Source organism: Micromonospora sp. NPDC050276 (genome assembly GCF_044459545.1).
In the GTDB taxonomy this organism is placed as follows: domain Bacteria; phylum Actinomycetota; class Actinomycetes; order Mycobacteriales; family Micromonosporaceae; genus Micromonospora.
The window spans coordinates 180,734-236,096 of the sequence record NZ_JBITJA010000009.1 but is presented as its reverse complement, the minus strand read 5'-3'; the positions used below and the strand labels follow the sequence as shown (position 1 = coordinate 236,096).

General features: G+C 69.3%; 61 protein-coding genes, 4 tRNA genes and 1 pseudogene (2 of these 66 cut by a window edge). 60 read left to right on the top strand and 6 right to left on the bottom strand.

The features are described 5' to 3' along the window. A protein-coding gene (locus ACIBF8_RS21845; protein ID WP_396785153.1) for a hypothetical protein crosses the window boundary here: on the bottom strand, positions 1-281 show its beginning. It extends 664 nt beyond the left edge of the window; 281 of the gene's 945 nt are visible here — the first part of the coding sequence; its start codon is at positions 279-281; its stop codon lies beyond the left edge, outside the window. Positions 282-419: 138 nt separating this feature from the next. Between ACIBF8_RS21845 and ACIBF8_RS21840 the strand changes: the two genes are divergently transcribed. Both ACIBF8_RS21840 and ACIBF8_RS21835 read left to right on the top strand, forming a co-directional pair. Then, positions 420-1,001 (top strand): NADH-quinone oxidoreductase subunit B, encoded by a 582-nt coding sequence (locus tag ACIBF8_RS21840; protein WP_396785152.1) that lies wholly within the window; start codon positions 420-422, stop codon positions 999-1,001. A gap of 99 nt (positions 1,002-1,100) precedes the next feature. Next, entirely contained in the window at positions 1,101-2,417 is a 1,317-nt protein-coding gene (locus ACIBF8_RS21835) for a DUF2252 domain-containing protein (RefSeq protein ID WP_396785151.1), read from the top strand. A gap of 15 nt (positions 2,418-2,432) precedes the next feature. On the opposite strand, the gene ACIBF8_RS21830 is transcribed toward ACIBF8_RS21835, so the two are convergent. Then, entirely contained in the window at positions 2,433-3,479 is a 1,047-nt protein-coding gene (locus ACIBF8_RS21830; protein ID WP_396785149.1) for a glucose 1-dehydrogenase, read from the bottom strand. A 105-nt stretch (positions 3,480-3,584) separates the two neighbouring features. Between ACIBF8_RS21830 and ACIBF8_RS21825 the strand changes: the two are divergent. Together ACIBF8_RS21825 and ACIBF8_RS21820 are read left to right on the top strand one after the other, a co-directional pair. Further along, positions 3,585-4,181, top strand: a pseudogene (locus ACIBF8_RS21825) (NADH-quinone oxidoreductase subunit C); the annotation flags it as partial. Positions 4,182-4,504: 323 nt separating this feature from the next. Next, positions 4,505-5,467: an NADH-quinone oxidoreductase subunit H gene (locus tag ACIBF8_RS21820; RefSeq protein ID WP_396785148.1), complete on the top strand. Its 963-nt coding sequence runs from the start codon at positions 4,505-4,507 to the stop codon at positions 5,465-5,467. A gap of 239 nt (positions 5,468-5,706) precedes the next feature. Here ACIBF8_RS21820 and ACIBF8_RS21815 read toward each other — a convergent pair whose 3' ends face one another. After that, a complete protein-coding gene (locus ACIBF8_RS21815; RefSeq protein WP_396785146.1) occupies positions 5,707-6,726 on the bottom strand; it encodes a glutathione S-transferase family protein in 1,020 nt (339 codons plus the stop codon). 79 nt (positions 6,727-6,805) lie between these two features. On the opposite strand from ACIBF8_RS21815, the gene ACIBF8_RS21810 reads away from it, so the two are divergent. Next, complete coding sequence (locus tag ACIBF8_RS21810; RefSeq protein WP_396785144.1) at positions 6,806-7,231, top strand: ester cyclase; 426 nt, start codon at positions 6,806-6,808, stop codon at positions 7,229-7,231. On the opposite strand, the gene ACIBF8_RS21805 is transcribed toward ACIBF8_RS21810, so the two are convergent. Beyond that, entirely contained in the window at positions 7,212-7,784 is a 573-nt protein-coding gene (locus ACIBF8_RS21805; protein ID WP_396785143.1) for a Uma2 family endonuclease, read from the bottom strand. The genes ACIBF8_RS21810 and ACIBF8_RS21805 overlap by 20 nt on opposite strands. A gap of 94 nt (positions 7,785-7,878) precedes the next feature. On the opposite strand from ACIBF8_RS21805, the gene ACIBF8_RS21800 reads away from it, so the two are divergent. The 9 genes from ACIBF8_RS21800 (at position 7,879) to ACIBF8_RS21760 (ending at position 17,814) form a co-directional block, all read left to right on the top strand. Further along, complete coding sequence (locus tag ACIBF8_RS21800; protein WP_396785142.1) at positions 7,879-8,490, top strand: NuoI/complex I 23 kDa subunit family protein; 612 nt, start codon at positions 7,879-7,881, stop codon at positions 8,488-8,490. A 25-nt stretch (positions 8,491-8,515) separates the two neighbouring features. Beyond that, entirely contained in the window at positions 8,516-9,076 is a 561-nt protein-coding gene (locus ACIBF8_RS21795) for an NADH-quinone oxidoreductase subunit J (protein WP_396785140.1), read from the top strand. Next, positions 9,073-9,429, top strand: a complete 357-nt coding sequence (nuoK, locus tag ACIBF8_RS21790) for an NADH-quinone oxidoreductase subunit NuoK (protein ID WP_396785139.1) — start codon at positions 9,073-9,075, stop codon at positions 9,427-9,429. Before ACIBF8_RS21795 ends, nuoK begins: the two co-directional genes overlap by 4 nt. Further along, positions 9,426-11,357 (top strand): NADH-quinone oxidoreductase subunit L, encoded by a 1,932-nt coding sequence (locus tag ACIBF8_RS21785; protein ID WP_396785137.1) that lies wholly within the window; start codon positions 9,426-9,428, stop codon positions 11,355-11,357. Before nuoK ends, ACIBF8_RS21785 begins: the two co-directional genes overlap by 4 nt. Next, a complete protein-coding gene (locus ACIBF8_RS21780; RefSeq protein ID WP_396785136.1) occupies positions 11,354-12,862 on the top strand; it encodes a NuoM family protein in 1,509 nt (502 codons plus the stop codon). Before ACIBF8_RS21785 ends, ACIBF8_RS21780 begins: the two co-directional genes overlap by 4 nt. Positions 12,863-12,917: 55 nt before the next feature. Beyond that, on the top strand, positions 12,918-14,396 hold the full coding sequence (locus ACIBF8_RS21775; RefSeq protein ID WP_396785134.1) for an NADH-quinone oxidoreductase subunit N: 1,479 nt from the start codon (positions 12,918-12,920) through the stop codon (positions 14,394-14,396). A gap of 116 nt (positions 14,397-14,512) precedes the next feature. Then, the gene (gene htpX / locus ACIBF8_RS21770) at positions 14,513-15,388 is read left to right on the top strand and encodes a zinc metalloprotease HtpX (protein WP_238660452.1); all 876 of its coding nucleotides are present in this window, start codon (positions 14,513-14,515) and stop codon (positions 15,386-15,388) included. A gap of 145 nt (positions 15,389-15,533) precedes the next feature. Then, complete coding sequence (locus ACIBF8_RS21765) at positions 15,534-16,790, top strand: MFS transporter (protein ID WP_396785132.1); 1,257 nt, start codon at positions 15,534-15,536, stop codon at positions 16,788-16,790. 271 nt (positions 16,791-17,061) lie between these two features. After that, positions 17,062-17,814 (top strand): DUF1028 domain-containing protein, encoded by a 753-nt coding sequence (locus ACIBF8_RS21760; protein WP_396785130.1) that lies wholly within the window; start codon positions 17,062-17,064, stop codon positions 17,812-17,814. A gap of 176 nt (positions 17,815-17,990) precedes the next feature. Here ACIBF8_RS21760 and ACIBF8_RS21755 read toward each other — a convergent pair whose 3' ends face one another. Continuing rightward, positions 17,991-18,485, bottom strand: a complete 495-nt coding sequence (locus ACIBF8_RS21755) for a YajQ family cyclic di-GMP-binding protein (RefSeq protein WP_030329827.1) — start codon at positions 18,483-18,485, stop codon at positions 17,991-17,993. A gap of 147 nt (positions 18,486-18,632) precedes the next feature. On the opposite strand from ACIBF8_RS21755, the gene ACIBF8_RS21750 reads away from it, so the two are divergent. After that, positions 18,633-18,716 (top strand) — tRNA-Tyr (locus ACIBF8_RS21750). A 466-nt stretch (positions 18,717-19,182) separates the two neighbouring features. Here the strand turns inward: ACIBF8_RS21750 and ACIBF8_RS21745 are convergent. Beyond that, a complete protein-coding gene (locus ACIBF8_RS21745) occupies positions 19,183-19,338 on the bottom strand; it encodes a hypothetical protein (protein WP_396785129.1) in 156 nt (51 codons plus the stop codon). A gap of 139 nt (positions 19,339-19,477) precedes the next feature. Here ACIBF8_RS21745 and ACIBF8_RS21740 point away from each other — a divergent pair, with 139 nt between their 5' ends. The 45 genes from ACIBF8_RS21740 to rplO all read left to right on the top strand — a co-directional run. Next, complete coding sequence (locus tag ACIBF8_RS21740; protein WP_396785128.1) at positions 19,478-20,674, top strand: epoxide hydrolase family protein; 1,197 nt, start codon at positions 19,478-19,480, stop codon at positions 20,672-20,674. 768 nt (positions 20,675-21,442) lie between these two features. Further along, positions 21,443-23,974 carry a putative bifunctional diguanylate cyclase/phosphodiesterase gene (locus tag ACIBF8_RS21735; RefSeq protein WP_396785126.1) on the top strand — a complete coding sequence of 844 codons (2,532 nt, stop codon included), beginning with the start codon at positions 21,443-21,445 and terminating at the stop codon, positions 23,972-23,974. 93 nt (positions 23,975-24,067) lie between these two features. Beyond that, positions 24,068-24,140, top strand: a tRNA-Thr gene (locus ACIBF8_RS21730). A gap of 24 nt (positions 24,141-24,164) precedes the next feature. Beyond that, positions 24,165-24,237, top strand: a tRNA-Met gene (locus ACIBF8_RS21725). Between the two features lie 133 nt (positions 24,238-24,370). After that, positions 24,371-24,538 (top strand): 50S ribosomal protein L33, encoded by a 168-nt coding sequence (gene rpmG / locus ACIBF8_RS21720; RefSeq protein ID WP_007073056.1) that lies wholly within the window; start codon positions 24,371-24,373, stop codon positions 24,536-24,538. A 124-nt stretch (positions 24,539-24,662) separates the two neighbouring features. Then, a complete protein-coding gene (locus ACIBF8_RS21715; RefSeq protein WP_396785124.1) occupies positions 24,663-25,109 on the top strand; it encodes a MaoC family dehydratase N-terminal domain-containing protein in 447 nt (148 codons plus the stop codon). A gap of 1 nt (position 25,110) precedes the next feature. Continuing rightward, positions 25,111-25,503: a MaoC family dehydratase gene (locus ACIBF8_RS21710; RefSeq protein WP_396785123.1), complete on the top strand. Its 393-nt coding sequence runs from the start codon at positions 25,111-25,113 to the stop codon at positions 25,501-25,503. 129 nt (positions 25,504-25,632) lie between these two features. Then, a tRNA-Trp gene (locus ACIBF8_RS21705) sits at positions 25,633-25,705 on the top strand. Positions 25,706-25,918: 213 nt separating this feature from the next. Then, positions 25,919-26,311, top strand: coding sequence for a preprotein translocase subunit SecE (secE, locus tag ACIBF8_RS21700; protein WP_396785122.1), 393 nt, complete (start codon positions 25,919-25,921; stop codon positions 26,309-26,311). A gap of 38 nt (positions 26,312-26,349) precedes the next feature. Continuing rightward, positions 26,350-27,072, top strand: coding sequence for a transcription termination/antitermination protein NusG (nusG, locus tag ACIBF8_RS21695; RefSeq protein ID WP_112584800.1), 723 nt, complete (start codon positions 26,350-26,352; stop codon positions 27,070-27,072). A gap of 187 nt (positions 27,073-27,259) precedes the next feature. After that, positions 27,260-27,691 carry a 50S ribosomal protein L11 gene (gene rplK / locus ACIBF8_RS21690; protein WP_363611597.1) on the top strand — a complete coding sequence of 144 codons (432 nt, stop codon included), beginning with the start codon at positions 27,260-27,262 and terminating at the stop codon, positions 27,689-27,691. 78 nt (positions 27,692-27,769) lie between these two features. Next, positions 27,770-28,486, top strand: a complete 717-nt coding sequence (gene rplA / locus ACIBF8_RS21685; RefSeq protein WP_396785120.1) for a 50S ribosomal protein L1 — start codon at positions 27,770-27,772, stop codon at positions 28,484-28,486. A 79-nt stretch (positions 28,487-28,565) separates the two neighbouring features. Next, positions 28,566-29,354 carry an ATP-binding cassette domain-containing protein gene (locus tag ACIBF8_RS21680; RefSeq protein ID WP_396785118.1) on the top strand — a complete coding sequence of 263 codons (789 nt, stop codon included), beginning with the start codon at positions 28,566-28,568 and terminating at the stop codon, positions 29,352-29,354. Beyond that, a complete protein-coding gene (locus ACIBF8_RS21675; protein WP_396785117.1) occupies positions 29,351-30,040 on the top strand; it encodes a hypothetical protein in 690 nt (229 codons plus the stop codon). The genes ACIBF8_RS21680 and ACIBF8_RS21675 overlap by 4 nt, the downstream gene beginning before the upstream one ends. Positions 30,041-30,380: 340 nt before the next feature. After that, positions 30,381-30,926, top strand: a complete 546-nt coding sequence (gene rplJ / locus ACIBF8_RS21670) for a 50S ribosomal protein L10 (protein ID WP_238645346.1) — start codon at positions 30,381-30,383, stop codon at positions 30,924-30,926. Positions 30,927-30,980: 54 nt separating this feature from the next. After that, positions 30,981-31,370 (top strand): 50S ribosomal protein L7/L12, encoded by a 390-nt coding sequence (rplL, locus tag ACIBF8_RS21665; protein WP_030329874.1) that lies wholly within the window; start codon positions 30,981-30,983, stop codon positions 31,368-31,370. A 569-nt stretch (positions 31,371-31,939) separates the two neighbouring features. Further along, entirely contained in the window at positions 31,940-35,371 is a 3,432-nt protein-coding gene (locus ACIBF8_RS21660) for a DNA-directed RNA polymerase subunit beta (RefSeq protein ID WP_396785115.1), read from the top strand. Between the two features lie 80 nt (positions 35,372-35,451). Then, positions 35,452-39,339 carry a DNA-directed RNA polymerase subunit beta' gene (locus ACIBF8_RS21655; RefSeq protein WP_396785113.1) on the top strand — a complete coding sequence of 1,296 codons (3,888 nt, stop codon included), beginning with the start codon at positions 35,452-35,454 and terminating at the stop codon, positions 39,337-39,339. A 94-nt stretch (positions 39,340-39,433) separates the two neighbouring features. Then, positions 39,434-39,802, top strand: coding sequence for a hypothetical protein (locus ACIBF8_RS21650; RefSeq protein ID WP_396785112.1), 369 nt, complete (start codon positions 39,434-39,436; stop codon positions 39,800-39,802). Positions 39,803-40,332: 530 nt separating this feature from the next. Then, positions 40,333-40,719 (top strand): hypothetical protein, encoded by a 387-nt coding sequence (locus ACIBF8_RS21645; RefSeq protein ID WP_396785243.1) that lies wholly within the window; start codon positions 40,333-40,335, stop codon positions 40,717-40,719. A 502-nt stretch (positions 40,720-41,221) separates the two neighbouring features. Then, positions 41,222-41,596 carry a 30S ribosomal protein S12 gene (gene rpsL / locus ACIBF8_RS21640; RefSeq protein WP_007465318.1) on the top strand — a complete coding sequence of 125 codons (375 nt, stop codon included), beginning with the start codon at positions 41,222-41,224 and terminating at the stop codon, positions 41,594-41,596. A 1-nt stretch (position 41,597) separates the two neighbouring features. Next, positions 41,598-42,068, top strand: a complete 471-nt coding sequence (gene rpsG / locus ACIBF8_RS21635; protein ID WP_007465317.1) for a 30S ribosomal protein S7 — start codon at positions 41,598-41,600, stop codon at positions 42,066-42,068. 74 nt (positions 42,069-42,142) lie between these two features. Further along, a complete protein-coding gene (gene fusA, locus ACIBF8_RS21630) occupies positions 42,143-44,239 on the top strand; it encodes an elongation factor G (protein ID WP_396785111.1) in 2,097 nt (698 codons plus the stop codon). A gap of 213 nt (positions 44,240-44,452) precedes the next feature. After that, a complete protein-coding gene (tuf, locus tag ACIBF8_RS21625) occupies positions 44,453-45,646 on the top strand; it encodes an elongation factor Tu (RefSeq protein ID WP_396785109.1) in 1,194 nt (397 codons plus the stop codon). A 350-nt stretch (positions 45,647-45,996) separates the two neighbouring features. Beyond that, positions 45,997-46,305, top strand: a complete 309-nt coding sequence (rpsJ, locus tag ACIBF8_RS21620) for a 30S ribosomal protein S10 (protein ID WP_007073037.1) — start codon at positions 45,997-45,999, stop codon at positions 46,303-46,305. 11 nt (positions 46,306-46,316) lie between these two features. Beyond that, positions 46,317-46,982: a 50S ribosomal protein L3 gene (rplC, locus tag ACIBF8_RS21615; RefSeq protein ID WP_030329888.1), complete on the top strand. Its 666-nt coding sequence runs from the start codon at positions 46,317-46,319 to the stop codon at positions 46,980-46,982. After that, the gene (gene rplD / locus ACIBF8_RS21610) at positions 46,979-47,629 is read left to right on the top strand and encodes a 50S ribosomal protein L4 (protein WP_030329890.1); all 651 of its coding nucleotides are present in this window, start codon (positions 46,979-46,981) and stop codon (positions 47,627-47,629) included. Before rplC ends, rplD begins: the two co-directional genes overlap by 4 nt. Beyond that, a complete protein-coding gene (rplW, locus tag ACIBF8_RS21605; RefSeq protein ID WP_007465304.1) occupies positions 47,626-47,928 on the top strand; it encodes a 50S ribosomal protein L23 in 303 nt (100 codons plus the stop codon). Before rplD ends, rplW begins: the two co-directional genes overlap by 4 nt. Before the next feature lie 12 nt (positions 47,929-47,940). Further along, a complete protein-coding gene (gene rplB / locus ACIBF8_RS21600; RefSeq protein ID WP_030329891.1) occupies positions 47,941-48,780 on the top strand; it encodes a 50S ribosomal protein L2 in 840 nt (279 codons plus the stop codon). A gap of 12 nt (positions 48,781-48,792) precedes the next feature. Beyond that, positions 48,793-49,074: a 30S ribosomal protein S19 gene (gene rpsS / locus ACIBF8_RS21595; RefSeq protein ID WP_007465299.1), complete on the top strand. Its 282-nt coding sequence runs from the start codon at positions 48,793-48,795 to the stop codon at positions 49,072-49,074. Positions 49,075-49,115: 41 nt separating this feature from the next. Continuing rightward, a complete protein-coding gene (gene rplV / locus ACIBF8_RS21590; protein ID WP_089018943.1) occupies positions 49,116-49,574 on the top strand; it encodes a 50S ribosomal protein L22 in 459 nt (152 codons plus the stop codon). After that, positions 49,574-50,443, top strand: coding sequence for a 30S ribosomal protein S3 (gene rpsC, locus ACIBF8_RS21585; protein ID WP_091402401.1), 870 nt, complete (start codon positions 49,574-49,576; stop codon positions 50,441-50,443). Before rplV ends, rpsC begins: the two co-directional genes overlap by 1 nt. A gap of 3 nt (positions 50,444-50,446) precedes the next feature. Next, positions 50,447-50,872, top strand: coding sequence for a 50S ribosomal protein L16 (gene rplP / locus ACIBF8_RS21580; RefSeq protein ID WP_007465292.1), 426 nt, complete (start codon positions 50,447-50,449; stop codon positions 50,870-50,872). Beyond that, positions 50,872-51,108, top strand: a complete 237-nt coding sequence (gene rpmC, locus ACIBF8_RS21575; protein ID WP_007465283.1) for a 50S ribosomal protein L29 — start codon at positions 50,872-50,874, stop codon at positions 51,106-51,108. Before rplP ends, rpmC begins: the two co-directional genes overlap by 1 nt. Beyond that, the gene (gene rpsQ / locus ACIBF8_RS21570) at positions 51,105-51,383 is read left to right on the top strand and encodes a 30S ribosomal protein S17 (RefSeq protein ID WP_112584814.1); all 279 of its coding nucleotides are present in this window, start codon (positions 51,105-51,107) and stop codon (positions 51,381-51,383) included. The genes rpmC and rpsQ overlap by 4 nt, the downstream gene beginning before the upstream one ends. Before the next feature lie 97 nt (positions 51,384-51,480). Further along, positions 51,481-51,849, top strand: a complete 369-nt coding sequence (gene rplN / locus ACIBF8_RS21565) for a 50S ribosomal protein L14 (protein WP_007073026.1) — start codon at positions 51,481-51,483, stop codon at positions 51,847-51,849. Next, the gene (rplX, locus tag ACIBF8_RS21560) at positions 51,846-52,166 is read left to right on the top strand and encodes a 50S ribosomal protein L24 (RefSeq protein WP_007465276.1); all 321 of its coding nucleotides are present in this window, start codon (positions 51,846-51,848) and stop codon (positions 52,164-52,166) included. The genes rplN and rplX overlap by 4 nt, the downstream gene beginning before the upstream one ends. Then, positions 52,166-52,732 carry a 50S ribosomal protein L5 gene (gene rplE / locus ACIBF8_RS21555; protein WP_030329896.1) on the top strand — a complete coding sequence of 189 codons (567 nt, stop codon included), beginning with the start codon at positions 52,166-52,168 and terminating at the stop codon, positions 52,730-52,732. The genes rplX and rplE overlap by 1 nt, the downstream gene beginning before the upstream one ends. Before the next feature lies 1 nt (position 52,733). Further along, entirely contained in the window at positions 52,734-52,919 is a 186-nt protein-coding gene (locus ACIBF8_RS21550) for a type Z 30S ribosomal protein S14 (protein WP_007465272.1), read from the top strand. A 116-nt stretch (positions 52,920-53,035) separates the two neighbouring features. Continuing rightward, positions 53,036-53,443, top strand: a complete 408-nt coding sequence (gene rpsH / locus ACIBF8_RS21545) for a 30S ribosomal protein S8 (RefSeq protein ID WP_007465270.1) — start codon at positions 53,036-53,038, stop codon at positions 53,441-53,443. Positions 53,444-53,459: 16 nt separating this feature from the next. After that, positions 53,460-54,002 (top strand): 50S ribosomal protein L6, encoded by a 543-nt coding sequence (gene rplF / locus ACIBF8_RS21540; RefSeq protein WP_357279176.1) that lies wholly within the window; start codon positions 53,460-53,462, stop codon positions 54,000-54,002. Further along, positions 53,999-54,388 carry a 50S ribosomal protein L18 gene (gene rplR / locus ACIBF8_RS21535; protein ID WP_030329901.1) on the top strand — a complete coding sequence of 130 codons (390 nt, stop codon included), beginning with the start codon at positions 53,999-54,001 and terminating at the stop codon, positions 54,386-54,388. Before rplF ends, rplR begins: the two co-directional genes overlap by 4 nt. A gap of 33 nt (positions 54,389-54,421) precedes the next feature. Then, positions 54,422-55,036 (top strand): 30S ribosomal protein S5, encoded by a 615-nt coding sequence (gene rpsE / locus ACIBF8_RS21530; RefSeq protein ID WP_074314587.1) that lies wholly within the window; start codon positions 54,422-54,424, stop codon positions 55,034-55,036. Further along, positions 55,036-55,218, top strand: a complete 183-nt coding sequence (gene rpmD / locus ACIBF8_RS21525; protein WP_074314584.1) for a 50S ribosomal protein L30 — start codon at positions 55,036-55,038, stop codon at positions 55,216-55,218. Before rpsE ends, rpmD begins: the two co-directional genes overlap by 1 nt. Continuing rightward, on the top strand, positions 55,218-55,363 hold the 5' end (the start) of the coding sequence (gene rplO / locus ACIBF8_RS21520; RefSeq protein ID WP_030329906.1) for a 50S ribosomal protein L15. 298 nt of this gene lie beyond the right edge of the window; the window shows 146 of its 444 coding nt (coding positions 1-146); the start codon lies at positions 55,218-55,220; the stop codon falls past the right edge of the window. The genes rpmD and rplO overlap by 1 nt, the downstream gene beginning before the upstream one ends.

Genomic DNA, 55,363 nt, shown 5'->3' with positions numbered 1-55,363 from the left:
GCCTGGATGCAGGCGCCGCTGGGCACCAGCCCGTCGAACGAGCCGGCGACCGGCTCGGTGATCAGGATGGTGTAGTAGTCGGTGGCCCGGCTGCGGTTGGTGATGGTCACCGGCAGGGTGCCCTGGTAACCGTTCCCGGTCGGCTCCAGCACCAGCCGGCCCGTCGAGATGGCGGCCGGCGCGCCGGCCGACGCCAGCGCGGCGGTGCCCGGCAGCGCGGCCATCAGGGCCAGTGCCGAGCCGAGCAGTACGCCTGCGCGGAGTTTGGTCCGAGTGTTCATGAACAGGTCCTCCCGTGATCCCCGTTACCGGCGGCCGTGCTCGGCGCGCCGTACCCGGTTAGAAGCCCTGAACGGGCCGCGGGGTTGCAGCGGGAGGCTGTGGTTGACTGTCCGGTAGGGGACAAGAGGGGGGCAATCGTGCAGCTGCCGGCAGTGCTGGGAGAGCCGATCCGGTTCGTGCTGAACTGGGGGCGCCGCTACTCGCTCTGGGTGTTCAACTTCGGTCTGGCCTGCTGCGCGATCGAGTTCATCGCCACCAGCATGGGTCGGCACGACTTCATCCGGCTTGGCGTGATCCCGTTCGCCCACGGCCCGCGGCAGGCCGACCTGATGGTGGTCTCCGGCACGGTGACCGACAAGATGGCCCCGGCGATCAAGCGGCTCTACGACCAGATGCCCGAGCCGAAGTACGTCATCTCGTTCGGCGCCTGCTCGAACTGCGGGGGCCCCTACTGGGATTCGTACTCGGTGACCAAGGGTGTCGACCAGCTCATCCCCGTCGACGTGTACGTGCCCGGCTGCCCGCCCCGGCCGGAGGCGCTGCTGCACGGCATCCTGCGCCTACAGGAGAAGATCGCCGCCGAGCAGTCCGGCATCGGTGGGGTGCCGCAGCGGGATGCGCTGGCCGCGCCGCTGGACGCCCCGCCCCTCGAGGCCGCCGCACCGCGCTCCGTCGACTCGCTCACCGCACCACCGGTCCGCCCACCCACCGCGAACTGAGGGCGCCGCCAGGGAACCTGCGCCATGACGCCAGCCAGCATGATCGATGTCTGGCTGGTTCGCCACCCGTTGTGGACCGGCCGCACTAGCCTGCGCTGTATGAGCAGCTCAGTGGACCAGCGGCCCGCCCACATCGTCGACGTGCTCACCGAGGAGTTCGGCGCGTCGATGGCGATCGACCCGGCTGCCTTCCGCCGCAAGTTCCGGAAGATGGCGGCCTCCCCGTTCGCCTTCTACCGGGGCAGCGCCGCGCTGTTCTACGCCGACCAGCGCGGCGACTTCGCCGACGATCGGTTCCTCGACGAGCGGACCAGCCGGGTGTGGATCCACGGTGACCTGCACGCGGAGAACTTCGGCACCTACATGAACGCCTCCGGGCAGCTGGTGTTCAACGTCAACGACTTCGACGAGGCGTACGTCGGGCCGTTCACCTGGGACCTGCGCCGGCTCGCGGCCAGTGTGGCGCTGCTCGGCTACGGCAAGGCGCTCTCCGACACGGCGATCGGGGACCTGGTGGCCGGCTTCGCCCGGTCCTACCTGACCGAGCTGCGGGCGATCGCCACCGGCGGTGACGACGCGATTGGCTCGATCACCCTGGACAATGCCGACGGGGTGCTGCGCCGGGTGCTCCAGCAGGCCCGGCTCAACACCCGCGTCGACCTGCTCGCCACGCAGACCACCATCGACAACTACGAGCGACGATTCTCCATCGGCGACGGGGTCTTCGAGATCGACGACGCCACCCGGGACCTGGTCAGCGCCGCCTTCCAGGACTACCTGGGCACCCTGCCCGCCGCCTCGATGAAGCTCCGGCCGGTGGCCGCGCGGATCAAGGACGTGGTGTTGCGCAAGGGGGTGGGCATCGGCTCGGCCGGGCTGCCGTCGTACAACCTCCTGCTGGAGGGGCACACCCAGGCACTGGAGAACGACGTCGTCATCTACATGAAGCAGGCGCAGGTGCCGGCCGTGGCGCGGTACGTCACCGACGAGTCGGTGCGCGGCTACTTCCAGCACCAGGGGCACCGGACCGCCGAGTCGCAGCGGGCGTTGCAGGCGCACGCCGACCCGTGGCTGGGCTTCGCCGAGCTGAACGGGGCCGGTCAGCTCGTCGCCGAGGTCTCCCCGTACGCCGCCGATCTGGACTGGTCGGACGTGAACGAGCCGGAGGAGCTGACCGGGGTTCTCGTCGACCTTGGTCGGGCGGTGGCCCGGATGCACTCGGTCGCCGACGACGAATCCAGTCATGACCTGGTGGACTACTCCACCGAGGAGGCGATCGTCGCGGCGGTGGACACCGACGAGGCGGGTTTCGTCGCCCATCTGGTGGAGTTCGCGCACGTGTACGGGGTGCGCGCCCGGCAGGACCATCAGCTCTTCGTCGACCTGTTCCGCAACGGCCGGCTGCCGGGCATCTGATCGGCGCAGCGTCGCTCAGGACGCGAACTCCAGCACCACCTTGATGTCGTCCGGCCCGGGGGTGTACGCGTCGACGTACCGGTTCACCGGCACCCGCCGGGTGATCAGCGATTCGAGCCAGACCTGGTTGGCGCGGGCGAGGGCCTGCGCGGCCATGGTCCAGTGCCGCCGATTGGCGTTCACCGAGCCGAACACCACGTTGTTCTCCAGCACCAGCGCCCGGTTGAGGGCCCCGGCGTCGAAGTCGAGGGTCCGGCCACCGCTGGACACCCCGGCCAGGCAGACGATCCCGATCGGGGCCGCCTTGCACATGACGTCGAGGACAACCGTGGGCGCGCCGGTGCACTCGATCACCACGTCCGGCTCGAAGGGCAGGTCGTTGACCGGCACCGCGTGGTAGGTGGCGCCGAGCCCGGCGACCAGCTCCGGCTTCGGCCCATCGGTGGCCCGGTCCAGCACGTGGACGGAGAGCCCGCGCTGGGTGCCGAGCAACGCGGCCAGCAGCCCGATCGGCCCGGCCCCGGTGACCAGCACGGTCTGCGGCTGCCACTCGGCCCGGTGCCCGATCCGCTCGATGTGGTCCCAGGCTTTCGCCACCACGCTGGTCGGTTCCAGCAACACGCCCACCTGGGCCAGCGTCGGGTCGAGCGCGACCGCGAACCGTGGCTCGACCCGCCAGCGGTCCCGGGCGAACCCGGGCAGCGCCTTGATGCCGTGCTCGGTGTACTGACCGTTGCGGCACATGTCCCACTCGCCGACCGCGCAGTTCGGGCAGGGCACCGGGTCGGGGTGCCGGACGATCCCGGCCACCAGGTCACCGGGTTGCAGGGTGCCGCTCGAATCCTCGACCACCCGGCCCAGTGACTCGTGCCCGATGACCAGGCGGTCCGCACCCGGCGGCGCCTCGCCGTACTCCCCGGCGATGATCTCGTGGTCGGTGCCGCAGATCCCGACCGCCAGCGCCTCGACCAGGACCGAGCCCTCCTCGGCAGGCGGTTCCGGCTGATCCTCGACGAGGTTCAGCGAGTTGGCGACCCCGGGTCTCACCGTCACAGCGCGCACACCCTCATCTTTCCCCGCCGAGGCGCGCACCGCGCCCAAAGCCGGCAGATCGCTCGGCATCGGCGGCGGCCAGCCGCGGGCCCGGCCGGCACTAGGATCAGCGGCATGACTCCCGAAGAGGTCGGCGCTCGACTGGTCGCGCTGCTCGCGCCGGTCGAGGCGACCCCGTCGGTCTCCGGCGGGCAACGGTTCGCCCGGGCCACCGTCGATGTGCCGCCCGAGAATTGGCTCACCGCGGTCTCCGCCGCCCGCGACGACGCCGAGCTGGCCTGCGACTTCTTCGACTGGCTCTCCGCCGTCGACGAGCTTGCCGAGGGCTTCGACGTGGTGGCGCACCTCTGGTCGACCCGACTGCGCCACGGCGTGCTGCTGCGTACCCGGTTGCCGCGCGGCGCGCCCACCGTCGCGTCGGTGGTCGACGTCTACCCCGGTGCCGCCTGGCACGAGCGGGAGACGCACGAGATGTTCGGCATCGACTTCGCCGGCCACCGGGGGCTGCTGCCGCTGTTGCTGCCCCCGGAGTTCGAGGGTCACCCGCTGCGCAAGGAGTTCGTGCTGGCCTCCCGGGTGGCCAAGCCCTGGCCGGGTGCGAAGGAGCCGGGCGAGTCCGAGGCCGGCGGTGGGCGTCGACCCATCCGCCCGCCGGGCGTTCCCGCTCCGGGCGAGTGGGGGCCCACGCCCACTCCGGCCGGTGCCGGTGGGGTGGGGGAGGGGCCGCGTGGCGGCACCCCGGCCAGGCCGGCCCGTGAGCGTCCCGCGCGGCCCGCCCCGGGGGCCCGTCCGGCGCGTACCCCCCGGCCTGCCGGCACCGCCGACGGCCCGACCCCCGCCGCCCAGCCCGCGCCCGACGCGGGCCCGGTCGATCAGCCGGTGTCCGACGCGGGCCCGGTCGACCAGCCGGTGTCCGGCGGAGGCCCGGTCGACCAGCCGGTGTCCGGCGGGGGCCCGGCCGCGTCGGGCGTCGAGCCGGTCGCGGACCCGCCGGGCCGCGACGACCGCAGCGACCACGACGGGGGTACGGCCTGATGCCGCTCTGGGTGGAGCTGGTGCTCCGGATCGGCGGCGTGGTGGTCGCGTTCCTCACCCTGCCGTTGCTGGTCGGCCAGGCCGAGCACAAGGTGATGGCGCACATGCAGGGCCGGCTCGGCCCGATGTACGCGGGCGGCTTTCACGGCTGGGCGCAGCTCGTGGCCGACGGGGTCAAGTTCGTGCAGAAGGAGGACATCACGCCGCGCGAGGCGGACCGGGCGGTGTTCCGGCTGGCGCCTGCGGTGGCGCTGGTGCCCTACCTGTTGGTGCTGCTGGTCATTCCGCTCGGCCCGAACGACCTGGTCGGGCAGCCGTTGGACATTGGCCTGTTCTTCGTGCTGGCCGTGGTCGGCGTCGGGGTGGTGGCGGTGCTGATGTCGGCGTGGGCGTCGGCCAACAAATACAGCCTGCTCGGTGGGCTGCGCGGCGCCGCCCAGTTGCTCGGGTACGAGCTGCCGCTGGTGCTGGCGGCCGCGTCGGTGGCGATGGCGGCCGGCACACTCAGCCTGCCGGGCATCGTCGAGGCGTGGCAGCCGTGGTGGCTGCTCTGGCAGGCGCCCGCGATGATCATCTTCTTCGTCGCCGGGCTGGCCGAGATCCGCCGGCCACCGTTCGACATGCCGGTGGCCGACTCGGAGCTGGTCTTCGGTTACCTGACCGAGTACACCGGTCTGCGGTTCGCGTTCTTCCTGCTCGCCGAGTACGTCGGCATCGTGGTGATCGCCGCGCTGACCACCGTGCTGTTCCTGGGCGGTTGGCAGGGCCCGTTCGCCGATGACCAGCTGGGCTGGCTCTGGACCCTGCTCAAGATCTTCGCGGTCTCCTTCGTGATCATCTGGCTCCGGGTGTCCTACCCCCGGCTGCGCGAGGACCAGCTCCAACGCCTCTGCTGGCTGGTACTGGTGCCCGCGTCCCTAGCCCAACTAGTCCTAACCGCAGCAGTCCGCCTAGCCCTCTAACTCGGAAGTAGACCTACTTCCTCCCGATTAGGGCCGCTTCGCGCAGCGGAGCGACAGGGACTAACCCCCCACCCCACCCTGCCCCTGCCCCGCCCCTCCCTGCGCCGATCTTGCACTTTCTGTGCCGGCAAAAGCGGCCGAGTGGGACATTTCAACGTCAGAAAGTGCAAGATCGACGAGCGCTGGCAGGGCGCGGGGCAGGGCGCGGGGCAGGGCGCGGGGCAGGGCGGGGCTTGAGGTCAGTGGAGTGGGGTGTGGGCGGGGTTGACCGGTTCGGCCGGTGGTGGGGGTGGGGTGCCGTCGCCGAAGGGGCGGCCACCTAGCGACTCCCGGCCGTGCGGGGTGAGCCAATTGGAGAGGTCGGGGCCGAGCGGAACGATCCCGGTCGGGTTGATGTCGCGGTGCACCTCGTAGTAATGCCGCTTGATGTGGTCGAAGTCGATGGTGTCGCCGAAACCGGGAGTCTGGAACAGGTCGCGGGCGTACGCCCACAGCACCGGCATCTCGCTCAGCTTCTGCCGGTTGCACTTGAAGTGGCCGTGGTAGACCGGATCGAAGCGGACCAGCGTGGTGAACAGCCGCACGTCGGCCTCGGTGATGGTGTCGCCGACCAGGTAGCGCTGGTCGGTCAACCGTTCGGTGAGCCAGTCCAGCCGGTCGAAGAGCTGGTGGTACGCCTTGTCGTACGCCTCCTGGCTGCCGGCGAACCCGCACCGGTAGACGCCGTTGTTGACGTCCCGGAACACCACCGCGTTGACCTCGTCGATCTGCTCCCGCAGGTGCTCGGGGTAGAGCTGCGGGGCGCCCTCGCGGTGGTACGCCCCCCACTGCGTGGAGAGGTCCAGGCTCATCTGCGCGTAGTCGTTGGTCACGACCTGCCCGGTCGGTACGTCGACGATCGCCGGCACGGTGATGCCGCGCTCGTAGCCGGGGAAGCGCTTGAAGTACGCCTCCTGGATGCGCTCGATGCCGAGCACCGGGTCCCGGCCGCCCGGGTCGAGATCGAAGGTCCAGCTCCGGGCGTCGTGGGTCGGGCCGGCCACCGCCATCGAGATGGCATCCTCCAGACCGAGCAACCGCCGCACGATGATCAGCCGGTTGGCCCACGGGCAGGCCCGGCTGACCGCCAGCCGGTACCGGCCCGGCTCGACCGGGTAACCGTCCCGCCCGTCCTTGGTGATCCGAGTGGCGATGTACCGCTGGTCGCGGGTGAACTCGCCGCCCGGCTCGACGTACTTGCCGCCTTTTTCCTCGCCCACGTCGCCCTCCCGGTTTGGTCGGTGTCTCTACCCAATCCTCGCGGATCTACCGCGCGCCGTGGTCCCGGATACTCTCGGCATGACGGATGTGGAGGCGGCGGCGCGGCGGTTCATCGCCGATGTGTGGAATGCCCGCCAGGAGGAGTCGGCGTACGAGCTGGTCGCCGAGGAGTGCCCGGGGCTGGGCGGCACCGGGCCGGAGGCGACGCTGGCCTGGCACCGCGAGCGCCGGGCGGCCTTCCCGGACCTGCGCTACAAAATCGTTGACGTGGTCGCGGCCGGCGAGCGGGTGGCCGTGCACTGGCGGGCCGCCGGCACCAACGCCGGGCAGTTCGGGCCGGTGCCGCCGACCGGGCAGGTGGTCAGCTACTCGGGGGCGACGTTCCTGCGCTTCGACGCGGCGGGCCGGATCGTCGAGGTGTGGAGCTGCAACGAGCTGTTCCAACTGCTGCAACAACTCGGCGTCGAGATGCTGCCACCGGCCGTCAGCGGACCCGGGGCGTGATCCGGCTGATCGGCAGATTGATCGGGAAGGGCTCGCCGGTGTCGACGAACTTCGTCCACCGCCCGGTCTCGGTGTAGACCTCGTTCACCGCGTCGATCCGGTAGGTCACGACCTCCAGGGCGCCGTCGGTCTCGATCCGCCAGTAGAAGGGGATGCCGGCCTGGGCGTACAGCGCAGGCTTCAACACCCGGTCGATCGAGCGGGTGTTGGGCGAGACGATCTCGATGGCAACGACGACCTCGTGTGGCTCGTACTTCGACGGCTCGCGTGCCGCGGCGGTGGCCGTGGTGATCAGCACGTCGGGGATGAAGGACCGGGTGCGGTTGATCCGCACCTCGACCGCCTGGGTCACGTCGTAGCCGTCGGGGCAGTCTTCGTCGAGCGCGGCACCAAGACGCATCGCGATGCTCTGGTGGGTACGGGTGGGGGAGGGGGACATCAGCAGCACTCCATCGAGCAGTTCCCGGCGGCGGCCATCCTCGGGCAGCGCATCCAGATCGTCAGTCGTCCACTCGCTCTCGGGCGGGTAGTCGCTCTGCAGCGCGGCGGTCATGGCAGGTCCTTCCAGGTGCGTCGTTCTCCCCACGACCACCGTACCGCCCCGGACCTGTGGGTGGTGGTCGCGCGCGCCGTGGCCACAGGGCAGGATGGTCGACATGAGCGACCCCAGCGAGCGCGGCGACACCGGCGAGCGCGGCCTTCCCGGCGCGGGCCTGGTGAAAGGGCTGGCGGTCACCCTCAAGACGATGACCAGCCGTTCGACCACCCAGCAGTACCCGGACACCGCCCCCGACCTGCCGCCCCGTTCGCGTGGCGTGATCGCGTTGTCCGAGGAGAACTGCACGGTCTGCATGCTCTGCGCCCGCGAATGTCCGGACTGGTGCATCTACATCGACTCGCACAAGGAGGAGGTGGCGGTGCCCGGCGCCGCCCGCCCCCGCCAGCGCAACGTGCTCGACAAGTTCGACATCGACTTCTCGCTCTGCATGTACTGCGGCATCTGCATCGAGGTCTGCCCGTTCGACGCGCTCTACTGGTCACCGGAGTTCGAGTACGCCGAGTACGACATCAAGGACCTGCTGCACGACAAGGACCACCTGGGCCAGTGGATGGCCACCGTTCCGCCGCCGCCCGCGCACGACCCGAACGGCGAGCCGGCCAAGGAGGAGACCTCCGCGGCGCGCAAGGCGGCTGCCGCACGTCCGGCTTCGCCCGCGGTACGCCCGGAGCCCGGCGCCGACCCGGGGTCCGCGTCGTGACCGCCCGAGCCGGAAGGGCGGCCCGGTGACCGGGGCGGATGTGCTGCTGCTCGCCCTCGGCGTGGTGGCGGTCGGTGCCGGCGTGCTGGTGGTGACCACGAAACACCTGGTCCGGGCCGGTCTCTACCTGGTGGTGTGCCTGGGCGCGTTGGCCGGTGACTTCCTGGTGCTCAGCGCCGAGTTGGTGGCCTGGGTGCAGGTGCTGATCTACGTGGGCGCGGTGGTGGTTCTGCTGCTGTTCGCGGTGATGTTGACCCGGGCCCCGATCGGGGTCTCCGACGACCTGGACCGGCCCGGTTGGCCGGCCGCGCTGATCGGTGGCGGCGCCGGGCTGGGGCTGACCGTCCTGCTGGTCGACGCGTACCGGTGGAGCACCGTCGCGCTGCCCCGCGCCGGCACCGCCGAGCGGCTCGGCGAGCAGATCTTCCAATCCTGGGTGCTGCCGTTCGAGGTGCTCTCCGTGCTGCTGCTGTCCGCCCTGGTGGGCGCGATCGTGCTGTCCCGCCCGGACATCGGCCGAGCCGACCCGCCCGGCGACGGCCGGGTCGCCGACCTGGTCGACAGCGAGCCCGGGGGGCGCCGGTGAGGCCGGTCATCCCGTACGTCACCGCCGCGCTGCTGTTCGGCTTCGGCGTCTACGGCGTACTGCGCCGACGCAACGCGGTGCTGGTGCTGATGTCGGTCGAGTTGATGCTCAACGCGGTCAACCTGATCCTGGTCACCGCGGACACCACCGCCCGCGCCGTGCTCCCGCACTCGGGGCAGGTCTTCGCGTTGTTCGTCATCGTCCTCGCCGCCGCCGAGATCGGGGTGGGGCTGGCGATCGTCCTTCAGCTCTACCGGCTGCGGGCGACCGTGGCCGTGGACGACGTGCCGCTGACCGAGCCGCCTGCCGGTGGGCACGAGCCGGCCGTCCTGGACTCGGAGGCGGGCCGGTGACCGGGCTGCTCGGGGTGCTGCTGCCCGCCGTACCGCTGGTCGCCGGGCTGCTCGGTCTGCTGCTGCCGCCGGCTCCTCCGGGTAACAGCGCGACCGGCGGTGACCGGGCCCGGACGGTCGCCGTGACGCTCGGCGTCACCGGCGCGGCCGGCGCGTTGGCGCTGGCCGTCGCGCTGCTGCTCACTGTCGACGGGCCCGCGGAGACGTCGAGCACCTGGGTCGACTTCGGCGGCCTGGTGGTGACCCTCGGCGTACGGCTGGACGGCGCCGCCGCGCTGGTCGCGGTGGCGGTCACCGCGGTCGCGCTGGCCGTGCAGGTCTACTCGATCGGTTACCTGCGGCGCGGTCCGCACGACGACGTCGACGTGGATCACCGGTACCCGCCGTACGCCGCCCAGATCAGTCTCTTCACCGGTGCCATGCTGCTGGTGGTGGTCGCCGGCGACCTGATCATGCTGCTGGTCGGCTGGGAGGTGATGGGCCTCTGCTCGTACCTCCTCATCGCCCACGACCGCCGAATGGCCGGCGCGCCCGCCGCCGCCATGAAGGCGTTCCTGGTGACCCGGGTCGGTGACGTCGGGTTCCTGCTCGGCATCGCGCTGCTCGGCGTGTCGACGGGCAGCTTCCGGATCGCCGACGTGCTCGCCCACGACCACTCCGGCGCCACGTTGACCGCAGCCGGCCTGCTGCTGCTCGCCGGTGTGGCCGGCAAGAGCGCGCAGTTCCCGCTGCACACCTGGCTACCGGACGCGATGGCCGGCCCGACCCCGATCTCCGCGCTGATCCACGCCGCGACGATGGTCGCCGCCGGGGTGTACGCCGTGGCCCGGCTCTACCCGCTGTTCACGGCCGCGCCGGTGACGCTGACCGTGCTGGGGGTGCTCGGCGCGATCACGCTGCTGCTCGGCGCGCTCGCCGCCACCGCCCAGGACGACATCAAGCGCGTACTGGCCTGGTCGACCGTGTCCCAGCTGGGCTACATGACCGGCGCGCTGGCGGTCGGCTCACCGTCGGCGGCGCTGTTCCACCTGCTCACCCACGCCGCCTTCAAGGCGCTGCTGTTCCTCGCCGCCGGCGCGGTGATCCACGCCGTCGGCACCACTCTGATGTCGGAGATGGGCGGGCTGCGGCGCAGCATGCCGGTGACGTTCTGGTGCACCGTGGTGGGCCTGGGCGCGCTGGCCGGGGTGCCGCCGCTGGCCGGTTTCTGGAGCAAGGACGGCGTGCTGACGGTCGCCGAGTCGGCCGCGCTGGAGGGCACCGGCCCGGCACCGTCCTGGGTGGGCTGGCTCGTCTGGATCGCCGGGCTGGTCGGTGTGGCGGTCACCGCCTGGTACGCCGGTCGGCTGCTGCTGCGGGCCTTCTTCGGCGCTGCGCGCCTGCCGCTGGTCCGGCCACACGACCCGCCGGCGGTGCTGCGCTGGCCGGTGTTGCTGCTGGCCGTGCCGGCCGCGTTGCTCGGCCTGGCCGGGTTCGTCGGGGCGTTCACCGACCGCCTGCGGTTCCCCACCGTCCCGGTGGCGGGCTCCGAGGACGGCCTGGTCCACCTGGGGTCGGGGGTGCTGCTGCCGCTGGCGTTCCTGCTGCTCGGCGCCGGGCTGGTGGCGCTGGGCTGGCGGCGTGACAGGGCCGCCGACCCGGCGGTCGCGCTGGGTCCGCTGCGGCCGGTCTTCGCCCGCGCGTTCCGGCTCGACGACGTCCAGCACACCCTTGTCGTACGTCCCGTCCGCGCGTTGGCCCGCGCCGCGCGCACCGGCGACGAGGTGGTGGTGGACGGTGCGGTCGAGGGCAGCGGGCGAGTCGCGTCCGGTCTGGGCGCGGGGCTGGCCGCGCTGCACCGGGCGGCACTGCCCCGAGCCGCCGCCGGCGTACTGGCCGGTGCGCTGCTGATCGGGCTGGCCGCCGCCGTGATCGGGGTAGTCCAGTGACGTTCGGGCAGGTGTTGTTGGTGGCCGTCCTGGCGCTGCCGGCGCTGGGTGCGGTCGCGGTGGCGGCGATATCTCGGGACCGGGTTGCCCGCCTGGTCGGCACGGTCGCGGCGGCGCTGACTCTGCTGGCCGCGGTGCCGCTGGTGTTCGGCGGTCGAGGCTGGGTCGCCTGGTCGGCGGGCGAGCCGGCGGTGCGTCCGTGGCACCAACTGGATCTGCCCTGGGTGCCCGGCTTGGAGTTGCGCTTCCATCTCGGCGTCGACGGCATCTCCTGGCCGCTGGTGGTGTTGACCGCGCTGCTCACGCTGCTCTGCTGCGCGTACACGATGTGGCGGGTGCCGGACGGCGGCAGCGGCCGGGCCCTGGTCGCGTTGCTGTTGGTGGTCGAGGTGGGCATCCTGGGCACCTTCCTCGCCCTGGATCTGGTGCTGTTCTTCCTCTTCTTCGAGGTCGTCCTGCTGCCGATGTACGCGATCATCGCCGGCTGGGGTGGCGCGGACCGGCGTCGGGCGGCCCGCAAGTTCGCGCTGTACACGCTGTTCGGCTCGGTGTTGCTGCTGGTCGGCGTGTACGTCGTGGTGGCCGCCGCCGGCACCGCCGACGTGGTGACGCTGACCGGTGGCGCGGGGATGTCCAGGGGCACCCAGTTGGCGGCGTTCACCCTGCTCGCGTCCGGGTTCGCGGTGAAGAGCCCGCTCTGGCCGCTGCACTCGTGGCTGCCCGACGCACACACCCAGGCGCCCACGGTGGGCAGTGTGGTGTTGGCCGGGGTGCTGCTGAAGATGGGCACGTACGGCCTGATCCGGGTCGCGGTGGGGGTGGCGCCGGAGGGCGCCCGTTGGGCGGCGCCGGTGCTCGGCGTGCTGGCCGTCGCCGCGATCCTGATCGGTTCGCTGGTCTGCCTGGCCCAGGCGGACGTGAAGCGGCTGATCGCGTACTCCAGCGTGGGGCACATGGGCTTCGTGCTGCTGGGCGTGGCCACGCTGACCGCCACCGGCATCCAGGCGGCACTGATCGGCAACGTCGCGCACGGCGTGATCACCGGCCTGCTGTTCTTCCTGGCCGGGGCGGTGAAGGACCGTACCGGCACGGGCGCCCTCGCCGAGCTGTCCGGGCTGCGGGAGACCGCGCCCCGGTTGGCGGGTCTGCTCGCGTTCGCGGCGATCGCGTCGCTGGGCCTGCCCGGGCTGGCCGGTTTCTGGGGCGAGGCGTTCGCGGTGGTCGCCGCCGTGCAGGTGGGTGGCCCGCTCTGGACCACCCTCGGGGTGCTGGCCGCGGTCGGTGGGGCGCTCACCGCCGCGTACTTCCTGCGGTTGCTGCGGCAGGTCACGCACAACCGGCCGAGCCCGGCCGTCGGTCGGGTCGGCCCCGGCCTGGCCGGTGCGGAGTTGACCGCTTGGGTGCCGCTGGTGCTGCTCGCGTTGGCCATCGGGCTGGCGCCGACGCTGGTCCTCGGCGTCGCCGAGGCCCCCGTCGACGCCCTGATCGGGGTGGTTTCCCGGTGAGCGCGAGGAGTGCAGCGAAGCGGAGCCCCGCAGTCGCGAACGAAGGTGGGCTCGGATGACCGTCGTGCAGAGCGTGGACAGCGTCGCGCTGCTGCCGGCCTATCTGGCCGCCGGCACGGCCGTGCTCGTACTCGTCACCGATCTGGTCCTGGCCCGGCCCCGGGCCACGATCGCGGTGGCCGCGCTCGGCGCGCTCGGCACCGCGGTCGGCTCGGCGCTGGTCGGGGTGGGTGCCCAGCGGCGGACGTTCTGTGTGGGCGCCGACTGCTCCTGGATCTTCGGTGGTCGCGCGGCGCTGGTCGGCGCGGTGGTAGCGCTGCTCACGCTGGGCGTGCTCGGGCTGTCGGTGCCGGCTCTGCGGGCCGGGCGGTCACCGGTGGGGGAGTACTGCTTCCTGTTGGCCTGCTCGATGACCGGCGGTGTGGTGCTCGGCGCGGCCGGTGACCTGATCACGCTGATCGTCGCTCTGGAGACGCTGACCCTCCCGCTGTACGTGCTGGTCGGCCTACGCCGGGGCCGCCTCGCGAGCGCCGAGGCGGCGTTGACCTTCTTCGTGGTCAGCGTGGTGGCGACCACACTGACCCTGCTCGGCGCGGCGCTGCTGTACGCGGTGACCGGTGGGCTGCACCTGGACCGGCTCAGCGCGCTGCTCGCCGAGCGGCCGGAGCTGCGGGACCTGCCGCTGACCACCGCCGCGGTGGCGGTGCTGCTGGTCGGGCTGGCCTTCAAGGTGGCGGCGGTGCCGTTCCACGCCTGGGCGCCGGCCACCTACGACGGCGCGCCACTGCCGGTGGCCGCGTACCTGTCCACGGCGTCGAAGCTGGGCGGCCTGGTCGCTCTGCTGGCCGTGGTGCAGCGGGCGCTGCCCGCGGATCAGACCGGTCCGGTGCTCGCCCTGCTCGCGGTGCTCACCATGACCGTCGGCAACCTGGTCGCCCTGCGTCAGCGGCGGACCGTCCGGCTGCTCGCCTGGTCGTCCGTCGCGCAGGCCGGCTACATCCTGGCCCCGCTGGGCGCGTTGGCGCTGGCCGCCGGGCGCACCGAGGAGGCACGGTCCGCCGCGTACGCCGCCGCCGTGGCGTACGCCGTCTTCTTCGTGGTGCTGGAGCTGGCCGCCTTCGCCGCGGTGACCGCCCTGCGGCCGGCGGGTGCGGATGGCGGCACGCTCGACGACCTGCGCGGGGCGGCCCGCCGGCACCCGTGGCGGGGCGCGGCGCTCGGTCTCGCGCTGGTGGGTCTGGCCGGTCTGCCGCCGGGACTGGCCGGCCTGTTCGCGAAGGTGACCGTGGTACGGGCACTGCTGGACGGTGGCGCGGCCTGGCTGGCGCTGGTGGTGGCGCTGAACGCTGTGATCGGGCTCGCCTACTACCTGCGGGTGACCGCCACGCTCTGGGCGCCGGCGGCCGTCGCCGTCCCGAGCCGCGGCGGTGCTGTGGCCGTACCCGTGGTGGCGGTGGTGCTGGCGGTGGCGACGGTGGCCGCGGTGGTGCTCGGCTTCGCCCCGCAGTTGGTGCTCGACCTGGCCGGCCGCTGACCCGACCCGCAGCCCCGGTCTCAGTGAACTCTCAGCGTTGAGACGGATGGTTGGTGGGTACCGGGTTGTTACACCGGTCAGCGGATCCCGGCGATCCGTGCACCGAAGGAGACATCGTGCACCACAACCGTCTGAAGACCGCAGCGCTGCTCGGCCTGCTCAGCGCCCTGATCCTGGCGGTGGGCTACTGGTTCGGCGGCAGCGGGGGCCTGGTCATCGCCGTCCTCGTGTCTCTGGTCATGAACGGCGTTTCCTACTTCTACTCCGACAAGCTCGCACTGCGCTCGATGGGAGCGCAACCGGTCACCGAGGCGCAGTTCCCCGAGTTGTACCGGATGGTGCGGGAGTTGGCCACCGACGCCCGGCAGCCGATGCCGCGGCTCTACGTCAGCCCGACCGCCCAGCCCAACGCGTTCGCCACCGGTCGCAACCCGCAGCACGCGGCCGTCTGCGTGACGCAGGGCATCACCGAGATCCTCGACTACCGCGAGCTGCGCGGCGTGATCGGGCACGAGCTGTCCCACGTCTACAACCGGGACATTCTCATCTCCAGCGTGGCGGCTGGCCTGGCCAGCATCATCACCCTGCTGGCGAACCTCGCCTTCTTCATCCCACTCGGCGGAGGGGACGACGAGGACCGGCCCAACCCGGCCGTGCTGCTGCTCACCCTGATCCTGGGCCCGATCGCGGCCACGGTGATCCAGTTGGCGATCAGCCGGAGCCGGGAGTTCCAGGCCGACGCCTCGGGCGCTGAGCTGAGCCGCGACCCGCTGGCCCTGGCCAGCGCGCTCCGCAAGATCGACGCGGTGGCCCGCCGTCGGCCGTTGCCAGCCCAGGGCCAGCTCACCAGCACCGCGCACCTCATGATCGCCAACCCGTTCCGGGGTGGCGGGATGGCCGCGCTCTTCTCCACGCACCCGAAGATGGAGGACCGGGTCGCCCGGCTGGAGCAGATGGCCCGCAACTCGGGGCCCGTGCAGTTCCAGCGCTGACCCGCTGATTCACCGCCTCCGCCCGTACCCGCACAGAGCGGGTGCGGGCGGAGTGCTGTCCGGCGGCTAAACCGGTGTCGGGCCGTCGGGCGCTGACGTTAGGGTCATAACGGCTCACGCTCATTACACCCTCGGGAGGTTCACGGTGACCGCGCTGCGTCAGTACCTGGGTGTCTGGCGGATCCCCGGCGCGCCCATGCTGCTGATCACCGGCATCATCGGACGGCTCGGCATCGGCATGACACCGCTGGCGCTGCTCCTGGTCGTCCAACAGGTGACCGGGCGATACTCGCTGGCCGCCATCGCCGGCGGGATCTACGCCATCGCCGGCGCCGCGCTCAGCCCGGTCGCCGGACGAATCGCCGACCGGGTCGGCCCGAGCCCCGTCCTGCTCGTCACCGCCGTGGCTCACCCCCTCGCCCTCATCGGGTTGCTGCTGTCCAGCCGCGCCGGCGACGACGCTCTCCCGGTCATCTACCTCGCCGCAGGCGTGGCCGGCGCCACGTACCCGCCGCTCACCGCCGCCATCCGAGGCGCCTGGAACGACCTGACCGGCCCCAACTCCGGCCGGTACGCCCTGCGCAACACCGCGCTGGCCGCCGAGACCACGCTCTTCGAGATCGTCTTCGTGCTCGGCCCGCTGCTCGTCGCCGGCTTCGTGCTCGTGGCCGACGCGTCGGCCGCACTGATCGGCGCGGCCGTGGTCACCCTGGTCGGCACGACGGCCGTGGCCCTCGGCCGGGTCATGCGCGGCTGGCGTCCGCACCCGCGCGAGCACCACGCCCGTGGGCTCGGCCCGCTGCGCGTCCGCGGCTTCCCGGCCCTGCTGGTCTGCGTCGCCGGCCTGGGCATCGCGTTCGGCGCCGCCGGGGTGATCGTGCCGGCGTTCGCGAGCGACCACACCACCGACGACCCGGAGAGCCTAGCCGGGGTGCTGCTCGCGGTCTGGGGAGTCGGCAGCGCCATCGGTGGGGTCTGGTTCGGCGTCCGCAAGCCGGCCCCGAACATGACCCGGCAGTTCGCCCTGCTGCTCGGCGCGCTGGCCGCCACCTTCGTCGTGTTCGCGGTGATGCCCACCCCGCTGGCGTTGGGAGTCGCGCTGGTCGCCGGCGGGGCCACCATCGCGCCCGCACTGACCCTGGAGAACACCCTGGTCGGCCGGATCGCCCCGACCGCCATGCTGAACGAGGCGTACACCTGGGTGGTCACCGTGGCGGTCGCGGCGAGCGCCGCCGGCGGCTCGATCGCCGGCCTGATCGTGGATCACGCCGGTGGCGTCCGGTGGGCGTTCCTGTTCGCCGGGGCGGCGGTCGCCGTCGGGGCCGCGGTCGCCGCACTGCCCGCCGGGCCCATCGCCCGAGCGGAAACCACTGCGGTACGCGCCGAACCTGTAACGGTCTGACCGCCCGCGCTTTGGTCGGGTCTGGGCTTTGGTGGGGTCTGGGCTTTGATCGGGCCTGGGCTTTGATCGGGCCCGGGCCTTGATCGACTCGGGTTCTTGGATGTCGGGGTATCCCAGCCGCAGGATGCCCCGACATCCAAGAAACCGAGTGGATCTTGAGAGCCGCTACCAGGCGGGGATGGAGATCAGCCGCATGGCTGATGAACTGGGGCCTCGACGGTAACCAGGCTGACTCGGGCATGCCGGGAGTTCGTCCGGGTACCTGCCGGGCGTGACCTTCTCGATCACCGCACGGTGTCCGCGTACTGGACAGCTGGGGGTGGGAGCCCTGACGGCCAGGCCCGCCGTCGGCAAGCTCGTCGCACACGTCCATTCGGGCTGTGGTGCCGTGGCGACCCAGGCCACTTCCAATCCGTTCCTGGCCTACGACGGCCTGCCGCTGCTCGGCCAGGGCCGCTCGCCGCAGGATGTCCTGACCGAGCTGCTGGCCAGTGACCCGGGCCGGGAGGTGCGGCAGGTCGGCATGGTCGACGGCCGCGGCCGCTCGCACGCCTTCACCGGCTCCCGTACGAAGGACTGGGCGGGGCACCGCACCGGGCCCGGTTACGCGGTGCAGGGCAACCGCCTGGCGAGCCCGGAGACCCTCGCGGAGATCGTCCGGGTGTTCGAGGAGAGTGAGCCACTCGACCTGGCGGAGCGACTCGTGCTGGCCATCGGGGCCGGCGAAGAGGCCGGCGGTGACCGGCACGGCGCACGGTCAGCGACCGTGACGGTGATCGGCGATCAGCCGTACCCACTCTGGGACGTGCGGGTCGACGATTCCGAGCATCCGGCGCGGGAACTGCGCCGGCTGCACGGCGTCTTCCGGGATGAGGTGCTGCCGACCATCCAGGGGATGCCCACCCGTGACGACCCGATGGGGGAAACCGCCCGGCAGGCGCTCGGGGCGCAGATGGGGCACGAGTCACCGGCAAACGCCATCAGCCAGCATCCATCAACGATGGCAACCCGCGAGGCCCTGTGATGGCCATGGCCCCTGCGCTGGGTCTGATAGCGATGGCCCCTGCGCTGGGTCGACGGCCCACGCGCTGCGTCGGGCCGTCGCCAGGCCGCCGAGCGCTGAACGACGACGGTTGGCGACTATGTTGACCGAGGTCACTACGAGTGACCGATTACGGCATCAGCGACCCTGACCGCGCCTTACCTGTAGTTGTTGAACTGGAGGGCGACGCCGAAGTCCTCGCCCTTGAGCAGCGAGATGACCGCCTGAAGGTCGTCCCTCTTCTTGCCGGTGACCCGCAACTGGTCGCCCTGGATCTGCGCCTGCACGCCCTTCGGGCCTTCGTCGCGGATCTTCTTGCTGATGGCCTTGGCCTTGTCCGCCTCGATGCCCTGGATCACCTTGCAGTCGATCTTGAAGATCTTGCCCGACGGGCGCGGCTCGCCAGCATCCAGCGACTTCAGCGAAATGTTCCGCTTGACCAGCTTCTCCTTGAAGACGTCCAGTGCGGCGCGGACGCGCTCCTCGGTCTCCGCCTGCAGGCCGATCGCCTCCTCGCCAGACCAGGAGATCTCCGCACCGGTGCCGCGGAAGTCGAACCGCGTCGCAAGCTCCTTCTCCGCCTGCCGAAGGGCGTTGTCGACCTCCTGGCGGTCAACCTTGCTCACGATGTCGAACGACGGGTTCGCTGCCATGTTTCTGCTCCTGCTGTCCGGCGGTCTGGGCCTACCGTCGGCCGCCGACCAGCGGCACGACCCCCTGACCGTACCCGGTTGCACCGGTACCGGGGGGAGCCGCTATTCTTGCTTCCGCCGCCGCGTTGCGACGCGGTGGGGTGCCCTGGCGGGTTGCCCGAGCGGCCAATGGGAGCGGACTGTAAATCCGTCGCGAAAGCTTCAGAGGTTCGAATCCTCTACCCGCCACCAAGTGCAAGAAGAGGCCCCTGACCAGCGTGAGCGCCGGTCAGGGGCCTCTTTTGTGAGTCTCCCTCAATCCCGCTCCAGCCCGCTCGATCTCGCTGGCTGGGTCGTATACGTGTCGCGGGGCCCCGAGGTCATGCAGTGCGCGCTAGCCGCTGTCGGTTTGGCTCTGGCTGTCGATGAGACGTGCGGTTACCTCTCTGCCGCGTGCGTTGAAATCCCTGACGGTCGAGCCACACGGAGGGCCCTTCAACGACTCCCGGGACGTGTGGCCGATGCCGAAGGAAGACTGACCGGCGATGTACGTGTTCGGTTCCGGCGCGGGCCACGGTCAGCCGCCCGGGATCGGCCCGTCAGCGTGGGTGGTAGACGACCGCTCGGCTGACGCCCGAGATCTGGCGGATCGACGCGGCGATGCGGCCACGGTCATCGAGGTCGACGACCTCGCCGCCGAGAACTGCCAGCCCCTCACCTAGCCGCGGTCGTTGAGGGCGTACGGGTTGCTGCGGTCGAAGGGGCTGGCGCCAAGGTCGGTGACTCGGCCCCCGGACCACCGGGCGGCGTGGAAGCTGTCCGGTGGCAGGTACACGCCGCCCGACACGTGGCCGTGCTCGTTGACGTCGGACACCTCGCTGAGAGGCAGGGGTCGGGCGGTGATCCGTGATTCGCGTTTCGGCCCGGCTGCCAGTGGGCCGCTGCGAGACTGGGCGGGTGCCCGCACGATCGGTGCTTTGGCGCTCGCTGACTCGACCTGACGGGTGGGGAAGATGTCCAACGACAACGAAGTCCGTCCCTTCCGGCTCGACACGCCGGAAGACGTGATCGACGACCTGCGGCGCCGGATAGCGGCCACGCGCTGGCCCACCCGGGAGTTGGTCAACGATCGCTCGCAGGGGGTGCAGCTGGCGACGATCCAGGAGCTGGCCCGCTACTGGATGACCGATCACGACTGGCGTGCGTGCGAGACGAGGCTGAACGCGCTGCCGCAGTACACGACGAACATCGACGGCGTCGAGATTCACTTCATCCACGTGCGGTCGCGGCACGAGAACGCCCTGCCGCTGATCATGACGCACGGCTGGCCGGGCTCGGTCGTCGAGCTGCTCGGGGTCGTCGGCCCGCTGACCGACCCGACCGCGCACGGCGGCGCGCCCGAGGACGCGTTCCACCTGGTGCTGCCGTCGTTGCCGGGCTACGGCTTCTCGGGCGAGCCGGCCGAGCTCGGCTGGGATTCCGTCCGGATGGCACAGGCGTGGGCGAAGCTCATGGACCGCCTCGGTTACCCGCGTTACGTCGCGCAGGGTGGCGACGTCGGCGCCGCCGTCACGGATGCCATGGGTCGCCAAGCACCCGACGGGCTGGTCGGTATCCACGTCAACCTGCTCGCCGGGGCGATCGGCATCAAGGACCAGCTGCCGGCAAATTCCGAGGCGGAGCGCGCCGCACGCGACGCGCTCAACCTGTTCACGATGGACGGCTTCGGCTACTTCCTGGAACAGTCCACCCGGCCGCAGACGATCGGCTATTCACTGCTGGACTCACCTGTCGGGTTGGCGGCCTGGATGCTCGACCACGACACGGACAGCTACTACAAGATTTCCCGTGCGTTCCTCGACGGCGCGCCGGCCGGCGGTCTCACCCGGGACAGTGTCCTCGACAACATCACGCTGTATTGGTTGACGGGTACCGGCGCCTCGTCCGCCCGGTGGTACTGGGAGTTTGGGCGTTTCCAAGCCGCGGCCCAGGCGGCCGGTCAGGCTCCTCCGCCGGTCTCGGTTCCGGTCGGCTTCACCACGTTCCCCGGCGAGATCTGGGCCGCCCCGCGCAGCTGGGCCGAGGCGGTCTACCCCGGCATCTCGTACTTCAACGAGGCTGACCGCGGCGGCCATTTCGCGGCCTGGGAGGAGCCGGAACTCTTCTCCGCCGAGGTGCGGGCCGCGTTCCGGCCGCTGCGGCAATCCTGACGCCCCCGGCCGGGAACAAGCGCGGTCCTCCTGGCCGGCGGGGCGTGCCGGTCTGGGGGAGCTCTACGTATTCGTTGCGACTTTCACGGCGGTCTGTGCCGGTCTTCCCGGCCAACTCCCGGATCACCACATCGAACGAATTCTCTGCGTGTAGCTCCCATAGCCGGGAGAGTCCAGCTACTCTGACCCGTTGGCAGCACGTGAGGGTGAGCGGCACACGCCCGTCCCGGAGAGACGCGGCGGGCGCCGCCAACCAGAGGCTCATCCCCGCAACCCACAGCGAACTCTGGCTCCAGGTCCGAAGGGCCAGGCATCGAGCGATTTGTCGCCTCTGGGATACGAAGGGCAAAGTTCCGAATCGCCGCCTTGGCTGGAAGCCGCGCGATGTGCCAACCGGAGGTCGCCGATCGCGTTCCGTAGACGCTCTGTCTGCCCCTTGTTACACGGCGGTTACATGACGGCCTAGCTCGCCCGGTCGGCCATGCCGATCGGCCGTACGTGGGCTTTGCGGGTGGTTTCGACTGTGGCACGATCGGAGGCACTGATTCTTGTTCTGACCCCCGACAGGAGCACGCTGATGTATGGACGGACGCCTCGCCGCCTTCGCGCCGCCCTCGCGTTCGCGGCCGCGGTCGCGGTCGCGGGTTCCTTCCTCGGTGCGACCACCAGTTTTCAACAGTTTGACTTCTCTTGGGGTGCTCCGGCCGTTGACAAGGGCGTTGCTGTAGCCCGGTAGGTCCGCTCCGCACCACCCAGCGAGGGAGCGGAATGAAGCCTGGCTCGCCCCCAGCCCGTAGATCCAACGAGCAGGCCTGGCTGATCACTGGACCGTTGGCCGTCCTGGCCATCCTCTGTTCGTTCGTCCTCGCGCTGGCCGGGCCACCGCCTCCGGGCAATCTCCTCGGGGCGGTGGTCATTTTCGTCGTCATGGTGGCCGCCAGCACCCAGGTGCTGCAGATTGTGGTGCGTCGGCAGGCGCTCGAAGTCATCGTCATCGAGATTCCGCTCCTCCTGGCCTTTTTCTACCTGCCACCCCTGACGGTCGTGCTGATCGCCGTCCTGGCCGCTCTGATCGGCCAGCTTCGCCGACGCCTCAGCGCTCCGAAGGTCTGGTTCAATCTCGCCCGGGCCGCGGTGGCCGCCTCACTGGCGGGAGTCGTCCTGCTGGCGCTACCCCCGGTCGGCGACGAGGTAGGCCCGAAGACGTGGGCCGTCCTCTTCGCGGTGGTCAGCGTCAACAGCCTCACGTCGTTGGCGGCCATCAGCGCGGTCATCTCCCTGCTGCACGGGTGGCAGGCAGGGTGGGAGCTGATCCGCAACGCCACCGCGCCGCAGCTGATCTGTGCGATCAACAGCGTCGTCGGGCTGGTGATCCTGATGGCGATCGAGTCCAACCTGTGGTCCGTGCTGCTGATCGCGGTGTTGGCCGTTGCGGTCGTGCTGGTCTACCGCTCGTACGACCAGTTCCTTCGGCAGCACCGCACTCTCGGCAACATGTACGAGCTGACCCGGGCGATCAGCGAGAGCGGCCAGGACGGCGGTCTGGTGGACGCGTTGCTGGACCGGGTGCGGGCCCTCATGCAAGCCGAGTACGCCACGCTCTGGCTGCCCGCGCAGGGGCGCCACCTTGAGGTGCTGCTGACCGCCCGGCTCGATGACCGCGGTCTCCTCGATGTCGCGGTCACGCCTCCGATCGTGCGCGAGCGTGCCCAGCAGTCCGGCCGCACGGTCGCCGCCGGCCGGGCCTTCGACGATGACGAGGATGTCCGGGCGGCGCTCGGCAGGCATCAGGTCAAAGACGTCATCGCGGTGCCACTGCGGTCGGGCCAAGCGGTCATCGGCACGCTCGAGGTGGTCAATCGGCTCAGCGACGTCGGCCATTTCACGGCCGCTGACATCCCGGTTTTCCAGACCGTGGCCGCCCACGCCGCGGTGGCGCTCGAGAATTCGCGGCTGGTCGACCGGCTGCGGCACGACGCATACCACGACACGTTGACCGGGCTGCCCAACCGGCGGCGGATCACCGGGGCGCTGGAGGAATCAGTCAAGATCCGTCTGCCCGGCGAGGTGGTGGCGCTGCTGCTCTTCGACGTCGACGGCCTGCGCCAGGTCAACGAGTCCCTGGGGCACGCGGCCGGGGACAAGGTCCTCACCGAGGTCGCCAACCGGTTGCGGGCCAGCGCTCCGTCGTCGGCTCTGGTGGGGCGTGCCGGTGGGGACGAGTTCCTGGTGACGCTGCGGCTGGAGAGCGTTGAGGCCGCGCTCGAGTTGGCCGCTCAACTGCGCGACCAGATCCGCGACGAGATGGTCTTCGACGCGCTCACCCTCGACGTGAACACTGCCGTCGGGGTGGCCGTACACCCTGATCACGGCAGTGATGCGGCCACCCTGCTGCTTCGGGTGGACCTCGCGGCCACCGCGGCCAAGTCGGTACCGGGCAGCGTGCAGTTGTTCAACCCCGCGCTGGAGTCCCGGTCGCTGCGCCGGCTGGGCCTGGCCGGTGACCTGCGCCGCGCACTGGACCAGGACGAGCTGGAGGTCTATTTCCAGCCCAAGGTGACCCTGCGGGATCGGCGCCTGGTCGGTGTCGAGTGTCTGGCCCGGTGGGAGCACCCGACGCACGGCACGGTCGCTCCCGAGGACTTCGTGGCGGTGGCCGAGCACACCGGTCAGTTGACCCGGCTCACCGAGGTCGTGCTCCGCGAAGGGCTTCGTCGCAGCCGGGACTGGGCGCTGGCCGACCAGCCGCTGCCCATCGCGGTCAACCTCTCAGCCCGTACGCTGATCGACCAGCACTTCCCGGACCGGGTCCAGGAGTTGCTGACCGAGTACAAGGTGCCGGCGCAGCGGCTCACTCTGGAGATCACTGAGTCGGGGGTGCTGGACGGCACGGATCGGCCCATCCCGACCCTGCGGCGACTGCGTGACCTCGGCGTCCGGTTGTCGGTGGACGACTTCGGCACCGGCGACTCGTCGTTGGCGCACCTGCGCCGGCTGCCGGTGCACGAGGTGAAGGTGGACCGCTCCTTCGTGCAGGGCATGGCGACCGATCCGGGGGACCTGGCGATCGTCAACGCGGTGGTGACCCTCTCCCAGCAGTTCGGTCTGGCCGTGGTGGCCGAGGGTGTGGAGAGCGAGCTGACCCTGGAGCTTCTCCAGGACATCGGCTGCGAGATCGGGCAGGGCTTCCTGTTCAGTCGGCCGCTTCCGTACGAGCGGTTGGCCGCCTGGTTCGGTGCCCAGGTCGAGCCGGAGACGATCTCCAACGGGGAGCTGCCGCGCCTTCGCGTGGTGCCCTGAGCAGGGTGCGGACGATCACCGGGGATCCGATTTCACCTGTCGAGCCGGGCCGTGTACTCTTACTCCTGCGCGCCCCACGGGGAGATCGCGCAGGCCCCCTTAGCTCAGTCGGCAGAGCGTCTCCATGGTAAGGAGAAGGTCTACGGTTCGATTCCGTAAGGGGGCTCGAGGGTTCAGCTGGACCCATCGCAGCGGTGTAGCTCAGATGGTAGAGCAAGCGGCTCATAATCGCTGTGTCGCCGGTTCAAGTCCGGCCACCGCTACTCTCGTCTTCCGGGCTCGTTGCCGGTGGTCGTAGGAAATGGGCGCTGCTGGCGCCCACTTTGCATGTCCGCGCTGTCAGCGTCTAGGCTGGCGCGTCGTAGTTGTTTCCGTTAGCGAGGAAGGCACTCCGCCGTGGCGAAGGCTACCGATGTCCGGCCGAAGATCACTTTGGCGTGTGTGGAGTGCAAGGAGCGCAACTACATCACGCGCAAGAACCGGCGCAACGACCCCGACCGCATCGAGCTGAAGAAGTTCTGCCCGCGTGACGGTCGGCACACGGTCCACCGCGAGACCCGCTGATTGCTGGCCGGCCTCGGGCCGGCCGCTGTCGAAGCTTCCTATCGCCGATCTGACCGGTTTGGTGCGGCTCCGCCGCCGCCTACCGATCAGGTCGGCGATTGTGCTTTCCGTGTAGGTTCGCGGCATGCCTCTGGACCCTTCCTTCGTCGGCCGGACCTATCCGCCGACCGCCCCCTACCAGGTGGGCCGAGAAAAGATCCGTGAGTTCGCCCGCGCCATCGGTGCCACCGACCCGGCTCACCACGACCCGGAGGCCGCGCAGGCGCTGGGCCACGCCGACGTGGTGGCCCCGCCGACCTTTCCGGTGATCGTCACGATGGCCGCGAGCCAGCAGATCATCGAGGACCCGGCGCTCGGCGTCGACTACAGCCGTCTGGTGCACGGCGACCAGCGGTTCGCGTACACCCGGCCGGTGGTCGCCGGCGACGAGCTGGTCTGCGTCAACACCATCGAGGACGTCAGCACCCGGGGTGGGCACGGCTTCCTGACCACCCGCACCGACGTGCGCACCGTCGGCGGAGAGCCGGTCGTCGCCGTCTGGGCAAAGTACGTCATCCGCGGGGAGGGCTGAGATGGAGCTGGCAGCACAGACGTTCCGGGTGACCCGGGCCGACCTGGTCCGCTACGCCGGAGCCTCCGGTGACTTCAACCCGATCCACTGGAGCGACCGCATCTCGACCAAGGTGGGTCTGCCCGGGGTGATCGCGCACGGCATGTTCACCATGGCGCTGGTCGGTCGGGCGATCACCACCTGGGCCGGCTCGCCGGCGGCGGTGGTGGACTACGGCGTGCGGTTCACCCGGCCGGTGGTGGTCCCGGACGATGATCAGGGGACCGAGATCGAGGTCACCGCGCGGGTGCGTGAGGTGACCGAGGACGGCCTCACCCGACTCGATGTGACCGCCACCTGTCTGGGCGAGAAGGTCCTGTCGCAGGCCCGGGCAACCATCCGCACGGCACGCTGAACCGAGCCCGCCACGCGTGGCGGAGAGACCGGTTGGGAAAGTCGGGCGGCTACCCGTACACTGGTCCGCCGTGGGGCAAGTGACCCCTGCTCGGCCGTCTGTGGCCGCGTGGGGCGAGTGTTGCCGCATAGGGGTGTAGCTCAATTGGCAGAGCAGCGGTCTCCAAAACCGCAGGCTGCAGGTTCAAGTCCTGTCACCCCTGCGCCTCAGGCCTGACCGTTCCCGTGGGTCGCGCCGCCAGCTTGGCGGCGTCCGGCCCGTGGTGGTGGCATCGGCGGGGTGGTTCCGAGGCAATCGGGCCCTCCGGGTGATCCACCGGCCGCGGCCCGTCGCGGGACGGTTGGGTCCGGCCGGCGTGACCAGCGCCGCGTACGCCGCTCGGCGTACGACCCGAGATTCCGCGACGGAGGGCGAAGTGGCCGACAACAAGCGGCGCGGCGAGGACGCCGGCGACGATCGTCTGGACGACGAGGTCGTCGACGAGGTAGCCGACGACGACGCCTCCAGCGCGGACGAGCCGGTTTCCCGGGGTGGCACCGCCACGCGGTCGCGCGCCCGGGCCGAGTCGGCGGACAGCCGACCGACCACCAAGTCGGAAACGGGTCGGGTGGGCGTCTTCGGGCGCATCGCCCGGTTTTTCCGCGAGGTCGTGGCTGAACTGCGTAAGGTCATCTGGCCGACCCGCAAGGAGCTGCTGACCTACACCGCCGTGGTGGTGGTGTTCGTCGCGGTGATGCTGACGATCGTGGGTGTGCTGGACTACGGCTTCGCCAAGGTCGTGTTGTTTGTCTTTGGCAACTCGGACTGACCGGCTGCCTCCAGCCATAGTGACGGAAGTGAGCGAGCGTGCCTGAGTACGACGAGACCGCCGGACCGGTGGACGAGCAGTCCACGGTCGCGACGGCGGCTGGTGACGAGTCGGTCGAGGCCGCCAGCGAGCCGGAGTTCCCAACGACCGAGCCCGCACCGGACGAGGACTACGACCCGGTCGCGGAGCTGCGGCAGAAGCTGCGCTACGCGCCGGGTGACTGGTACGTGGTGCACTCGTACGCCGGCTATGAGAACAAGGTCAAGACCAACCTCGAGACCCGGATCACGAGCCTCGACATGGAGGACTTCATCTACCAGGTCGAGGTGCCGACCCGGGAAGAGGTCGAGGTCAAGAACGGTAAGCGTTCGCAGATCCAGGCCAAGGTCTTCCCGGGCTACATCCTGGTCCGGATGGAGTTGACCGCCGAGTCGTACTCGTGTGTCCGGAACACTCCGGGTGTGACCGGCTTCGTCGGCGCGACCGACCGGGCCGACCGGCCCGCTCCGCTCTCGCTCGACGAGGTGCTGAAGTGGCTGGCGCCGGCCGTCGAGACCGAGCAGAAGAAGGCCAAGCCGGAGATCAAGGTCCTCGACTTCGAGGTGGGCGACTCCGTCACCGTCACCGACGGCGCGTTCGCGTCGCTGCCGGCCACGATCAGCGAGATCAACGCCGACCAGCAGAAGCTCAAGGTGCTGGTGTCGATCTTCGGTCGCGAGACTCCGGTGGAGCTCAACTTCAACCAGGTCGCCAAGATCTGATTGGTCGTCGGCGGCGGGCCCGACCCGCCGCCGACGTCGGCGTACGCGCTCTCGCTCGACCTCGGCGGACGAGTGGGCTGCGGGCTGCGCTACTCTTGAATGTCGCCGCTGTCGCAGCGCGCTGACCGTGCGCGCCCCGAGGGCGGCGACAGCCGCATTTTCCCAGCTCCAAGCCCCAGGAAGTGACATGCCTCCGAAGAAGAAGCTCGTCAAGACGTTCACGCTTCAGTTGCCGGCGGGCCAGGCCACGCCGGCGCCGCCGGTCGGCCCCGCGCTCGGCCAGCACGGCGTGAACATCATGGAGTTCTGCAAGTCCTACAACGCGCAGACCGAGTCTCAGCGGGGCGACATCGTCCCCGCCGAGATCAGCGTGTACGAGGACCGGTCCTTCACGTTCGTGCTGAAGACCCCGCCCGCCGCCCGGCTGCTGCTCAAGGCCGCCGGTGTGCAGAAGGGTTCGGGTGTTCCGCAGTCCGACAAGGTCGGCTCGGTCAGCCGCGTCCAGCTGCGGGAGATCGCCGAGAAGAAGATGGCCGACCTCAACGCCAACGACCTCGCCCAGGCCGAGAAGATCATCGCCGGCACCGCCCGGTCGATGGGCATTACCGTCAACGACTGACGTCGGCCCCGGCCTTCGACCCGACCGTGGGAGGGCTCGCGCCGAGCGGCCCGCCAGAGACCACAGGAGTAATCAGCAATGCAGCGCAGCAAGAGCTACCGCAAGGCCGCCGATGTCATCGACCGGTCCAAGCTCTACACCCCCTCCGAGGCCGTGAAGCTGGCCAAGGAGACCACCAACGTCAAGTTCGACGCCACGGTCGAGGTCGCCATGCGCCTCGGCGTCGACCCCCGCAAGGCGGACCAGATGGTCCGCGGCACGGTCAACCTGCCGCACGGCACCGGTAAGACCGCCCGCGTGATCGTGTTCGCCGGCGGCGCGAAGGCCGAGGAGGCCGTCGCCGCGGGTGCGGACGAGGTGGGCACCGATGAGCTGGTCGCCCGGATCCAGGGTGGTTGGCTCGACTTCGACGCGGCGATCGCCACGCCGGACCAGATGGCCAAGATCGGTCGGATCGCGCGGATCCTGGGCCCGCGCGGTCTCATGCCGAACCCGAAGACCGGCACGGTGACCATGGACGTCACCAAGGCGGTGCAGGACATCAAGGGCGGCAAGATCACCTTCCGGGTGGACAAGCACTCCAACCTGCACCTGATCATCGGCAAGGCGTCCTTCACGGAGAGCCAGCTGGTGGACAACTACGCCGCGGTGCTCGACGAGGTGCTGCGGGCCAAGCCGTCCGCCGCCAAGGGCAAGTACCTCCGCAAGGTCATCCTGACCACCACGATGGGCCCGGGTGTCCCGGTCGACCCGAACCTGGTGAAGAACCTTCGGGAGGACCAGGCCGAGGCCTGAGTCGACAGTTCGCTCCACCGGGGCGCCGCCACCACCGTGGCGGCGCCCCGGTGCGTTCGAGGTGTGGCAGGCTCGACCCATGCGGCTGGAGAACGTCTGGTTGCGGTACCACCGGCGGGGGCCGTGGGTGCTGCGCGGCATCGACGTGCGGATCGGTCCCGGCGAGGTGGCCGTCGTGCTGGGCCGAAACGGGGTGGGCAAGTCGACCCTGCTCCAGGTCGCCGCGGGGGTCCTCCGGCCGGGCCGGGGTCGGGTCACCGACCGGCCGGCGCGGGTGGGCTGGGTGCCGGAGCGTTTCCCGGCCGACCAGCCGTTCACGGTGACGCGCTATCTGACCGGGATGGCCCGGGTGGCGGGGCTGAGCAGCGCCGCGGCCGACGAGGCGGTGACCTCCTGGACCGACCGGCTGGGGCTGTCCGCGTTCCGCTCGGTCCGGCTGCCCGAGCTGTCCAAGGGCACCGCGCAGAAGGTGGGCCTCGCCCAGGCGATGCTGCGCCCGCCGGGCCTACTGGTGCTCGACGAGCCGTGGGAAGGCCTGGATGCCGCCACCCGCGAGCTGGTGCCCGAGCTGATCGACGAGGTGCTCGCCGCCGGCGGGTCCGTCCTGGTCAGCGACCACCGGGGCGAGACGGTCCGGCTGCCGGCCGCACGCCGGTGGTCGGTGGCCGACGGTTCGCTCGCCGAGGAGACGCCGTCGACGGACGAGACGATCGCGGTGGTCGAGGTCGCGGTGCCGGCCGCGCGGGTCGCCGGCACCGTCGCCCGGTTGCGCGCCGAGGGCCACCAGGTGCTGCGGGTACGCGCCGACGCCTCCACCGTCGCAGCACACGCCCGACCTGCCGAGCCGGCAGCGGGGGAGGCCCGGTGAACGCCCTGGTCCGGATGCGGCTGGCCGGTTTCCTGCGGACCGGACGGGCACTGGCGCCGTTGCTGGCCGGCCTGATCACGCTCGGCATCCTCTACGGCGGTGGCCGGGCCCAACCGGCCGAGGCGTACGGGGTCTCCGCGGTTGTGCTCTTCCCGGTGCTCGCCTGGCAGACCAAGATCCTGTTGGACGTCGAGCCGGACGTGCAGCGTCGGCTGGCGCAGGTGAGCGTCGGGGTGGTGCGGGAACGGTCGGCCGGGCTGCTCGCCGCCGGCGTGGCGGCACTGGTGACGGTCGCTGTCGCGCTGCTCTTCCCGTGGCTGGTCGGCGGGGTGACCGGCCCGGTGGACCCGGGGGACCGCTCGATTCCGGTCGGTCTCGCGCTGGGGGTGTGGGCGCACCTGCTGGTCGTACCCGCTGCGGTTGCCCTTGGCGCGTTGGCCAGCCGGGCGTCGGTGGGCGGCGCCGCGTACGGCGTCGCGGTGTTGGCCCTCGGCGGGGTCGGCGCGGTGGTGCTCGGCCTGACCGGCTCGGTGGCCCCCTGGCTGGCACCGCCGATCATGGCCGCCGCCCGCACCACCGGTGGCGATGCCGCCGCGCTCACCCTGCTGGGACTGACCGGGTGGGGGCTGGCCTGGAGCGCCGCGGTCGTCGGCGGCTACCTGTGGCGGCGGCGGGCCCAGGGCTGACCGCCGCCGGCGTCGGTGGCGCGGCTCACAGGGGGTGATTTGGCGCTGCTGGCCGGGGCGCGTACTCTTCAACCGTCATCCGTGTTCTCATGGATGAGGAACCACCCAGAGACCGCTGGTCACCGTGCTTCGGCATGGTCGAAGGTCCCGCGACAACGGGCGACCCGCGTAGGGCGGCAAGCGTAACTCGGCAGTGAGCATGGTCCGCCGACCATGACGATCTGTTGGCCCTCGCCCCGTGCGCCCTGCGCCGGGGCTTTTTCGTTGTCGTGCTGCCTCCGCCCCCGTTCCGGCTTCGGCTGAGACGGGGACCAGCCTCGAGTAACGAGAGAGGAGGGACATGGCGGACAAGCCGATCCGGGCCGACAAGGCCACGGCCGTCGCTGAGCTGACCGAGAGCTTCCGCAGCTCGGGCGCCACCGTGCTGACCGAGTACCGCGGTCTGACGGTTTCCCAGCTCACCCAGCTTCGGCGCTCGCTCGGCGCCGAGACCAGCTACACGGTCGCGAAGAACACGCTGGCTAAGCGTGCTGCGACGGACGCGGGCATCACCGGCCTCGACGAGCTGTTCACCGGTCCTACCGCGCTGACTTTCGTTTCGGGCGACGTCGTCGAGGCGGCGAAAGGGCTTCGCGACTTCGCGAAGGCCAACCCGAAGCTCGTCATCAAGGGCGGTGTCTTCGAGGGCAAGGCCATTTCCGCGGCCGAGGTCACGAAGCTCGCCGACCTGGAGTCCCGCGAGGTGCTGCTGGCCAAGCTGGCCGGCGCGATGAAGGGCAACCTGAGCAAGGCCGCGGCCCTGTTCCAGGCCCCGCTGTCGAAGACCGCCCGTCTGGCGGCTGCACTGCAGGACAAGCGCGAGAAGGAGGGCGCCGAGGCGGCCTGAGGCCCCCACGGCGCACCAGTTCTTACTTAACAGAATCAGGAAAGGACGCCAGATATGGCGAAGCTCAGCACCGACGAGCTGCTCGACGCGTTCAAGGAGATGACGCTGATCGAGCTCTCTGAGTTCGTGAAGCAGTTCGAGGAGACCTTCGAGGTCACCGCCGCCGCTCCGGTCGCGGTTGCCGCTGCCGGCGGTGGCGCCGGTGGCGCTGCTGCCCCGGCCGAGGAGGAGAAGGACGAGTTCGACGTCATCCTCGAGGCTGACGGTGGCAAGAAGATCCAGGTCATCAAGGTCGTGCGTGAGCTGACCGGCCTGGGCCTCAAGGAGGCCAAGGACGCGGTCGAGTCCGCGCCGAAGGCCATCCTGGAGAAGGTCAACAAGGAGACCGCCGACAAGGCGAAGGCCAAGCTCGAGGGTGAGGGCGCCAAGGTCACCCTCAAGTGACCTGAGGCTCCACCAACGCGTACCCGGCTCGTGGGCCGGGACACCATCGCGTCGCGGCGGGCGGTGATCCGACACGGATCGCCGCCCGCCGTATTGGTGGATCTGGTCCCGACCGGTCCTGAGCTGGGCTCCGACCAGCGGCTGCGTCGACCGGAACGAGGATGGTGGGTCGCTCTCCCGTGGGAAACACGCGGCGAGGGAGATACCGGCCCTTGACGCGGCCCGGGGCTGCCAGGCACGCTGACACCAGCAAGACACCGCGCTTGCGACGGCCACGACGTGGGTATGACAGCGGCGGCACCATCGGCCGCGGTAACCCGAGCGGCCCAGTGGGGAGTTGCGTTCTGAGCGGCCCGGCAGACCCCGGTTGACGGGGGCCGAGGCGCGCTCCGCAAACAACCTGCGGGGTGGGCTGGACAGCGGTTAGCCTCTCGGCTACACTGCTAGTTTGCGCTGCCTTCCGACTTGACCCCTGCTCGGAAATGTCCGTTTACGGATATTTCTGGTGGGGTCATTGGAGTGCACGCGTACCAGCCGTTCTGCAGCACCGGTCCTCGGAAGGACGCATCTTGGCAGCTTCCCGCCCTGCGAAGACCAGTCGTACGTCGAGCGCATTCGCTCCCCGCCGAGTTTCATTCGGCAGGATCACCGAACACCTCGAGGTCCCCAACCTCCTTGCCATCCAGAACGAGTCCTTCGACTGGCTCGTCGGCAACGAGGCTTGGCAGGGCCGGTCGGCGGACGACCCGCACGCACGCTCGGGTCTCGCGGAGATCCTTGAAGAGATCAGTCCCATTGAGGACTTCTCCGGCACCATGTCGCTCTCCTTCTCGGCGCCGCGCTTCGACGAGGTCAAGGCCTCGATCGAGGAGTGCAAGGAGAAGGACCTGACCTACTGCGCTCCGCTCTTCGTGACCGCGGAGTTCACCAACAACACCACTGGCGAGATCAAGAGCCAGACGGTGTTCATGGGTGACTTCCCGATGATGACGCCCAAGGGCACCTTCGTCATCAACGGCACCGAGCGCGTCGTGGTCAGCCAGCTCGTCCGGTCTCCGGGCGTGTACTTCGACAAGCAGCCGGACAAGACCTCCGACCGCGACCTCTCCAGCGTCAAGGTCATCCCAAGTCGGGGTGCCTGGCTGGAGTTCGACATCGATAAGCGCGACACGGTCGGCGTACGCATCGACCGTAAGCGTCGGCAGGCCGTCACCGTCCTACTCAAGGCCATCGGATGGTCGGCCGAGCGGATCCGTGAGCGGTTCGGCTGGTCCGAGCTGATGATGACCACGCTCGAGAAGGACCACATCGCCGGCGCCGACGAGGCTCTGCTCGACATCTACCGCAAGCTGCGCCCTGGCGAGCCGCCGACGCGCGAGAACGCCCAGACCCTGCTCGACAACCTCTTCTTCAACCCGAAGAGGTACGACGTCGCCAAGGTCGGACGCTACAAGTTCAACAAGAAGCTCGAAGTCGACGTGCCGATCACCACCGGCACGCTGACCGAGGACGACATCGTCGCCACCGTGGAGTACCTGTGCCGGCTGCACGCCGGTGAGGACGGCTACGAGGCCGACGACATCGACCACTTCGGCAACCGGCGTCTGCGTACCGTGGGCGAGCTGATCCAGAACCAGGTTCGGGTCGGCCTCTCCCGCATGGAGCGGGTCGTCCGCGAGCGGATGACCACCCAGGACGTCGAGGCGATCACCCCGCAGACCCTGATCAACATCCGCCCGGTGGTGGCGGCGATCAAGGAGTTCTTCGGGACGTCGCAGCTGTCCCAGTTCATGGACCAGACCAACCCGCTGGCGGGCCTGACCCACCGGCGTCGGCTGAGCGCGCTCGGCCCGGGTGGTCTGTCCCGGGAGCGGGCCGGCTTCGAGGTCCGCGACGTGCACCCGTCCCACTACGGCCGGATGTGCCCGATCGAGACGCCGGAAGGCCCGAACATCGGTCTGATCGGCGCGCTGTCCACCTTCGCCCGGGTCAACCCTTTCGGCTTCATCGAGACGCCGTACCGGAAGGTTGTCGAGGGTCGGGTCACCGACCAGATCGACTACCTGACCGCGGACGAGGAGGACCGGTTCGTCAAGGCCCAGGCCAACGCGCCGCTGCGGGCCGACGGCACGTTCGCCGAGGATCGGGTGCTCTGCCGTCGTAAGGGCGGCGAGACCGAGGACGTCGTCCCCGGTGCCGTCGACTACATGGACGTCTCGCCCCGGCAGATGACCTCGGTCGCGACCGCCATGATCCCGTTCCTCGAGCACGACGACGCCAACCGGGCACTGATGGGCGCGAACATGCAGCGCCAGGCGGTGCCGCTGGTCAAGGCCGAGGCGCCGCTCGTGGGTACGGGCATGGAGTACCGGGCCGCGGTCGACGCTGGCGACGTGGTGGTCGCTGAGGTCGGCGGTGTGATCGAGGATCTCTGCGCCGACTACGTCACCATCCACCAGGATGACGGCCACCGCCGGACGTACCTGCTGCACAAGTTCCGCCGCTCCAACGCCGGCTCCTGCGTCAACCAGAAGCCGGTGGTCTTCGAGGGCGACCGCGTCGAGGCCGGTCAGGTCATCGCCGACGGGCCGTGCACCGACGAGGGCGAGATGGCACTCGGGCGCAACCTGCTCGTGGCCTTCATGACCTGGGAGGGGCACAACTACGAGGACGCGATCATTCTGTCGCAGCGCCTCGTGCAACAGGACGTGCTCACCTCGATCCACATCGAGGAGCACGAGGTCGACGCTCGGGACACCAAGCTCGGCCCGGAGGAGATCACCCGCGACATCCCGAACGTCAGCGAGGAAATGCTCGCTGACCTCGACGAGCGCGGCATCATCCGGATCGGTGCCGAGGTCGTCCCCGGCGACATCCTGGTCGGCAAGGTCACGCCCAAGGGTGAGACCGAGCTGACCCCGGAGGAGCGACTGCTCCGCGCGATCTTCGGTGAGAAGGCGCGCGAGGTTCGGGACACCTCGCTGAAGGTGCCGCACGGCGAGACCGGCACGGTCATCGGTGTGCGCACGTTCTCCCGCGAGGACGGCGACGAACTGCCGCCGGGTGTCAACGAGCTGGTCCGGGTCTACGTCGCCCAGAAGCGCAAGATCCAGGACGGCGACAAGCTCGCCGGCCGGCACGGCAACAAGGGTGTCATCTCGAAGATCCTGCCGATCGAGGACATGCCGTTCCTGGAGGACGGCACCCCGGTCGACATCGTGCTCAACCCGCTGGGTGTGCCGAGCCGGATGAACATCGGCCAGGTGCTGGAGACCCACCTCGGTTGGGTCGCCAAGACCGGTTGGAAGGTCGAAGGCGACGACACCGACTGGAAGCGGCAGCTGCGCTCGATCGACGCGCACGAGTCCGAGGGGGACACGAACGTGGCCACCCCGGTCTTCGACGGTGCCCGGGAGGCCGAGATCTCCGGCCTGCTGGCGTCGACGCTGCCCAACCGTGACGGCAACCAGCTGATCGGTTCCAGCGGCAAGGCACAGCTGTTCGACGGTCGTTCCGGTGAGCCGCTGCCGGACCCGATCGCGGTCGGCTACATCTACATCCTGAAGCTCAACCACCTGGTCGACGACAAGATCCACGCTCGGTCGACCGGTCCGTACTCGATGATCACGCAGCAGCCGCTGGGTGGTAAGGCGCAGTTCGGTGGTCAGCGTTTCGGTGAGATGGAGTGCTGGGCGATGCAGGCGTACGGCGCCGCGTACGCCCTGCAGGAGCTGCTCACGATCAAGTCCGACGACGTGCTCGGCCGGGTGAAGGTCTACGAGGCCATCGTCAAGGGCGAGAACATCCCGGAGCCGGGCATCCCGGAGTCGTTCAAGGTGCTGCTCAAGGAGCTGCAGTCGCTGTGCCTCAATGTTGAGGTGCTCTCCAGCGACGGTGTGGCCCTGGAGATGCGCGAGACCGACGACGAGGTGTTCCGGGCCGCTGAGGAGCTGGGCATCGACCTGTCCCGGCGCGAGCCGAGCTCGGTCGAAGAGGTCTGAGGTGAGCGGTCGGGGGCCGGCTCGCCGGCCCCCGACCCCACCCGAGAATTAGCAGTACAGACGACGACATAGGGGACATAGTGCTCGACGTCAACTTCTTCGACGAGCTGCGCATTGGTCTCGCCACCGCCGACGACATCCGTCAGTGGTCGCACGGCGAGGTCAAGAAGCCTGAGACGATCAACTACCGCACCCTGAAGCCGGAAAAGGACGGGCTCTTCTGCGAGAAGATCTTCGGTCCGCAGCGGGACTGGGAGTGCTACTGCGGTAAGTACAAGCGCGTCCGGTTCAAGGGCATCATCTGTGAGCGCTGCGGCGTCGAGGTGACCCGCTCCAAGGTCCGTCGTGAGCGGATGGGGCACATCGAGCTCGCCGCTCCGGTGACCCACATCTGGTACTTCAAGGGCGTTCCGAGCCGGCTGGGCTACCTGCTGGACCTCGCCCCCAAGGACCTCGAGAAGATCATCTACTTCGCCTCGTACGTCGTGACGAGCGTGGACGCGGAGTCGCGTCACCGTGACCTCTCGACGATCGAGAACGAGATCCTGGCCGAGAAGCGGCAGTCCGAGAACAGCCGCGACTCGGAGATCGAGAAGCGGGCCGCCAAGCTCGAGGCCGACCTGGCCGAGCTGGAGGCCGAGGGTGCCAAGGCGGACGTTCGGCGCAAGGTCAAGGAGGGCGGAGAGCGCGAGATGCGCCAGATCCGCGACCGGGCCCAGCGCGAAATCGACCGCCTGGACGAGGTGCTGGACACCTTCCGCAAGCTGGAGCCGAAGCAGCTGGTCACCGACGAGCTGCTCTACCGCGAGCTGCGCGACCGGTTCGGTGAGTACTTCACCGGTTCCATGGGCGCCGAGGCGATCAAGGCGCTGGTCCAGAACATGGACCTCGACGCCGAGGCCGAGAGCCTGCGGGAGACCATCCGGTCCGGCAAGGGTCAGCGGAAGATCCGGGCGCTCAAGCGACTCAAGGTCGTCGCGGCGTTCCTGAACACCCGTAACTCGCCGCTCGGCATGGTGCTGGACTGCGTCCCGGTCATCCCGCCGGACCTGCGCCCGATGGTGCAGCTCGACGGTGGCCGGTTCGCGACCTCGGACCTGAACGACCTGTACCGCCGCGTGATCAACCGGAACAACCGCCTCAAGCGGCTGATCGACCTCGGCGCGCCCGAGATCATCGTCAACAACGAGAAGCGGATGCTCCAGGAGGCCGTCGACGCGCTGTTCGACAACGGCCGTCGCGGCCGGCCGGTCACCGGTCCGGGTAACCGCCCGCTCAAGTCGCTGTCCGACATGCTCAAGGGCAAGCAGGGCCGGTTCCGCCAGAACCTGCTGGGCAAGCGCGTCGACTACTCCGGCCGTTCGGTCATCGTGGTCGGCCCGAAGCTCAAGCTGCACCAGTGCGGTCTGCCCAAGCAGATGGCGCTGGAGCTGTTCAAGCCGTTCGTGATGAAGCGGCTGGTCGACCTCAACCACGCACAGAACATCAAGTCCGCCAAGCGGATGGTCGAGCGTCAGCGCCCGGTCGTGTGGGACGTGCTGGAAGAGGTCATCGGCGAGCACCCGGTGCTGCTCAACCGGGCGCCGACCCTGCACCGTCTGGGCATCCAGGCCTTCGAGCCGCAGCTGGTCGAGGGCAAGGCGATCCAGATCCACCCGCTGGTCTGCACCGCGTTCAACGCCGACTTCGACGGTGACCAGATGGCGGTGCACGTGCCGCTGTCCGCCGAGGCGCAGGCCGAGGCGCGGATCCTGATGCTGTCGTCGAACAACATCCTCAAGCCGGCCGACGGTAAGCCGGTCACCATGCCCACGCAGGACATGGTCATCGGTCTGTACCACCTCACCCACCTCACCCCCGGTGAGAAGGGCGAGGGCCGGGCGTTCAGCTCGGACGCCGAGGCGCGGATGGCCTTCGACAACGGTGAGCTGCACCTGCAGGCGCCCGTGAAGATCCGCCTGCGTGGCGTGATCGGTGTCGACAACGGTGCCGGCTCCGAGGCGTGGACCGCCCCGGAGGGCTGGGTCGAGGGTGAGCCGCTGACCGTGGAGACCACCCTCGGTCGGGTGCTGTTCAACGAGACGCTGCCGCAGGGCTACCGCTTCGTGAACTACGAGATCCGCAAGGGTCAGCTCTCCGCGATCGTCAACGACCTCGCCGAGCGCTTCCCCAAGGTGGCGCTCGCCGCCACCCTGGACGGGCTCAAGGAGGCCGGTTTCCACTGGGCCACCTGGTCCGGCGTGACGATCGGCATGGAGGACGTCATCGCTCCGCCGCGTAAGGCGGAGATCCTGGCGAAGTACGAGAAGGAAGCCGACCGGATCGACAAGCAGTACCAGCGTGGTCTGATGACCGCCGAGGAGCGTCGCGGCGAGCTCATCGAGATCTGGACCAAGGCGACCAACGAGGTCGCCAAGGAGATGGACACCGCGCTGCCGCAGGAGAACCCACTGTGGAAGATGATTAACTCGGGTGCTCGCGGTAACCTGCTCCAGCTCCGGCAGATCGCGGCGATCCGTGGTCTGGTGGCCAACCCGAAGGGCGAGATCATCCCGCGGCCGATCAAGGCCAGCTACCGGGAGGGTCTGTCCGTGCTGGAGTACTTCATCTCCACGCACGGTGCCCGTAAGGGTCTCGCCGACACCGCGCTGCGGACCGCCGACTCGGGTTACCTGACCCGTCGTCTGGTGGACGTCTCGCAGGACGTCATCATCCGCGAAGAGGACTGCGGCACCGACCGGGCGATCCCGATGCAGATCGGCGAGAAGCTGGACGGCAAGCTCGTCGTCCACACCCACGCCGAGACCAGCGTGCACGCCCGTACCCTCGCCGACGACATCAAGGGGCCGGACGGCACCGTGGTCGCCGAGCGCGGTCAGGACATCAACTCCATCGGGGTCGACAAGATCGTCGCCGCCGGCGTGGAGACGGTCCGGGTGCGCAGCGTGCTCACCTGCGAGTCGAAGCTGGGCGTCTGCGCGGCCTGCTACGGCCGCTCGCTGCCGACCGGTAAGTCGGTCGACATCGGTGAGGCGGTCGGCATCATCGCCGCCCAGTCCATCGGTGAGCCTGGTACGCAGCTGACGATGCGTACCTTCCACACCGGTGGTGTCGCGGGTGAGGACATCACCCAGGGTCTGCCGCGTGTGCAGGAAATCTTCGAGGCTCGGGTCCCGAAGGGTAAGGCGCCCATCGCCGACACCCCCGGCCGGATCCGGATCGAGGACGGCGAGCGCTCGCGCAAGATCATCGTGGTGCCGGACGACGGCAGCGACGAGATCGTCTACGACAAGATCTCGAAGCGGGTCAAGCTCCGGACCCACGACGGCGGCCACGTCGCGGTCGGCGAGAAGCTGACCGAGGGCACCATCGACCCGCACGAGCTTCTGCGGATCATGGGTCCGCGGGCGGTCCAGGTCCACCTGACCAGTGAGGTCCAGGAGGTCTACCGCTCGCAGGGTGTGCTCATCCACGACAAGCACATCGAGATCATCATCCGCCAGATGCTCAAGCGGGTGACGGTCATCGACTCCGGCTCGACCGAGTTCCTGCCGGGTGTGCTCGTCGACCGGGCGCTGTTCGAGTCGGAGAACCGCCGACTCGTCTCGGAGGGCGGCGAGCCCGCCGCCGGTCGTCCGGTGCTGATGGGTATCACCAAGGCCTCGCTGGCCACCGACTCCTGGCTCTCGGCGGCCTCCTTCCAGGAGACCACCCGGGTGCTGACCGACGCTGCGATCAACTCGCGCAGCGACTCGCTGGTCGGCCTCAAGGAGAACGTGATCATCGGAAAGCTCATCCCGGCCGGTACGGGCATCAGCAAGTACCGCAACGTCCGGGTGGAGCCGACCGAGGAGGCCAAGGCCAAGGTCTACTCGATGACCGGGTACCCGGAGACCGACTACGGGTTCGGGCCGGCCAGCGGGCAGGCCGTGCCGCTGGACGACTTCGACTTCGGGTCGTACCGCTAAGCACCAGTTATCCGACGAGGCCCCCGGTGAAAGCCGGGGGCCTCGTCGTGTCCGTGCCCATCCAGCCCCGGGCCGAGTTCGGCATGATGGGGGGATGACGACCGCACCAGGGCAGGTGTCCGTCGCGCAGCAGGGCCTGCGCCACCCACTGGACCCGGACCCGGCCCGCGCCACCAAGGCACGGGCGGTCTTCGCGCTGGGCCTGCTCGGCATGCTGACCGGCTTGTTCATCGGCGGCGTGGTGCCGGCGACAGTGGCACTGCAACTGGCCCGCCAGGCGCGCCGCGAGGCGTACGCCTCGGGGGGTTTCCTGACCGGCGGCGCCTGGCTGCGACGGGGGGAGCGGATGGCCTGGGCCGGCCTGGTGCTGGTCGCGGTCAGTGTGGTGACCGCGGTGGTCATCGGGGTGGTCCGGTTGGCCGGCGCGCCGTTCGGCCACGACTACCCGGCGAACATGGACTGAGCCGCCCATGGCCGCGCCCGGCGCGGGCGACGGCGCTCGCGGCGGTAGCCTGGCCGGTGTCCGCCGGGTGTCGGTGGCGGCCTTTGCGACTGGAGGACCTCGTGACGGAACCGGCGCGGCCCCCTGCGGACGAACCGGCCGGCCCTCCGGACCCGACGCCTCCGTCCGAGCCGAGTGGCTGGGCGCGACCGGGCCCGAGCGACGAGCCGCAACCTCCGGTGCCCACACCGGGCACACCGCCGCCTCCGGCGCCGCACCCCGGCTGGGGTCCGACCGGCTGGAGTCCGACCTCACCGCCCGGCTCCGCTCAGCCGTATCCAGTCGCCAGCGCGCCGACCCCGGTGCCGCCGGGTTGGGGGCCGCCGTCGTCCGGGCCGGGGGTGCCGCCGGGTTGGGGGCCGCCGTCGTCCGGGCCGGGGGTGCCGCCGGGTTGGGGGCCGCCGGCGCCGGGTCATGCTCCTGGGTGGGGCGGGATGCCGGGGCATCCGGTGCGGCCGCCCACTGATGATCAACGCCGGCCGCCGAAGCGGGTGGAGTCGGTCTCCGGTACGCCGTTCGGTGTCGTGCACCTGGACGTGGCCCCGGTCACCTCCGGGTTGGCCATCGGGGCGCTGGTGGCGGGGATCGCGTCGGTGCTGGTCGCGCTGCTGGTGATCTGCTTCGGGGTGGCCTTCGTGGATGAGGGCGGGGCCTGGGCCTCCGGCGCGTTCGCCGCCCTCGGTGTGCTGTCCGGCGGGGCGGCGGTCGTCATCGGGCTGCTCGGCCGGCGGCAGATCCGCCGGCCGGCCGCGCCCTCCGCGGTCCAGTTCACCGGCCGCGGGCTGGCGATGGCCGGGATCAGCTGCGGCGCGGCGGGGGCCCTGCTCAGTCTCCTGGGCCTGGGTCTGGCGCTGCTGCTCGCTCTGGCGCGAGGGTGAGCACCGATCGTTTCGGCGCCGGACGGGGTTTTCCCGGGGATGGTCCAGGTGCCACCGGGGGCGATGGGTGGTTCTGCGGGGAAGCCGGTACACTTGTGTTCGTAGGTGCCCATCGCGGGCGACGGGGCAGGACGAGATCCGGCCGGCGGGTGTGAGACAACCGCCGGGCCATTCCGTTTTGACCTGGGCGGTTGTGGTAGGTACTCTTTCCCCTTGTGCCCGGGCATGCCCGGGCAACTCGTGCGTGCGCTGTTCCCGGCTTCCGGGCGGCAGCACGACAAGCCAAGGATCCGGGGCGGGGCAACCCGCGTGCCGGTGACAAAAACCCGGTACGCACGCGAGAGCGGCGCAACGGGGCCGTGACGAGGGCGACACGCCCGACCGCGGGTGCCGGGGTCATCGCAAGGCGACCCTGGTCGGAATGTAGGAGAGCCGGTCATCAGGCCGGCTAACGAGCAGACGGCGCGGCCGCGGATGCGGCCGAAGGGAGCGGAGAAACCCGGTGCCCACGATCCAGCAGCTGGTCCGAAAGGGCCGCCAGGCGAAGACGACCAAGACCAAGACCCCGGCGCTGAAGGGTTCCCCTCAGCGGCGCGGCGTGTGCACCCGCGTGTACACCACCACCCCGAAGAAGCCGAACTCGGCGCTGCGCAAGGTCGCTCGCGTGAAGCTCAGCAGCCAGATCGAGGTGACCGCCTACATCCCCGGCGTCGGTCACAACCTGCAGGAGCACTCGATCGTGCTCGTCCGCGGTGGCCGGGTGAAGGACCTCCCCGGCGTGCGTTACAAGATCGTTCGCGGCTCGCTGGACACCCAGGGTGTCCGCAACCGCAAGCAGGCGCGCAGCCGTTACGGCGCGAAGAAGGAGAAGAGCTGACATGCCGCGTAAGGGACCCGCTCCGCGGCGGCCACTGGTCGCTGACCCGGTGTACAACTCGCCGCTGGTCACCCAGCTGGTGAACAAGATCCTGCTGCGCGGCAAGCGTCAGCTCGCCGAGTCGATCGTGTACGCGGCCCTCGAGGGCTGCCGCGAGAAGTCCGGCACCGACCCGGTCGTCACCCTCAAGCGGGCGATGGACAACGTCAAGCCGACCCTCGAGGTGCGCAGCCGTCGTGTCGGTGGCGCCACCTACCAGGTTCCGGTCGAGGTTCGCCCGACCCGCGCGACCACCCTGGGTCTGCGCTGGCTGGTCACCTACTCCCGCGCCCGGCGCGAGAAGACCATGGTCGAGCGGCTCATGAACGAGCTGCTGGACGCGAGCAACGGCCTCGGTGCCGCCGTCAAGCGGCGCGAGGACACGCACAAGATGGCCGAGTCGAACAAGGCCTTCGCGCACTACCGCTGGTAACACCCTGGTTCCGGCGCCTTCGGGCGTCGGAACCGCCACCAGTTGAGTCGAGACGACGATAAGTAGGGATTGAAGTGGCCGCCGCAGACGCGCTCGCCAACGTACGCAACATCGGCATCATGGCGCACATCGATGCCGGTAAGACCACGACCACCGAGCGAATCCTGTTCTACACCGGCATCACGTACAAGATCGGTGAGGTCCACGAGGGCGCTGCCGTCATGGACTGGATGGAGCAGGAGCAGGAGCGTGGCATCACCATCACCTCCGCTGCTACCAAGTGTGAGTGGAAGGGCCACACGATCCAGATCATCGACACGCCTGGCCACGTCGACTTCACGGTCGAGGTCGAGCGGTCGCTGCGGGTCCTGGATGGTGCGGTCGCGGTCTACGACGGTGTCGCCGGCGTGGAGCCGCAGACGGAGAACGTCTGGCGGCAGGCCGACAAGTACAACGTCCCGCGTATGTGCTTCGTCAACAAGCTCGACCGGACCGGTGCCGACTTCTTCCGCTGCGTGCAGATGATGATCGACCGGCTGAACGCCACCCCGCTGGTTCTCCAGATCCCGATCGGGCTCGAGGGCGACCACATCGGTGTCGTCGACCTGATCGGCATGCGCGCCCTCACCTGGCGCGGGGAGACCCAGAAGGGTGAGGACTACGCGATCGAGGAGATCCCGGCCGAGCTGGCCGACTCCGCGGCCGAGTGGCGCGAGAAGCTGATGGAGACCCTGGCCGACGTCGACGACGCGGTGATGGAGAAGTACCTGGAAGGCGAGGAGGTCTCCGTCGAGGAGATCAAGGCCGCCATCCGGCGTGCCACCATCGCCGGCAAGGCCAACCCGGTGCTGTGCGGCTCGGCGTTCAAGAACAAGGGCGTTCAGCCCATGCTCGACGCCGTGGTCGACTTCCTGCCGTCGCCGCTGGACGTTCCGGCGATCGAGGGTACGGCCACCGACGGTGAGACCCCGTTGGTGCGTAAGCCCTCGAAGTCGGAGCCGTTCTCCGGCCTGGCCTTCAAGATCCAGACCGACAAGCACCTTGGCAAGCTCACCTACGTCCGGGTCTACTCCGGCGTGGTCGAGACCGGCACCCAGGTGGTCAACTCCACCAAGGACCGCAAGGAGCGGATCGGCAAGATCTACCAGATGCACGCCAACAAGCGGGAAGAGCGCAGCTCGGCCCAGGCTGGCGACATCATCGCGGTGCAGGGTCTCAAGCAGACCACCACCGGTGACACCCTGTCCGACCCGGCGAACCCGGTCATCCTGGAGTCGATGACCTTCCCGGAGCCGGTCATCGAGGTCGCCATCGAGCCGAAGACCAAGGCCGACCAGGAGAAGCTCAGCACCGCTATCCAGCGACTCGCGGAGGAGGACCCGACCTTCCGCGTCAAGCTGGACGAGGAGACCGGTCAGACGGTCATTTCCGGCATGGGTGAGCTGCACCTGGACATCCTGGTCGACCGGATGCGCCGCGAGTTCAACGTCGAGGCCAACATCGGCAAGCCGCAGGTGGCGTACCGCGAGACCATCCGCCGCAAGGTGGAGAAGGTCGAGTACACCCACAAGAAGCAGACCGGTGGTTCCGGCCAGTACGCCCGCGTGATCGTGAGCGTCGAGCCGCTGCCGCTGGACAACGACTCGCCGACCTACGAGTTCGCCAACGCCGTCAGCGGTGGCCGCATCCCCCGGGAGTTCATCCCCTCGGTGGACGCGGGCGCGCAGGACGCCATGCAGTACGGCATTCTCGCCGGCTTCCCGCTGGTCGGCGTCAAGCTGACCCTGTTGGACGGCCAGTACCACGAGGTCGACTCGTCGGAAATGGCATTCAAGATCGCCGGCTCGATGGTGATGAAGGACGCGGCCCGCAAGGCCGATCCGGCACTGCTCGAGCCGATGATGGCCGTTGAGGTCACCACTCCTGAGGAGAACATGGGTGACGTCATCGGCGACCTCAACTCCCGCCGCGGCCTGATCCAGGCGATGGAGGAGCGCAGTGGCGCCCGCATCGTCAAGGCTCTGGTGCCGTTGTCGGAGATGTTCGGCTACGTCGGCGACCTGCGGTCGAAGACCCAGGGCCGGGCTAGCTACAGCATGCAGTTCGACTCCTACGCCGAGGTTCCGGCCTCGGTGGCCAAGGAGATCATCGCCAAGGCGACGGGCGAGTAACTTCCCCGAGCAGGTGATTCGTGGTTGGTCGCGGGAGGTTTCACCCGCCCGCGGCCACCACGATCGGATCGCGTGAGACCGGGCCTGTAGGCTTCATCGCCGCAGAACCCACAAAGGCTCTCCGGCCGTCAGGCCGGAAAGGCTGTCGACAGAGTCCTAAGCGCCGACCGGCGCGCCGGGCGTACGAACCAAGAAGTCCACAGGAGGACACCAGTGGCGAAGGCTAAGTTCGAGCGGACTAAGCCGCACGTCAACATCGGCACCATTGGTCACATCGACCACGGTAAGACGACGCTGACGGCGGCCATCACCAAGGTCCTGCACGACCAGTTCCCGGACCTGAACCCCTACACGCCGTTCGACGAGATCGACAAGGCGCCGGAGGAGAAGGCCCGCGGCATCACGATCTCGATCGCGCACGTCGAGTACCAGACCGAGGCGCGGCACTACGCGCACGTCGACTGCCCCGGCCACGCGGACTACATCAAGAACATGATCACCGGTGCCGCGCAGATGGACGGCGCGATCCTGGTGGTCGCGGCGACCGACGGCCCGATGCCGCAGACCCGCGAGCACGTGCTGCTGGCCCGTCAGGTTGGTGTGCCGTACATCGTCGTGGCGCTCAACAAGAGCGACATGGTCGATGACGAGGAGCTCCTGGAGCTCGTCGAGCTCGAGGTCCGCGAGCTGCTCTCCTCGCAGGAGTACCCGGGTGACGACCTGCCGGTCGTTCGGGTCTCGGCGCTGAAGGCCCTCGAGGGTGACCCCGAGTGGACCGGCAAGCTGATGGAGCTGATGACCGCGGTCGACACCTCGATCCCGCAGCCGGAGCGCGAGGTTGACAAGCCGTTCCTGATGCCGGTTGAGGACGTCTTCACGATCACCGGTCGTGGCACCGTCGTCACCGGTCGCGTGGAGCGCGGCGTTCTCCTGCCGAACGAGGATGTTGAGCTCGTCGGTATCAAGGAGAAGAGCTTCAAGACCAAGGTCACCGCGATCGAGATGTTCCGGAAGACCCTGGACGACGCCCGCGCAGGTGAGAACGTCGGCCTGCTGCTGCGTGGCACCAAGCGCGACGAGGTCGAGCGCGGCATGGTCGTCGTGAAGCCGGGCTCGAACACCCCGCACACGGAGTTCGAGGCGACGGTCTACATCCTCTCCAAGGAGGAGGGCGGCCGGCACACCCCGTTCTTCCAGAACTACCGTCCGCAGTTCTACTTCCGGACCACGGACGTCACCGGTGTCGTCACCCTCCCCGAGGGCACCGAGATGGTCATGCCGGGTGACAACACCTCTATGTCGGTGAAGCTGATCCAGCCCATCGCCATGGAGGAGAACCTCAAGTTCGCGATCCGCGAGGGTGGCCGCACCGTCGGCGCCGGGTTCGTCACCAAGATTAACAAGTGAGCTAGGTAACCCCGATTAGACCCGCCGCCGGTCGTGCGGCATACTAGTCAGGTTGCGTAACGACAGTTCGTCGCCTGTGTTCGGCTTTCGCTGAACCTCCGGGTGGCGAGACAGTCGAGCGTCGGGTGGTTGGCGGCCCAGTCGCCAACCACCCTCGCACGGCGTTCAGGTCGCGGTAATGCGATCGGCGCCTTGACCCACCGCGCGGTCAGCACCACTCCGGAACCACGGGGCGGAGCTCGGCCCGAGGGCGCGACACGCCCGACCGCGGGGGTCGGCGAAGTGGGCCTGTGCCAGCCGGTACAGGCGCCCGCAACACAGCGGCATCGAGAGAAGGAACAGAAGCCACCATGGCGGGACAGAAGATCCGCATCCGGCTCAAGGCCTATGACCACGAGGTCGTCGACTCCTCGGCTCGGAAGATCGTCGAGACGGTGACGCGCACCGGGGCGCAGGTCGCGGGCCCGGTGCCGCTGCCCACGGAGATCAACCGTTTCTGCGTTATCCGCTCGCCGCACAAGTACAAGGACTCGCGCGAGCACTTCGAGATGCGCACGCACAAGCGGCTGATCGACATCATCGACCCGACCCCGAAGACGGTCGACTCGCTCATGCGCCTCGACCTGCCGGCTGGCGTCGACATCGAGATCAAGCTGTAGGGACCGGACAAATGGACAGGCAAGTCAAGGGGATCCTGGGCGCCAAGCTCGGCATGACCCAGGTCTGGGACAACAACCGTGTTGTCCCCGTGACCGTGGTCGAGGCCGGCCCGTGCGTCATCAGCCAGGTTCGTAGCGCCGAGAAGGACGGTTACTCCGCGGTCCAGCTCGCGTACGGCACCATCGACCCGCGCAAGGTCAAGAAGCCGATCAGCGGGCACTACGCCAAGGCGGACGTGGCGCCGCGCCGGCACATCGTCGAGCTGCGCACCACGGACGCTGGGGAATACTCGCTCGGCCAGGAAGTCACGGTCGAGGAGTTCCCGGCCGGCGTCACCATCGACGTCACCGGCAAGACCAAGGGCAAGGGCTACGCCGGCCCGATGAAGCGGCACGGCTTCCACGGTCTGCGCGCCAGCCACGGTGTCGAGCGCAAGCACCGCTCGCCCGGCTCCATCGGCGCCTGCGCCACTCCGGGTCGCGTCTTCAAGGGCACCCGGATGGCCGGCCGGATGGGTGGCGTGCGGTACACCGTGCAGAACCTCACCGTCCAGGCGGTCGACACCGAGAACAACCTGCTGCTCGTCCGGGGTGCCATTCCTGGTCCGAAGGGCGCGCTCGTTCTGGTCCGTACCGCGGCCAAGAGCAAGGTGAAGAAGGGCGGTGCGGCCAAGTGACCACCGTTGACGTGCGCACCGTCGAAGGCACCACCAGCGGCTCGGTCGAGCTGCCGGCGGACATCTTCGACGTGCAGGCCAACGTCGCGCTGATGCACCAGGTCGTGGTGGCCCAGCTCGCGGCGGCCCGACAGGGCACGCACAAGGCCAAGACCCGCGGCGAGGTCGCCGGTGGCGGCAAGAAGCCGTACAAGCAGAAGGGCACCGGTCGCGCCCGGCAGGGCTCGATCCGCGCGCCGCAGTTCGCCGGCGGTGGCGTTGTGCACGGTCCCGTGCCGCGCGACTACAGCCAGCGGACCCCGAAGAAGATGAAGGCCGCCGCTCTGCGCGGTGCCCTCTCCGATCGGGCCCGCGCCGGGCAGGTGCACGTCGTCGAGGCGTTCGTCTCGGGCGAGAAGCCGTCGACCAAGGCGGCCCTGGCCACGCTGACCAAGCTCACCGAGGCCCGCCGGGTCCTGGTCGTGCTGAGCAGCACCGACGAGCTGAACTGGGTGTCGCTGCGCAACGAGCCGCGCGTGCACCTGATCGAGTCCGGCCAGCTGAACACGTACGACGTGCTCGTGGCCGACGACGTGGTCTTCACCAAGGACGCCCTGGACGAGTTCCTGGGCGTGCCCGCCGAGACCACCGAGGAGGGTGGCAAGTGAGCACGATCGCCGACCCGCGCGACATCATCGTGGCGCCGGTCGTCTCGGAGAAGAGCTACAGCGAGCTGAACCGGAACTGGTACACCTTCCTGGTGCACCCGGACGCGAACAAGACCGAGATCAAGATCGCTATCCAGCAGATCTTCAACGTCCGCGTCCTGACGGTCAACACGCTCAACCGCCAGGGCAAGCGCAAGCGCACCAAGACCGGCTTCGGTCAGCGCAAGGCGACCAAGCGGGCGATCGTGAAGCTGGCTGACGGTGACCGCATCGAGGCCTTCGGCGGCCCGGTCAGCTGAGGGGTGTAGACAATGGCTATCCGTAAGTACAAGCCGACGACGCCGGGCCGACGAGGCTCCAGTGTCGCGGACTTCGCCGAGATCACCCGGTCCACGCCGGAGAAGTCGCTGCTGGCTCCGTTGCCGAAGAAGGGCGGGCGTAACGCCCACGGCCGGATCACCACGCGGCACCACGGTGGCGGTCACAAGCGTCAGTACCGTCTGATCGACTTCAAGCGGGTCGACAAGGACGGCGTGCCGGCGAAGGTCGCTCACATCGAGTACGACCCGAACCGCACGGCGCGCATCGCGCTGCTGCACTACGCCGACGGCGAGAAGCGGTACATCATCGCGCCGAAGGACATGAAGCAGGGCGACCGCGTCGAGTCCGGCCCGGGCGCCGACATCAAGCCGGGTAACAACCTGCCGCTGCGCAACATCCCGGTCGGTACCACGATCCACAACGTGGAGCTGCGTCCGGGTGGCGGGGCCAAGCTGGCCCGTTCCGCCGGCGTCGGCATCCAGCTGCTCGGCCGCGAGGGCGCGTACGCGACCCTGCGTATGCCGTCCGGCGAGATCCGGCGGGTGGACGTGCGCTGCCGCGCCAGCATCGGCGAGATCGGCAACGCCGACCAGTCGAACATCAACTGGGGTAAGGCCGGCCGGATGCGGTGGAAGGGCAAGCGCCCGACCGTCCGTGGTGTCGCCATGAACCCGGTCGACCACCCGCACGGTGGTGGTGAGGGTAAGACCTCCGGTGGTCGCCACCCGGTCAACCCGCAGGGTAAGCCCGAGGGCCGCACCCGCCGTAAGGGCCAGCCGAGTGACCGGCTGATCGTCCGCCGCCGCTACGCCACGCGTAAGCGCGGCTGAGGGAGATAAGACATGCCTCGCAGCCTGAAGAAGGGCCCGTTCGTAGACGACCACCTGCTCAAGAAGGTGGAAGTGCAGAACGACAAGGGCTCCAAGAACGTGATCAAGACCTGGTCGCGGCGCTCGACGATCATCCCGGAGATGCTGGGGCACACGATCGCCGTGCACGACGGACGCAAGCACGTCCCGGTGTTCGTGACCGAGGCGATGGTCGGGCACAAGCTCGGCGAGTTCGCGCTGACCCGCACGTTCAAGGGTCACGAGAAGGACGACCGGAAGAGCCGTCGGCGCTGACGCCGCGGGCATACGGATAGAGGGAACAAGGGGTTACAGCGATGCCAGGAAAGGGCGACGCTCCGGTGCTTCCGGGCGCGCGGGCGGTTGCGCGGCACGTGCGCATCTCGCCGATGAAGGCGCGCCGGGTGGTCAACCTCGTCCGCGGCCTGCCCGCGAAGGAGGCGCTCACGGTGCTGCAGTTCGCGCCGCAGGCTGCGAGCGAGCAGGTGTACAAGGTGCTCGCTAGCGCGATCGCCAACGCGGAGAACAACGAGCGGCTGGACCCCGACGCGCTGCTCGTCAGCGAGGCCTTCGTGGACGAGGGCCCGACGATGAAGCGGTTCCAGCCGCGGGCGCAGGGTCGGGCGTACCGAATCCGCAAGCGCACCTGCCACATCACCGTGGCGGTCGAAGCGGTCGCGCCGGCAGCGCCGAGGAAGGCCGCGGCGAAGAAGGCCGCCCCGGCCACGCAGGCCGCACCGGCCGAAGCGCAGAGCAAGACGGAGGACGCCGAGTAATGGGTCAGAAGGTTCACCCCACTGGGTTCCGGCTCGGCATCTCGACCGACTGGAAGTCCCGCTGGTTCGCGGACAAGCTCTACAAGGACTACATCGGCGAGGATGTCAAGATCCGCCGCATGATGTCCAAGGGCCTCGAGCGCGCCGGGATCTCCAAGGTCGACATCGAGCGCACCCGCGACCGGGTCCGGGTCGACATCCACACCGCCCGGCCGGGCATCGTCATCGGCCGTAAGGGTGCGGAGGCCGACCGGATCCGCGGTGAGCTCGAGAAGCTCACCGGCAAGCAGGTTCAGCTGAACATCATCGAGGTGAAGAACCCCGAGTCGGACGCTCAGCTGGTCGCGCAGGGCGTGGCCGAGCAGCTGTCCAGCCGGGTCAGCTTCCGTCGGGCGATGCGCAAGGCCATGCAGTCGGCCATGAAGAACCCGGTCTGCAAGGGCATTCGGGTTCAGGTTTCGGGTCGCCTCGGCGGCGCCGAGATGAGCCGGACCGAGTTCTACCGTGAGGGCCGGGTTCCGCTGCACACGCTGCGGGCCAACATCGAGTACGGCTTCTTCGAGGCCCGTACCACGTTCGGTCGGATCGGTGTGAAGGTCTGGATCTACAAGGGCGACGCCGTCCCGGGCCGGGAGGCTCCGGCCGAGGCCGGTCCGTCCCGCCCGCGTCGTGGTGAGCGCGGCGACCGTCCCGAGCGTCCGCGCCGTGGCCGGTCGGGTTCGTCCGGCACCACGGCTGGTGGCACCGAGGCCGGTCGGGCTGCTGCGACCACCATCGCGCAGCAGGCCGAGACGCCGAGCGGCGAGCCGGTCGACAGCGCAGCTGTCGCCGCCACTGCTGCTCCGGCAGAAACGCAGCAGGAGGGCTGACAGATGCTGATGCCGCGCAAGCCCCCGAAGGGCTTCCGCAAGCCGCACCACCCGGACCGCAGTGGCGCGTCCAAGGGTGGTAACCGGGTGGTGTTCGGCGAGTTCGGGATCCAGGCTCTCGAGCCGGCGTACGTGACGAACCGGCAGATCGAGTCGGCACGTATCGCGATGACTCGCCACATCAAGCGTGGTGGCAAGGTCTGGATCACGATCTTCCCGGACCAGGCCCTCACCAAGAAGCCTGCCGAGACCCGGATGGGTTCCGGTAAGGGTTCGCCCGAGTGGTGGGTCGCCAACGTCAAGCCGGGGCGGGTTCTCTTCGAGATGTCCTTCCCCAACGAGCAGATCGCGCGAGAGGCCATGCGTCGCGCGATCCACAAGCTCCCGATGAAGTGCCGCATTGTTACGCGCGAAGTGGGTGAATCCTGATGGCAGCGGGCGTTAAGGCGACCGAGCTGCGTGAGCTCTCCGAGGAGGAGCTGGTCACGAAGCTGCGGGAGGCCAAGGCGGAGCTGTTCAACCTCCGCGTGCAGGCCGCAACCGGGCAGCTGGACAACAACCGGCGGTTGCAGGTCATCCGTCGGGAGATCGCCCGGATCTACACGATCATGCGCGAGCGCGAGCTGGGGCTCTCGGCCGCGCCGACTGAGGTGACTGCATCATGACCGAAGACACCGCCACCGCCACCGCGCGGTCCCGCCGCAAGGTCCGTGAGGGCCTGGTGGTCAGCGACAAGATGGACAAGACCGTCGTGGTCGAGGTCGAGGACCGGGTTCGGCACGCGCTGTACGGCAAGATCATGCGCCGTACGAGCAAGCTGAAGGTGCACGACGAGCAGAACGCCGCTGGCACCGGTGACCGGGTTCTCATCATGGAGACCCGGCCGCTGAGCGCCACCAAGCGTTGGCGGATCGTGGAGATCCTGGAAAAGGCCAAGTAGCGAAGGCTCGAGCTCGCCCGGCGTTGCGTCGGGCGTAGGTTCCGCCAGGCTCCGGCCGCTACGGCGGCCGGAGAACCGGCAGACATAGGAGATAGACGTGATTCAGCAGGAGTCGCGACTGCGCGTCGCCGACAACACGGGTGCTCGGGAGATCCTGTGCATCCGGGTTCTCGGTGGCTCGGGTCGGCGCTACGCGAGCATCGGCGACGTCATCGTGGCCACGGTCAAGGACGCGATCCCGGGTGCCGGTGTGAAGAAGGGCGACGTCGTCAAGGCTGTCGTCGTTCGCACCGCCAAGGAGAAGCGTCGGCCGGACGGCTCGTACATCCGCTTCGACGAGAACGCCGCCGTCATCATCAAGGACGGTGGGGACCCGCGTGGTACCCGTATCTTCGGCCCGGTGGGTCGGGAGCTGCGGGACAAGCGGTTCATGAAGATTATTTCCCTCGCGCCGGAGGTGTTGTGACCGTGAAGGTCAAGAAGGGCGACACGGTCGTCGTCATCGCCGGCAAGGACAAGGGTGCCAAGGGCAAGGTCATCGCGGCCTACCCGCGGCAGGACAAGGTCCTGGTCGAGGGCGTGAACCGGGTCAAGAAGCACACCCGCATCAGCACCACCCAGCGTGGCGCCAAGACCGGCGGCATCGTCACCCAGGAGGCCCCGATCCACGTCTCGAACGTGCAGGTCCTGGACTCCGACGGCAAGCCGACCCGCGTCGGTTACCGGATCGACGACAACGGCCAGAAGGTCCGCATCGCGCGTAGCACCGGTAAGGACCTGTGATGACCACGGCTACCGAAAAGACCCTGCCGCGCCTCAAGGAGCGGTACCGCAACGAGATCGTGGCCCAGCTGCGTGAGCAGCACAGCTACGGCAACCCCATGCAGGTGCCGCGGCTGGTCAAGATCGTCGTCAACATGGGTGTCGGCGAGGCTGCTCGCGACGCCAAGCTGATCGACGGCGCGGTCCGCGACCTCGCCACGATCACCGGCCAGAAGCCGCAGGTGCGGCGGGCGACCAAGTCCATCGCGCAGTTCAAGCTCCGCGAGGGCATGCCGATCGGCGCGAAGGTCACCCTTCGCGGCGACCGGATGTGGGAGTTCCTGGACCGGCTGCTCTCCATCGCGCTGCCGCGTATCCGCGACTTCCGCGGTCTGGACGGGCGCAAGCTGGACGGGCACGGCAACTACACGTTCGGTCTGACCGAGCAGTCGGTGTTCCACGAGATCGATCAGGACAAGATCGATCGGCAGCGGGGCATGGACATCACGGTGGTCACGACCGCCACGACCGACGACGAGGGCCGGGCGCTGCTCAAGCTCCTGGGCTTCCCGTTCAAGGAGAACTGAGATGGCCAAGAAGGCGCTGATCATCAAGGCGGCCGCGAAGCCGAAGTTCTCGGTTCGCGCGTACACCCGCTGCCAGCGGTGCGGGCGTCCGAAGGCGGTCTACCGCAAGTTCGGGCTCTGCCGGGTCTGCATCCGGGAGATGGCTCACCGCGGTGAGCTGCCGGGCGTGTCCAAGGCTTCCTGGTAAGGGCGACCGCGTCCCGGCCGTCGGCCGGGAACTCCTGCACCGATTAGGTATTGCTCTTCGCCGTAGGCCCGGGGCTGATGCCCCGGGAACCCCGGCGAGAAAGGCTGACGAAATCCATGACGATGACCGACCCGATCGCAGACATGCTCACGCGTCTGCGTAACGCCAACCAGGCGTACCACGATCAGGTGAAGATGCCCTACTCCAAGATCAAGGCGAACATCGCCGAGGTCCTGAAGGCCGAGGGTTACATCGCCACCTGGTCGGTCGAGGAGCCCGAGGAGGGCGCCGTCGGCAAGCGACTGGTCGTCGAGCTGAAGTACGGCCAGAACCGCGAGCGGAGCCTGGCCGGCATCAAGCGCGTGTCCAAGCCCGGTCTCCGGGTGTACGCCAAGTCGGACGGGCTCCCGCGGGTGCTCGGTGGGCTGGGCGTGGCGATCATTTCGACGTCCCAGGGGCTGCTGACCGACCGGCAGGCCCGCAAGCGGAGTGTTGGCGGGGAAGTCCTCGCCTTCGTCTGGTAACGGGAGACAGGTAGAAATGTCGCGAATTGGACGTAAGTCGATCCCGGTACCAGCCGGCGTCGACATCACGATCGACGGGCAGACCGTCAAGGTCAAGGGCCCCAAGGGCCAGCTCCAGCACACCCTCGCCGAGCCGATCACGATCGAGCGGGCCGAGGATGGGCAGCTGAGCGTCAACCGGCCGAACGACGAGCGCAAGGCCAAGGAACTCCACGGCCTGAGCCGTACGCTGGTTGCCAACATGATCGTCGGGGTCACCGAGGGCTACCGCAAGAGCCTGGAGATCGCCGGCACCGGTTACCGGGTCACCGCCAAGGGTTCGGACCTCGAGTTCGCGCTCGGGTTCTCGCACCCGGTGGTCGTCTCCGCCCCGGCGGGCATCACCTTCACGGTGGAGCGGCCGACCCTGTTCCACGTGGCTGGCATCGACAAGCAGCAGGTCGGTGAGGTCGCCGCCAACATCCGGAAGATCCGCCCGCCGGAGCCCTACAAGGGCAAGGGCGTCAAGTACCAGGGCGAGGTCATCCGCCGCAAGGCTGGAAAGGCAGGTAAGAAGTGAGCGCCACGCTGCTCAAGCGCCGCCGCGGGGTCGCCGCCAAGCGCGCCGTTGGGCGTGCGCGTCGACACTTCCGCGTCCGCAAGAACGTCAGCGGTACGGCCGAGCGTCCGCGCCTGGTCGTCACCCGCTCGCTGCGGCACATGGTCGCCCAGATCGTCGACGACACCAAGGGTCACACCCTGGCGTCGGCGTCGACCCTGGACGCCTCGCTGCGTGGTGCGGAGGGCGACAAGAGCGCCCTGGCTGGCAAGGTGGGCGCTCTGCTCGCCGAGCGGGCCAAGGCCGCCGGCGTCTCCAAGGTCGTCTTCGACCGCGGTGGCAACCGGTACGCGGGGCGAGTCGCCGCGCTTGCCGACGCCGCCCGCGAAGCCGGGCTCGAGTTCTAACAACCCCGTCACGAGAGAGAAGGAAGGCTGCTGATGCCAGGTCAACAGCGCCGTGGCGGCGGGTCCGGTGGCAACGAGGGTGGTCGCCGCGACAACCGCCGTGAGGGCGGCCGCGGAAACGCGCCCGTCGAGAAGACCCCGCACCTTGAGCGGGTCGTCGCGATCAACCGCGTCGCCAAGGTCGTGAAGGGTGGTCGTCGCTTCAGCTTCACCGCCCTGGTGATCGTGGGCGACGGCGACGGCACGGTCGGCGTGGGCTACGGAAAGGCCAAGGAGGTGCCCGCGGCCATCGCCAAGGGTGTCGAGGAGGCCAAGAAGCACTTCTTCAAGGTCCCGCGGATCGGTCAGTCGATTCCGCACCCGGTGACGGGTGAGGACGCCGCTGGTGTGGTGCTGCTCAAGCCGGCCTCGGCCGGTACGGGTGTCATCGCCGGTGGTCCGGTGCGTGCCGTGCTGGAGTGCGCCGGGATCCACGACGTGCTCTCCAAGAGCCTCGGTTCGTCGAACCCGATCAACATCGTGCACGCCACCGTGGCGGCCCTGAAGGGGCTTGAGTCCCCCGAGCAGGTCGCGGCGCGTCGTGGCCTGCCGGTGGAGGACGTCGCGCCGGCCGCCATGCTGGCGTCGCGTGCGGGGGTGGCGCACTGATGGCACGCCTGAAGGTCACCCAGGTCCGGTCCGGTATCGGGACCAAGCAGAACCAGCGTGATTCGCTGCGGTCGCTCGGTCTCAAGCGGATCAACGACGTGGTGGTCAAGGAGGACCGGCCCGAGATCCGCGGCATGATCTTCACTGTGAACCACCTCGTGAAGGTCGAGGAGGTCGAGTAATGACGATCAAGGTGCACCACCTGCGCCCGGCGCCCGGTTCCAAGACCGCGAAGACCCGTGTGGGTCGCGGTGAGGGTTCCAAGGGCAAGACCGCTGGTCGCGGTACCAAGGGTTCCAAGGCCCGTAAGAACATCTCGGCGGCGTT

What these genes read in the sequence shown, in the direction of transcription:
- ACIBF8_RS21805 (WP_396785143.1), bottom strand. Translation starts at nt 7,784, where the DNA reads ATGACCGCCGCGCTGCAGAGCGACTACCCGCCCGAGAGCGAGTGGACG.
- rplL (WP_030329874.1), top strand. Translation starts at nt 30,981, where the DNA reads ATGGCGAAGCTCAGCACCGACGAGCTGCTCGACGCGTTCAAGGAGATG.
- ACIBF8_RS21740 (WP_396785128.1), top strand. Translation starts at nt 19,478, where the DNA reads ATGTCCAACGACAACGAAGTCCGTCCCTTCCGGCTCGACACGCCGGAA.
- rpsS (WP_007465299.1), top strand. Translation starts at nt 48,793, where the DNA reads ATGCCTCGCAGCCTGAAGAAGGGCCCGTTCGTAGACGACCACCTGCTC.
- ACIBF8_RS21755 (WP_030329827.1), bottom strand. Translation starts at nt 18,485, where the DNA reads ATGGCAGCGAACCCGTCGTTCGACATCGTGAGCAAGGTTGACCGCCAG.
- rplP (WP_007465292.1), top strand. Translation starts at nt 50,447, where the DNA reads ATGCTGATGCCGCGCAAGCCCCCGAAGGGCTTCCGCAAGCCGCACCAC.
- ACIBF8_RS21775 (WP_396785134.1), top strand. Translation starts at nt 12,918, where the DNA reads ATGACCGTCGTGCAGAGCGTGGACAGCGTCGCGCTGCTGCCGGCCTAT.
- ACIBF8_RS21715 (WP_396785124.1), top strand. Translation starts at nt 24,663, where the DNA reads ATGCCTCTGGACCCTTCCTTCGTCGGCCGGACCTATCCGCCGACCGCC.
- ACIBF8_RS21810 (WP_396785144.1), top strand. Translation starts at nt 6,806, where the DNA reads ATGACGGATGTGGAGGCGGCGGCGCGGCGGTTCATCGCCGATGTGTGG.
- rpsJ (WP_007073037.1), top strand. Translation starts at nt 45,997, where the DNA reads ATGGCGGGACAGAAGATCCGCATCCGGCTCAAGGCCTATGACCACGAG.
- ACIBF8_RS21800 (WP_396785142.1), top strand. Translation starts at nt 7,879, where the DNA reads ATGGTCGACATGAGCGACCCCAGCGAGCGCGGCGACACCGGCGAGCGC.
- rplJ (WP_238645346.1), top strand. Translation starts at nt 30,381, where the DNA reads ATGGCGGACAAGCCGATCCGGGCCGACAAGGCCACGGCCGTCGCTGAG.
- ACIBF8_RS21680 (WP_396785118.1), top strand. Translation starts at nt 28,566, where the DNA reads ATGCGGCTGGAGAACGTCTGGTTGCGGTACCACCGGCGGGGGCCGTGG.
- rplB (WP_030329891.1), top strand. Translation starts at nt 47,941, where the DNA reads ATGGCTATCCGTAAGTACAAGCCGACGACGCCGGGCCGACGAGGCTCC.
- rpmC (WP_007465283.1), top strand. Translation starts at nt 50,872, where the DNA reads ATGGCAGCGGGCGTTAAGGCGACCGAGCTGCGTGAGCTCTCCGAGGAG.
- ACIBF8_RS21650 (WP_396785112.1), top strand. Translation starts at nt 39,434, where the DNA reads ATGACGACCGCACCAGGGCAGGTGTCCGTCGCGCAGCAGGGCCTGCGC.
- ACIBF8_RS21710 (WP_396785123.1), top strand. Translation starts at nt 25,111, where the DNA reads ATGGAGCTGGCAGCACAGACGTTCCGGGTGACCCGGGCCGACCTGGTC.
- ACIBF8_RS21550 (WP_007465272.1), top strand. Translation starts at nt 52,734, where the DNA reads ATGGCCAAGAAGGCGCTGATCATCAAGGCGGCCGCGAAGCCGAAGTTC.
- ACIBF8_RS21820 (WP_396785148.1), top strand. Translation starts at nt 4,505, where the DNA reads ATGCCGCTCTGGGTGGAGCTGGTGCTCCGGATCGGCGGCGTGGTGGTC.
- ACIBF8_RS21835 (WP_396785151.1), top strand. Translation starts at nt 1,101, where the DNA reads ATGAGCAGCTCAGTGGACCAGCGGCCCGCCCACATCGTCGACGTGCTC.
- rplA (WP_396785120.1), top strand. Translation starts at nt 27,770, where the DNA reads ATGCAGCGCAGCAAGAGCTACCGCAAGGCCGCCGATGTCATCGACCGG.
- rplC (WP_030329888.1), top strand. Translation starts at nt 46,317, where the DNA reads ATGGACAGGCAAGTCAAGGGGATCCTGGGCGCCAAGCTCGGCATGACC.
- rplE (WP_030329896.1), top strand. Translation starts at nt 52,166, where the DNA reads ATGACCACGGCTACCGAAAAGACCCTGCCGCGCCTCAAGGAGCGGTAC.
- ACIBF8_RS21735 (WP_396785126.1), top strand. Translation starts at nt 21,443, where the DNA reads ATGAAGCCTGGCTCGCCCCCAGCCCGTAGATCCAACGAGCAGGCCTGG.
- rpsG (WP_007465317.1), top strand. Translation starts at nt 41,598, where the DNA reads ATGCCGCGTAAGGGACCCGCTCCGCGGCGGCCACTGGTCGCTGACCCG.
- rpsQ (WP_112584814.1), top strand. Translation starts at nt 51,105, where the DNA reads ATGACCGAAGACACCGCCACCGCCACCGCGCGGTCCCGCCGCAAGGTC.
- rplV (WP_089018943.1), top strand. Translation starts at nt 49,116, where the DNA reads ATGCCAGGAAAGGGCGACGCTCCGGTGCTTCCGGGCGCGCGGGCGGTT.
- rpmD (WP_074314584.1), top strand. Translation starts at nt 55,036, where the DNA reads ATGGCACGCCTGAAGGTCACCCAGGTCCGGTCCGGTATCGGGACCAAG.
- rpsC (WP_091402401.1), top strand. Translation starts at nt 49,574, where the DNA reads ATGGGTCAGAAGGTTCACCCCACTGGGTTCCGGCTCGGCATCTCGACC.
- rpsH (WP_007465270.1), top strand. Translation starts at nt 53,036, where the DNA reads ATGACGATGACCGACCCGATCGCAGACATGCTCACGCGTCTGCGTAAC.
- rplK (WP_363611597.1), top strand. Translation starts at nt 27,260, where the DNA reads ATGCCTCCGAAGAAGAAGCTCGTCAAGACGTTCACGCTTCAGTTGCCG.
- rplF (WP_357279176.1), top strand. Translation starts at nt 53,460, where the DNA reads ATGTCGCGAATTGGACGTAAGTCGATCCCGGTACCAGCCGGCGTCGAC.
- rpsE (WP_074314587.1), top strand. Translation starts at nt 54,422, where the DNA reads ATGCCAGGTCAACAGCGCCGTGGCGGCGGGTCCGGTGGCAACGAGGGT.